This window comes from Nocardia sp. NPDC024068, from assembly GCF_040638875.1.
Classification (GTDB): Bacteria; Actinomycetota; Actinomycetes; order Mycobacteriales; family Mycobacteriaceae; genus Nocardia.
Genome location: NZ_JBEZYU010000047.1, coordinates 1 through 44,373 on the forward strand (window position 1 = coordinate 1; position 44,373 = coordinate 44,373).

Sequence of the window (44,373 nt, forward strand, 5' to 3'; positions counted from 1 at the left end):
GTCAGCCCTCGAGACTCGTGGCTTCGCCACATGCGCTTCGAGGGCTGACAGGCGACGCGGGCCGAACCCTTTGTGGGCCTCGCTGAACTCGGCACCGAGGAGGTGGGCTCTCGGCGGGATGAGCCCATGCGGATGGGCCGGGGTGGTTGCGCCGTAGGGGTAGGGGTGGGGGTCAGGGGTTTTCAGTCGAGGGAGACGTAGACCTCTACTGAGGTGGGGCCTATGTAGCGTTCCAGTTCGGCTGTGTGGGAACGGGTTATGGTTCCCGCTTTTTCGGCTTCTCGGACCCTTGCCCAGGCGGTGCGGAGTAGGTCGTAGGGTTTTTCGGTGACCACGAATTTGGCGTAGCGGCCGGTGGGGACGCGGGTGAGGACGTCGCCGGGGTCCACTTGGTCGAGGGCGCCGATCTCGTAGCCGAGGACGGCGACCGCGTGATCGTCCTGCCCGATGTAGGCGGCGACTCTGGGGACGTCCTTCTCCCGGCTCAGGTAGCGGTCCCAGGTGAAGTTGACGAGATCCAGGTCGCGTGCGGTTACTTCGCGGCCGGCCAGCGGGATGGTGAGCCCGGCGACCATACTTTCGTCCAGGGTGACAATCTCGAAATCCACTGTTCCTACCTGCCCGCCGAATCGTCTTCTGTAATCGCCACGAACACCTCGACTGTCTGCTCATCCGGATAGCGCTCGTGATCACCGGTGTAGGAACGCACCAGCCGGCCGGAGGCTTCGGCATCCCAGATGGCCCGCCAGAGGGTCACGATCGTTTCACCGAGATCGTCGCCGCTGAGCGTGAAGCGGGCGTAGCGGCCGGCGGGGATGCGGGCGAGGACGTCACCGGATTGTAGATCATCGAGGCTGCGGCAGCGGTAGCCGATGATATGGGTCAGGTACGAGTTGATCTCCGGGGCGTGATCGACGAACGCGCTGGCCGGCGGCCCGGGTAAGGACCGGGCCAGGTTCCGTTTCCAGGCTTCTTCCACCTTGGTTCGGCGTGGACCCTCCACGGCGAGGGCCGGGCTCCGAAGCACCATTCCCGCCACCAGCGTTTCCGGGCGGTCAACGACATTGAATTCCACCGGCGTAGCCCCTATGTCTCGTCATCCGTCGTCGCTCCAGCGCATATCCTCCCGCACGCCCGTCCCGGCACGAGCGTCGGCCCGGTGCCGGTCGGTCGGATGGGCGACATACTCACTCTGGCCAACGATGCTGCCACGTCGACCGTTCCCTCGGTGGGATCACGAGCGGAAATCCGTAGATCACGGTACGGGGATCGTCACACCGGGCAGGATCTCCACCACTCGCGGGGGCGGTGGCGGTGGTGGCGGCGGGGGCGGCGCGACCTCCGGGGCGGGCGCGGGCTGCGGGTTGTAGTCGTTCTCGTACTGGGGTTCGGGTTCGGGCTCGGGAATGTAGGGTTCCGAAGCCGGCGGGATGACGATGAACGGCTGCTGCGGTGGCGGCGCCTGTTCGGGTTCCGGCGCCGGCGGTGGGTTGAGGATGTCGTACGGATTGCGGTTGCCGTTGCCGCCGGCGTTGCCCGACGGCTGCGGCGCGGGAGCGGCCGGGATGATCGGACCGGCCGGCGGGGGTACGCCGATCTGTTCGGAGGGGGTATCGACCAGGGCGCCGTCCATGGTCCGTTTCCAGATATCGGACGGCATACCGGAACCGTAGATCCGCCCGCCACCCGCGGTCGTGATCGGCAGGTTGGCCTCGGTGCCGACCCAGACCGCGGTCGACAGGGACGGGGTGAAACCGACCATCCAGGCGTCTTTGTTCTGGCCGGTATCGCCGAGCTGGGTGGTGCCGGTCTTGGCGGCCGAGGGGCGTCCGCTGAGTCCGTGACCGTTGGAGTAATCGGCGATCGGCAGCATGGCCGCGGCTGCCCGGGCCGCCACATCCGGCGGTATCCGCTGTTCGGCCGGGGGCGGCTGCGCGCCGGTGCGCTGCTCCGGAGCACCGCCGCGGTCCAGTAGTACGGTGCCGTCCCCGCGGACCACCCGCTGTACGAAATACGGCTGGTGGTAGCGGCCCTCGCCGGCGATGGTGGCGTAGGCGGAGGCCATATCCATCGGCCGCACCAGGTAGGTGCCGAGCACGATGGACGGCATCGGCGGTGCGCCCATCTCGGTGAGCGACTCGCCCTGCACTCCGGGGATCTCCTTCGGTATCCCGGCCTGGTGCGCGGCGTCGGCGATCGCCTGGGGACCGTTGCCCATCGCGAGTGTGAGCCGGTAGAAGCTGGTGTTGAGCGACCGTTTGAACGCCTCGGACAGCGAGCACACGCCGCAGGATTCGTTCTCGACATTGCGTACGGTCACGCCGTTGACGTCCACCGGCGCGCTGTCGTAGGTCTGGGACATCGGAATCCCCTGCTGGATCGCGGCCAGAACCGCGAACGTTTTGAAGGCCGATCCGGTCTGCACGGGCGCCTGCGCGAAATCGAACCCGATCCCGTCGGCGCCGCCGTAATAGGCCCGGACCGCGCCCGAACGCGGGTCGATCGACACCGCGGCGGTCCGCAGCTCCGGCGGCTGGCCGTCGAGGGAGTCGCCCGCGGCGGCCTGTGCGGCCTGCTGGGCGCGGGCGTCGATGGTGGTGGTGATCTGCAGGGCGCCGGTGTCGAGTTCCTGCTCGGAGATCCCCGCGGCGGACAGTTCCCGCAGGACCTGGGCCTTGATATGGCCTTCCGGCCCGCGCGTACTGCGGGCGTCTTCCGGCGCCGGTGGTGGGTTGGTGGGCGGGAAGACCACCGCGTCACGGTCGCCGGGAGCGAGGGCCTTCATCTCGACCATGCCGTTGAGGACGTAGTTCCAGCGCTGCAACAGCTGGGGGAGCTGGTTCTGCGGGTCGAGACCGGAGGGGGTGCGGATCAGCGCGGCCAGGACCGCACCCTCGGCCACCGTCAGGTCGGAAACGGTTTTACCGAAGTAGACCTGGGCGGCGGCCTCGATCCCGTAGGCGCCGCGGCCGAAGTAGATGGTGTTGAGGTAGGCGGCGAGGATATCGTCCTTGTCCCATTCCCGCGCCATCTTCGAGGAGATGATGAGTTCGTGCATCTTCCGGCTCACCGTGCGTTCGGTGCCGAGGAAGGCGTTCTTCACGTACTGCTGGGTGATGGTGGACCCGCCGCCGGCGTTGGGATGACCCAGGGCGTTGTCCCGGGCGGCGCGCAGCAGGCCGGCGGTCGAGAAACCGGGGTTGGTGTAGAAGTTGCGGTCCTCGGCGGAGAGCACCGCGTCACGGACGTGGCCGGGCACCTTCGACAGCGGGACGGGGGTGCGGTTGCCCTCCGGGGGCACGACCTTTGCCAGGACCGTGCTGCCGTCGGAGGCGGTGATGGTCGCGGTCTGGTTCACCGGGACGGTACCGGCCGCCGGAATTTCCGAACTCCAGTACACCAGCGCTACCAGCAGCGCCGGGATGGCCACCAGGATGATGAACAGCCACAGGATCAGATGCCGGATCCGCTGACCGCGGGTGCGCCGGGGGCGGGGGTACTCCGGCGGGCGGGGCGGTCGGGTACGCACGCCGGCGTCCAGCTGGTTCCATCCGGCGAGTGACGAGTACTGGGGTGGGTCGGGGGTGTTGCGGCCACGCTGCGAACGGGACGAGCTGCTCACGATCATCTCCTTCCGGAGCGTCGGAAAAACTCAGGCGCACCACCACCGCCGGCTCCCAGGATACCCAGTGATCAGCTCTTGACCCCGCCTGCCGTGAGGCCGGAGATGATTCGCCGCTGGAACAGCAGTACCAGAATTACCAGCGGCACGGTTACCAGCGTTCCGGCCGCCATAATCGCCGCGTACGGCTCTACCAGGGGATTGTTCCCGGAGAAACGCGCGATGGCCACCGTAACCGGTTCCGTTTCGCTACCGGAAAGGACACGAGCCAGCAAGTATTCGTTGATGGCGGCGATGAAGGCCAGGATGGCGGTGGTGAACACCGCGGGCGCCGCCAGCGGCAGCATCACCAGCCGGAACGCCTGCATACGGGTGGCGCCGTCGATGCGCGCCGCCTCTTCCAGTTCCCACGGCAGCTCGGTGAAGAACGAGGACAGGGTGTACACGGTCAGCGGCAGGACGAAGGAGATGTTCGGCAGGATCAGCGCCTGGTACTCGCCGATCCAGCCGATCTCGGTGAACAGCTGGAACAGCGGCGTCACCAGGACCACCACCGGGAACATCGACGCGCCCAGGATGAGACCGGCCACCACATAGCGGCCCTTGAAAGCGAGCCGGGCCAGCGCGTAGGCGGCCATGACGCCGATGATCAGGGCGATCGCCGTAGTGGCGGTGCCGATGATCACGCTGTTGAGCAGAGCCTTGCCGAAATCGTTACCGCGGCTGGTGTCGAAGACATCGCGGAAGTTGTCCAGGGTGACGTGGGTCGGCCACGGCGTGGTGTCGAAGGTGTAGGCGGGATCGCGGAACGCGGTCACCGCCATCCAATAGAACGGGGCCAGGCCCCACAGGAGCACGATCAGCGCGCCCACATAGATCCGGGCCGAGCCGAGACGGCGCAGCAACGACGGGGTTCTGTTCTGCTGTGTAGTCACGCGGCCCTCACGCCTTCCGCTGTTCTTCCTGCGTCCGCACCGCGTTCGCGCCCAATATCTTCACGAGTAGGAAGGCCGCCGCGAAGATCAACAGGAAGGTGATCGTCGAGAGCGCGGCCGCGCTGTTGGGACCCTGCCTGGTCTGTTCGACCACCAGCACCGACAGCGTCCGGGTGGCCGGAAGATCATCGGTCATGATGGCGGGCAGGTCGTACATGCGCAGCGCGTCCATGGTGCGGAACAGCACCGCGACCAGCAGCGCCGGCTTCAGCAGCGGCAGGGTGATCTGGGTGAACCGCTGCCAGGCCGAGGCCCCGTCGACCCGCGCCGCCTCGTACACATCGTTGGAGATGACCTGCAGGCCGGCCAGCAGCAGCAGCGCCACGAACGGGGCGGTTTTCCACACATCGGCGGCGATCACCGCGAAACGGGCCGGCCAGGTGTCCGACGTCCACAGAATCTCGGTGCCGAACAGATTGTTGACCACACCGTCGTACTGGAACATGAATTCCCAGAGTCGTGCGGTCACCGCGGTCGGGATCGCCCACGGGATCAGCACCGCCGCTCGCAGCAGCGCCCGGCCGCGGAAGGTCTTACCCATGACGATCGCCATACCGAGCCCGATCGCGACCTCCAGCGTCACCGTCACCACCGCGAAGAACAGGGTGACGCCGACCGCGCTCCAGAACTCGGCGCCGAGGTTGCCGGTCGGGCATTCGGTGGTGCCGCCGGTGATCACCTGGCACTGGCCGACCAGCCAGTGCAGGTAGTTGTAGAAGGTGCTCTCACCGTTGTCGACGAAGCGGCCGGTGACGGGATCGAGCTGATCGTCGTAGTGGAACGACATCCACAGCGCCCGCAGCACCGGGTAACCGATGACCACCGCGAGTGCCCCGAGTACCGGCGCGACGAACATCCATGCCCTGCCGGACATGCGGAACTCGTCGAGCAGTGAGGGGGACGTCCCGCTGTCACGTTTCGCGTTCGCGGGCTTTTCTGTACGGACCGACGCCTGCGCGTCCGTTCCGGAAGGATCCGACACCGTTCTCTCTCCTACGGGCTCGCCGGGTCCGGTTGAACCACATCTACGATCCGGCTGTCTCGATGCCCTTCTGCATCCCGATGATCGCGTCGTTCACGGACTTGGTTCCGGTCAGGGCAGCATATGCGTTGTCCTGAATGGCTTTGGACACCGCCGGATAGAACGGGGTGACCGGTCGGGGCACCGCGCTGGCGATGGAATCCTTCAAGGCGGGCAGGTACGGCATCTTCGCGATGAGTGCCGGATCGTCGTAGATCGAGGCCCGCACCGACGGCAGTGCGCCGGAGGCGATGAGGTGCTGCGCTTCCTCGCTGATCAGGTACTTCAGGAAATCCAGCGCGGTGGCCTTGTTCTCGGAGTACGCGCTGATCGCGGCGTTGTAGCCGCCGAGGGTCGAGGCGCCGATACCGGTGTCGCCGGGCAGCGGTGCCACGCCGAATTTGTCCTTCACCGTCGACGATTCCGAGGAGGCGTCGCCGTAGGTGGAGGGCCAGCTGCGCAGGAACATGAGTTTGCCCTGGTTGAAGGCGGCGCCGCTTTCGGGCTCCTGGAAGGTGACGGCCTCGCGCGGGATATCGCCCACCCGGTACGCGTCCACCAGTTGTTCGAGTCCGGCGCGCGACTGGGGGCTGTTCACCGTCGGGGTGCGGCCGTCGGTGCCGACGAAGGTGCCACCGAACGCGTTGATCACCTCGGCGGTATTCACGGTCAGACCCTCGTACGGCGCGAACTGACCCGCGTAGCAGCCGATCTGCTGTTCCCGGGCCACCGGGCAGGCCGCCCGCATCTCCGCCCAGGTCCGGGGAGCGTTGGGCACCAGGTCCTTGCGGTAGAAGAGCAGACCACCGTTGGTGTTGCGGGGTGCGGCGTAGAGGGTGCCGTTGTAGGTGGCGCTGGCGACCGGGGGCGACAGCAGCGGGGAGGTGTCGATGGCGAACTGGCCCTCCAGCGGCTGGATCCAGCCCTTGGCGGCGAACTCGGCGGTCCACGGCACGTCCATGGCCACCACGTCGTAGTCGGCGGATTTCGCGCGCATATGCTCGACCAGGTCGTCGTACTGCGCCGAGGCGTCGTTGGACTGTTCCTTGTAGGTGACCTGCTCGTCCGGGTGGGTGGCGTTCCAGCGATCGATGACCTGTTTGACCGCGCCGGTCTCGGTGGTGTCCTTACCCTCGACGTAGGTGATCGGGCCGCGCCCGTCCTGGTTCATACCGAGCTGTTCCTCGGTGTCGGCGGTGTTGCACGCGGTGGCAAAGGTCGCGGTCAGCAGCGCGATCGGCCATAGCACGAGCGCGGCACGTAGAGACGGCGCCTTCTTGAAAGCCATCGCGGAACTCCAGGGTCGATACGTGAGCGGCAGCACAAGGCAACATACATGGTGTGGGCGGCGCATGCGGGGCACTCCCGGATGGAAGTGGACCCCGCGCACCGGCACGGTGGGCGTGCGGGGGCGTCGGCGACGGACGTAATCACAGGTGAGCATGGGTGGTGTTCGCTTCCGCCGAGGCGGATCGCGGAGGCGTTCGGCCCGGTTCCGCCCATTAGGCTGGTCCGCGATGTCCACCGCGAACGTAGTTACCGATCGTCTGCTCACTCGAATCGGCGGGCTCCTGCGCCAAGCCGAATCCACCGACAACGAGCATGAGGCCGAGGCGTTCATGGCGGCTGCCCAGCGTTTGGCGACCCGGTCCTCGATCGACCTGGCGGTGGCACGCGCGCACACCGTGGGCAAGGAGAAATCCGGCACGCCGATCCAGCGGGTGGTCCCTATCGGCGAACCCGGCCGCAAAGGTTTGCGTACATATGTGCAGTTGTTCGTCGTCATCGCCGACGCAAACGATGTGCGCTGCGATGTGGCCCGCACCTCCACGCAGGTGTATGCCTACGGGTTCGCCGCCGATATCGATGTATGCGAGGCCCTGTACTCGAGCCTGCTGGTACAGATGGTGCAGGCGTCGGATCGCTACATAAAGTCCGGTGCCCACCGGTCGTCCACCATGGAGAAGATCGTCGTCGAACGCCGCCGCGGGCGACGGGTCCGCCGGTTGGTCCGGGTCCCGGTGGCCGGAGTGACCGCCAGGCTCAACTTCCAGATGGCGTTCGCGGCCCGGGTCGGGGCGCGGTTGGCCGAGGCCAAGGGAGAGATCGAACGGGCTGCCACCACTCGGGACGCGCACGCCGCCGATCCGGTTTCGGAGGAACAGGCGGCCGGGGCCGCGCTCGCGTTACGCGGCAAAGAGCTCGAGTTGGCCGATTTCTACAGCCGGAGCTCGGAAGCTCGAGGCACTTGGCGCGGGCCGGACACTTCCACCGGGTACGCGCCGGATGCCCGGCAGGCCGGAGACCGCGCGGGTCGGGCGGCCAGACTGGGCTCAACGCCGGAATTGGATGCGGCGCGTGGGCGGCTCGAGAGCTCCGGAGGTCAGCTGTGCCGCACGACAGAGCCCGGTTGGGCAGGGTCCGGGTGAGCGACGGTCATCCGCTTCCGTTCCGGAACGAAAGCTCTGGATACTCGGACCCTGCCGGTGCCGCAGTGGTCGAGAGACATGCGTGGTGAGTGCGATACGGGACTCGCAGCGCAGCCGGGTGTATGACGCCGAACAATTGGTGCGGGCGGTATTCGACCGGGCCGCCGAATTCGGGCACCGGACGGTCGAGGTCCACGGTTCGCGCCTGACCCTGCCGGTGGAACGGAAATTCGCCTCGGTGGAATCGGTGCAGAAGTACTGCGACCGCGTCCTGACCTTGAATTGGGTCGCGGTGAACTGGCAACGAGCCGACGTGCCGATCCGGGTGCGCGCCCGCGCGGGTGCCGCGGCCGCGCACTACGAACCCGGGTCGGGTGTACTGGCAGTGCCGGTACACGGAAAACGTTCTCCTCACGAGGGTTCGCCGTGGGCCCTGCGGGAACTGGTGCTGCTACACGAACTCGCGCACCATCTCGAACCTCGCCCGGAAACTGTCGCTGCGCACGGGCCGGAATTCTGCGGTCGGTATGTGGAATTGGTGGAGGGCGTCCTGAGCCCGGAAGCCGCGTTCCTGCTGCGCATTACATTGCACGACTGTGGGGCGCGGGTCGGGTGAACTGAGTCGTGAGGGCACATTCAGCCTCTCTCACGGACCAGTACCTTCCAAACCCGCGTGAATCGTTCGGTCCACCAGGCGGTCCGTTCGGGGTCGGGGTGCCGGAACTTCTCCAGGAGGTCCGGGTCTGGTTGCGGAGGGGTGCGCGGGACGGGGAGATAGCCGTCCACCGGCCGCAGGGAATCCGTCACCAGGTCGCCTTGGAACAGTGTCACCGTGCCCAGTCCGCAGGCATGGTCCAGTTCCGGGAGCGCACCTGCCAGGGCAAGCTGCGCGGACAGCCCGATGCTGGTCTCCAGTGCCGAAGAGATCACGCACGGCAGTCCGGCTGCGTCGGCCACTTCCAGCGCCCGCCGCACCCCGCCGAGCGGGGTGCATTTGATCACCGCGATATCCGCGGCGCCCGCGACCGCGACTCTCAACGGGTCCTCCGCGCGGCGAATGGATTCGTCGGCGGCGATCGGTACCTCGACCTTTCGGCGCACCTGCGCGAGTTCTTCGAGCGTGCGGCATGGCTGCTCCACATATTCCAGGCCGCCGGCCGCGCGGTCCAATTCGCGAATGTTGCGGATCGCGGTATCCACATCCCACACCGCGTTCGCGTCCACGCGGATCGCACCTCCCGGCCCCAGCGCCGCCCGCACTGCGTCCACGCGCGCCAGATCCTCGGGCAGGGCGCCGGGATGGTCGGCCACCTTGACCTTCGCTGTCCGGCAACCGGAACCGGCGACGAGGGCATGCGCTTGCTCCGGCGGCACCGCCGGCACGGTGCAGTTGACCGGTACCCGGTCCCGGACCGGTTCCGGCCAGCCCACGCCTACCTGTTCGATGGTGGTCGCCAGCCAGTGTGCGGCTTCACGGTCGTCGTATTCGGGGAACGGGCAGAACTCACCCCAACCCCGCGGTCCACGTACCACGACACCCTCGCGCACGGTGATCCCCCGGAATTTCGACCGCAGCGGAATCGCGTAGACAGTGATCGCGTCGAGCTCGGGCAGTTCGGTCACCGGCCCCACGTTAGTTGTGTATGGAATCCGCTGTTCGGAGACCGGCCGAGGCGGTTGCTCCGGACACTGCGGTCACACCGGCCCGCCTGCGCTCCCGGAGCCGTGCGGAGCTCCGCCATGGGACGAGCCGCGATGCCGCGCGAGCCGAGATGACGAACTCCGATCTCGCGGTCAAGATCGAAGAATCGCTCGAGGCCATGGACAGGGTGGTGCAGTATCACGCGGGCAGGCAGACCTGGTTCGCCGATGAACTCGATCGGCAGGCGGCGGAATTCGAAGCCGCCGACCAGAATTTCGCCGCCGGGATCGACGGCGCCGGTAAGAGTCTGGAGGAGATGGGACCACGATGAGCCGGGATCCGCTGACAATTACGCAGGTGCTCGGATGGCACACCTATCATGTATCGAATGCCGCCGCGAAAATAACGGAGAGCTCGCAAACTCTCGACCGTGAAGCAGACTCGGCGTCGAAGAAAATCGACAGCTCACGGGATTTTTTCGACAGCCAGGCCGGGAACGCCGCCCGCGACCGGGCGACCACCGACCGTAATGAGGCTTTCACCACCGCCGATGTGCTCGAGGAAATGGCGAAGCTGGCCACCGGTCTGGCCGATACGATCACTGCCGACATCGATACCATCCGGGACACCAAGTCCGAGGTCGATTCATCTCGATGGGATCTCTACGTCAACGACGACGGTACTGTCGACTCGCGGAAGTCCAACTGGGAGATAGCAACGGAATGCTTCCCGTTCGGGGTCGCCGCAAAACCGCCCTCGTTGCGAAACCCGCCGACCCAGAACTCGCAAAGATCCTCGAGGACTACCAGACCGACTCCTCGGGTGGAGACCTTCAGCTCTGGCCTACCGGGTGGCAGCTCGAGGCGCTCCAGCAAATCATGCCCGATTTGCAGCCGAAACAGCTCACCACCGAGGAGATTGCAGCCATGTCGATTCTCCTCGCACGGAAGGACTTCGCCGGTGTGGTCGAGCAGTTCGGGATGGCGGATCAGGCGACGGAAGCCGCGGAGGAGAACTACCCGGACTCTGTCGACGATGGTCACGGCGACGCGTTTCGCCACGCGTACTGGAACGCGTTGATGGCGCAACGATTCGGGCCCGACTGGACCGAAATATATGGCACGGCTCACGAGAAGAGTGGCGGTAACCCGCCGAATCGTGAAGCCATGGACTTGTTCAACAACCAGCTCGGGCGGGAGATAGGCGCCGCGAACCCCGATGCCTCGCCCGAGGAGTTGCAGCAGCTCATCAAGAATGAAATAGATCAAGGAAACGCGATTGTCCTTGCGATACCTCCTGGAGACCCGGCGGGGTCTCCTGTTATCACATGGAGTGATCAGGTAAATGAACTGGACACCGATCAGGCGCCGGGTGTAGATGTACCGCTCCCCAGGAAAAACTAGGGAAAGTAAATGAGAGTAAAGAATGTTTTCGTCGTCGTCGTTGCATGTTTCGCAATTCTGACGAGTGGCTGCTCATTGGTTCGTGAAGCGCTCGGTACGAACCCGAAAGAAGAGCCGGAATGTGTCGGTCCCACGTTCGATCTCTGGGGCACTCGAGAAGTACTGGGGCCCGCGGAACCCTTCAATAACGAGGCGGATCGGGCGGCTTCGGGAACTGAGCCGACCACTCTCGATGCCATCGCGGCGGTTGCGGGATGGCAGGGAAACTGGGACCGTGTGATCGACGTTCCCGATAATACAACCGCCGACGAACTGAATAAGTGGGCAGGCGCGGCTCCGACCTGCTGGGAAGGTTTTATCGGTCGCGATGTCGGGACGGATGACTCTTCAGAAGGAGTACTCCTCTTTATGGATGGAGAAAAGCCCGTGCAGGTCCTGTGGTACAAAGGTTCTGAGAAGGACTTCCGCATCAGCAGGAAGTCGCCCGTCGTGCAGCGCCATGCCGTCCTCGTGCCGAATCGCGGCCAAATGTCCCCTGCGGAATAGCTTTCGGTGCGGCCGTTGCCCGGCCCTGGGTAATCAGGACCGGGCAACGGTGAGCGCGGGGATCAGAGTCGTTCGAGGATGGTGGCGTTGGCGAGCCCGCCTGCCTCGCACATCGTCTGTAGTCCGTAGCGGGCGCCCCGGTCCCGCATGGCGTGGACGAGGGTGGTCATCAGCCGGGCCCCGGAAGCGCCGAGAGGATGCCCGAGGGCGATCGCGCCGCCGTTGACGTTCACCCGTTCCGGGTCGGCGCCGGTGTCGTGTTCCCAGGCCGCGACCACCGAGGCGAATGCCTCGTTGATCTCGATCAGGTCGATATCGCCGATGGTCAGCCCGGCCCGGTCCAGCACTTTGCGGGTGGCGGGGATGACGGCGGTGAGCATCAGCAGCGGGTCGTCGCCGGCCACCGCGAAACTGTGCAGCCGGGCCAGCGGCCGCAGGCCCAGTTCGCGGGCCTTTTCGCTGGTGGTGATCAGGACCGCAGCGCTGCCGTCGCTGATCTGGCTGGCCGTGGCGGCGGTGATGTTCCAGCCGATCTGCGGGAACCGTGCGGCCGTCGCCTCGTCGTAGTACGCGGGGCGCAGGCCGGCGAGGGTGTCGAGGGTGGAGCCGGTGCGGATCCCTTCGTCGGTGTCGAGACCGGCGAGTGGGGCGAGTTCGGCGGCGAACTGGCCGTTCTTGGTGGCACGGGCCGCCTTCTCGTGACTGGCGAGCGCGAATTCGTCCAGTTCGGTGCGGGAGATCCCCCATTTCGCGGCGATGAGTTCGGCGCTGATCCCCTGAGCGACCAGACCGTCCGGATACCGTTCGGCGAAGCCCACCCCGGAGATATCGGCGGCGCCGCGCGCGCTCGCACCCATCGGCACCCGGCTCATGGATTCGACACCGGTGGCCACGACCATGTCGTAGGCGCCCGCGATGACGCCCTGCGCCGCGAAATGCACCGCCTGCTGGCTGCTGCCGCACTGCCGGTCGACCGTGGTCGCCGGGACCGATTCCGGGAAGCCCGCGGCCAGGGCGGCGCGGCGGGTCATGTTCACCCCCTGTTCGCCGACCTGGCTGACGACTCCGCCGATCACATCGTCGATCAGCGCGGGGTCGATTCCGGTGCGTTCGACCAGCGCGCGCAGGCTGTGCGCCATGAGGTCCACCGGATGGACCGAATGCAGGGCTCCGGTGGGCTTGCCGCGCCCGATCGGGGTCCGTACCGCATCGACGATCACCGCGTCTCGCATGTTGAGTCCTTCCGTCGCCAGAGCTCTCCACTCTGGCTAAAGTCAACTAAAGCCAGAGTAACCCCTGGCGTGAGTAGGGGCAAGTCAGGGTGGCTATGATGGACGGATGGCAGCCGTGATGGAAGGCCCGCTGGCCGATCTGAACTCGTGGAAACCCGACCATTGCTCGATCGCCATGGCATTGAACGTGGTCGGCACCCGTTCGGCGATCCTGATCCTGCGCGAGGCCTACTACGGGACCACCCGCTTCGACGGGTTCGCCTCCCGGCTGGGCATCACCGACGCCGCCGTCGCCGGGCAGCTGCGCAAATTGACCGAGGCCGGGCTGTTCACCAAACAGCCCTATCGCGAGGAAGGCAAACGCACCCGGCACGAATACGTGCTCACACCCAAAGGGCGCGATCTGCTCCCGGTGGTGCTCGCGCTCATGCAGTGGGGAAACGCCCATATGCAGCCGGGACCGGCGCCCCTGGACCTGGTGGAAGCGGCCACCGGCGACCCGGTGCGGGTTCAGGTGCGCAGTGCGTCCGGTCGTGAGATCGGTGTGGACGAACTGGGCGTACGGCTCAACGAGCGGTGGCGCGCGAACCGGCGCAGTCGTTCGTAACAGGCGCTTCGGCCGCGTACGGCGGCCGAAGCCGGAACCGGTGTCCGATCAGTTCAGTGGCTGATCAGTTCAGTCGGCGGCCGTCGTCGGCGCCGAAGAAATAGACGTGGTCCGAGCCCGGGATCAGGTGCACCCGGCTACCCTTGGCCGGCGGATTGCGCCAGTCGCTGCGGGCCACGATCGTGTCCGCACCCTGGGTGGCCTCGGCCGGGCGGCCGTAGATGAAGGCATCGGAACCGAGTTCCTCCACCACATCCACCTCGATCTCGATACCGGAGTCGCCGGCCTCGAGGTGTTCCGGGCGGATACCGACGGTCACCGAGGCGCCCGCCTCGTCGGCCACCGAGCGCGGCAGCGGTAGCGAATACCCGCCGATCCGGACCGCCCCGTCGGCCACCGGCAGCGTGAACAGGTTCATCGCCGGCGAACCCATGAACCCGGCGACGAACACATTGGCCGGTTCGCGGTAGAGGTCGCGCGGGGAGGCGCACTGCTGCAGCAGGCCGTCGCGCATCACGGCCACCCGGTCGCCCATGGTCATCGCCTCGACCTGGTCATGGGTGACATACACGGTGGTGGTCGACAGCCGGCGCTGCAACTGCGCGATCTGGGTGCGGGTCTGCACGCGGAGTTTCGCGTCCAGGTTGGACAGCGGTTCGTCCATGAGGAAGACCTGCGGATCGCGCACGATCGCCCGCCCCATCGCGACCCGCTGGCGCTGGCCGCCGGACAGCGCCTTGGGCAGCCGGTCCAGCAGCGGTTCCAGGTCGAGCAGCCGGGCCGCCTCGAGCACCCGCCGCTGCTTCTCGTCCTTACCGACCTTCGCCAGTTTGAGCGCGAAGCCCATGTTCTCGGCGACGGTCATATGCGGGTACAGCGCGTAATTCTGGAAGACCATCGCGATATCGCGATCCTTGGGATCGGAATGCGTGACATCGCGGTCACCGATCAGGATGCGGCCGCCGGACACTTCCTCGAGGCCCGCCAGCATCCGCAGCGAGGTGGATTTTCCGCAGCCGGAAGGGCCGACCAGCACCAAGAATTCACCATCGGCTATCTGGAGCTGCAATTGATCGACGGCGGGCGTTTTGGCCCCCGGATACTGCCGGGTGGCGCGATCGAAGGTCACCGTGGCCACGGCTTGTTCACTTCCCTTCACCGGTTGGAACACGCGAAGTGGAGCGAATTCGCAACATGTGCGTGGTCATGGCGTCAGAGGCTACCGCTGGTGTTCTCGGGCTCCGCATGGTCTGTCCTTTTCGGAGCGTTATCGTGCCAGCGAACACCCCGGCTGTCCACCCATTCGGCCCGGCGGCGCCACCCGCTGGATTCGGTGGTGGAGTTCCTGCGGGCCGAACGACCGGGCCGGCCGGAGTCGCGCGGCACCGCTGATCCGTCCTTCCCGGAGGGCGCGTGCGAACTGCCCGCCGCCGTGTGGGAGGTGTTCACCCGCCGGGCCGCCGCCGCGGGGCAGCCGCCGGCCGATTATCTGCGCGCCGAACTGGTCGCCCTGGCCCGGCGCCGCACGGTCGAGGATTCGGTGCTCGAACTATCCGAGGCGCTCGGCGGTGACCCGGGCCGGGCGGGGGAACTCGACGAGATCGTCGCCGCCGTCCGGTACGCGCGCGGCGAGTAGTTCGAACAGCGCGGTGACGCTCTGCTCGCCCCGGCCCTCGGCCACGGCCCGCCGCAGGAGGTCGTGCATCGGGGCATGCCAGGACATTTCGACGCCCGATTCCCGCGCGAGCCGCTCGTCGTCGCCGATGCTGCTGTGGAACAGCCCGACCGAGGACCCGAGCAGGCTGTAGTCGCCGCTGTCGATCTCCTCGGCCATGACCGGGAGCAGCGAGGCAATCATCTTCAGCCATTTCGCCGAATAAGGAACCATCGAGCCCGCCGGGATGCCGCGCGCGGACAGCAGCGCCGCACCCTCGAGGAAGCCCAGCAGCGTGGGCAGCAGCGTCGCGCCGACGGCGGATTCGTAGAGGCCGGCCAGATCCGGCTCCGGCCCGAGGTGGACGATATCGCCGCCGAGCACGCGAAGTGTGTCCGCGAATTCGTCGAACACCGCGCGCTCGCCGCCGAAGTACAGCAGCGTGTCCCGCTTTCCCACCGCCGCCGGCACGTTCTTGATCGCGCCGCCGAGGACCCGGGCTCCGTGGGCGGTGGCCCACTGCGCGAATTCCCGCGCGCTGGAGGGGATTGCGCTGCTCAGCGTGACGAGAGTGCGTCCGCGTAGCGCGCTCGCCGCGTCGGCCAGGCTTTCCCGGGCGGCGTCGAGGGTGGTGGTCGCCACGATGATCAGCCCGGCCGCCGCCACGGCGTCCCCGATATCGGGCTGTAGGTCCGCACCTGCGAGCACCAGGGGTGCGGCGCGTTCCGGGGTGCGGTTCCACACCGTGGTCCGATGCCCCGCGGCGAGGAACGCTCCGGCCAGCGCCCGCCCCATCGAACCCGTACCGAGCACGGTCACCGGTATGTGCTTCTGGTCGGTCACTGCGACTCCGCTCTGGGTTCGTGTGGAGACCTCCGCTCCACCGTGCAGCCGAGTATCGGACGGCGCGGCAGTGCGGGCGAGTACGCACTTTTTCCTTCCGTACCCGACCTGCGGGTAAGGAACCAGGTGGCAGGCGCCGGGGCCGGCGGTGGTGTGGTGTGAGTCACGTTCCCGCGAGGTTGACCATGCCGCGACGGCCGGGGGTGTGCTGGGTTCCGACCTACGCACCCACCGGAAGGATCGATCATGGCGTTGCCCGAATTCATCTCGGTCGAGGAGTTCTTCATCGAACCGGTGCGCACGGCGCCGTCGATATCGCCGGACGGCACCCGGATCGCCTACCTCGCGCCGTGGCGGAACCGGTTGAATGTCTGGGTCCAGGACCTCGGTTCGGAGGCCGAGCCGCGCTGTGTGACCGCCGACGAGAACCGCAGCGTGCAGAGTTACCGCTGGACCGCCGATTCGCGGTGGCTGCTCTATATCCAGGACGGTGCCGGGGACGAGAAATGGCATCTGTACCGGGTGGATCCGGACAACCCTGCCGCCGCGGTCGATCTGACACCGTTCGCCGGGGCGACGGTGCTGCAAATCGATCTGCCCGTCCGCCTGCCCGGGAAGGCCCGGGTGCATCTGAACCAGCGGAGAGTGGACATGTTCGATCTGTGCGAGATCGATATCGCCACCGGCGAACTCACCGTGCTCGCCGAGAATCCCGGGTCGGTCGCCTATTGGATGTGCGGTCACGACGGGGAGATCTTCTGCTACGGGCTGACCGCCGACGGCGATCTGGAGCTCTCGCGCTGGGACCCGGAGGCGGGTGCGCCGGGCCGTATCGCGCTTTTCGCGGGAGCCGACTATCCGATGGGCGTGCTGCCGGTCGTGCTCACACCGGACGGGACCGGTGCGTGGATCGGATCCAATACCGGCACCGACCGGACGCGGTTGGTGCGTCTGGATCTGCGCACCGGCGCGGAGACGGAGGTGGACAGTCACCCGACGTTCGACCTGGACACCCGGTCCGCGGTGAACCCCGCGCTGTACTCACCGCTGATCCTCGATCCGGGCACCGGCGCATTGCTCGGAGTGCGCTACCTCGGCGACCGCCAGACGATCCACGCGCTCGACGAGCGTTTCGCGGAGATCCTGGCGAATCTGGAGAAACTCTCCGACGGCGATCTCGGTGATATCTCCTGCGACGATTCCGGACGGCACTGGATCGTCACCTTCGTCCACGACCGCGACCCCCAACTCGCCTACCACTACGACCATTCCACCGGCGCGAGCCGGCTGCTGTACCGCCCGTACCCGCATCTGGACCCCGAAGCGCTGGCGCCGATGACACCGGTGTCGATCCCGGCGCGTGACGGGCTGACCCTCCCGTCCTATCTGACGCTGCCCGCCGGGATCCCGCCGCGGAACCTGCCGCTGGTGGTGCTACTGCACGGCGGGCCGTGGTTCCGGGACAGCTGGGAGTTCGACCCGCCGGCCCAGTTTCTCGCCAACCGCGGTTACGCGGTGCTGCAGGTCAACTTTCGTGGTTCGACCGGATTCGGGAAGGCGTTCGTGCAGGCCGCGATCAAGGAGTTCGCCGGCGCGATGCACGACGATGTGATCGACGCCGTGGAGTGGGCGGTGGACCGCGGTTACGCCGATCGTGAGCGGGTCGCGATATTCGGCGGCTCCTACGGTGGTTACGCGTCGCTGGTGGGTGTCACCTTCACCCCCGATGTGTTCGCCGCCGCCATCGACTACGTGGGTATCTCGAATCTGGCGAATTTCCTGCGCACCATTCCGCCGTTCTCGAAACCGCATCTGGCCAACAACTGGCATCTGTTCGTCGGCGATCCCGATGATCCCGAGCAGGAAGCCGATATGCTCGCGCGCTCGCCGATCACCTACGCCGACCGGATCCGGACCCCGCTGCTGGTGGTGCAGGGCGCCAACGATGCCCGGGTCGTCCGCGCCGAATCCGACAATCTCGTGGCGGCGCTACGGGGTCGCGGTGTGGAGGTCGAATACATGGTCAAGGACGACGAGGGGCACGGGTTCGTGAACCCGGAGAACCGGATCGATATGTTCCACGCGGTGGAGCGGTTCCTCGCCCGGCATCTGGGCGGGCGGGAGGACACCGCCTGATCTCCGGCGATCGTGCGGCGTGGTGCGCCGATGAGTTCGGCCCGGTGGTGTCGTCTGTAGTGCGGGGTTCCCGATACGGAGGAGATTCGCCGATGACCGTCACCGATACCCGCACCCTGTCCGTGCCCGGTGCCACCGTGACCTATGACGTGCACCCGGCGGCCACGGCGAGTGCGCACCCGCCGCTGCTGGTCTTCGGCTCGCCGATGGAGGCGGCGGCGTTCGGCACCCTGATCGGCCATTTCACCGATCGGACGGTGCTGACCTACGACCCCCGCGGCACCGGCCGCAGTCCGCAGGACGATCCGCTCGCGGCCGGTGACCCCGCCCGGCACGCCGCCGACCTGCAGGCGGTGCTCGACGATGCCGGGGTGGGTCCGGTGGATATCTTCGCCACCAGCGGCGGGGCGGTGAACGCCCTGGCCTGGATAGCCGGTCACCGCCCGAAGGTGCGGACCCTGGTTGCGCACGAACCGCCGACGGCGCAGTTCTCCCCGGATCGCGAGATCGTGGAATCCGTGGTCGCCGATATCGCCGACACCTACCAGGCGCACGGTGAGGGCCCGGCCATGGCGAAGTTCATCGCCCTGGTTTCCGCCGAAGGCCCGCTGCCGCCCACCTACCTGGACGCCCCGGCGCCGGACCCGGCCGCGTTCGGGCTGCCCGCCGAGGACGACGGTTCCCGCACCAGTGCGCTCCTGGGACTGAACATGCGGACCTGCACCCCCTACGTCCACGACCTCGACGCCCTGGGCGGCGCGGCCACCCGCGTGGTGATCGCCACCGGCGCGGGGTCGGGACAGCAGTTCGCCGCGCGCGGCGCGGAGGCGTTCGCGGTCGCGGCGGGGTTGGAGCAGGTGGTCCTGCCCGGCGATCACACCGGTTTCCTGGGCGGCGAGTACGGCCAGTACGGCGAACCGGACGCTTTCGCCGCCGCCCTGCATCAGATTCTGGACGACTGAGCCCTCGGTCTCGGTGGTGGTCGTATCGGCGCCGGAGTACGACAGTCGCTGCCGCGCGACCTTGACCGGTTACGCGGCACCGCCCTCGATTTGCCTGTGATCAGGGCGAATTTCGTATCAGCGGGGGTATCAGATCGCTGTCAGCCCGGTATCAGGCGTGCCCGCGACAGTACTCATATGAGCGACACAGGGAGCCTCTCGAACACGGCGACCCGCTCTGAGCGATCGGAGATTCCGGGAATCGACCCGGAATTCACGGCCGCTCGCCCCCTTCGCACCACCACTGATTCCGAGGAGCACACCATGTCCATCACCCTGACCGACCAGGACAAAGCCACCGTTCGCACCGCCGCTTACGGTGCCGTCTCGCTGATGTCGGCCGCCGACGCGACCGGTTCACCGCATAAGGCCGCCACCCAGGGTTCCATCGCCCTCGGGGCGGCGACCGGCCCGATCGGGCATGTGCTCGCCGCGAAATCCAAGGACATCGAGCTGAAGGGCAGGACCGTCGCCGAACTCGCCGACCAGGTGCTGCCGGCCCTGACCGCGGCCATGAACCTGCTGAAGGCGCAGGATTCGGCCGAGGCGGACAACTTCCGCAGCACGGTCCTGGTCGCCCTCGACGCGGCCACCCGGCCCGGTAAGGGCGCGCCGAGCCCGGTGCTCGCCGAGATGACCCGCAAGATCACCGCGGCTCTCGACGCGGCGTGAGTGGAAGGATCCGTCCGGATCTCCCGATGTGAGTGCGGTATCGGCGGTATCGGCCGATACCGCACTCGCTGTGTTCGCGCCCTATCGGGTGCGGACGATCGGTCGCGCCGATTCAGGCCATCGAATCGATCCAGCGTTCCAGCCGGCGGCCCTCGGCCGCCATCAGTTCCGGATCGCGCAGCGTATTGGTCAGAACCGAGATGCCCTGGTAGGCGGCTATCAGGGCGACCGCGGATTCGCGGGCATCGGTGCGGCCCATGTCGGCGAATTGGGCTTCGGCCCAATCGATGAGCGTGCGCATGAGGTCGGCGACGGTCGCGTCGAGTCCGTCACCGCGTTTGTCCAGTTCGGTGGCGAGAGTGCCGGTGGGGCAGCCGAACCGGACCGCGGTATCGCGCTGTTCGACCCAGCCGGCGATCAGTGCTTTCAACCGCTCGGCGGGTTCCGGTAGCCGGTCGAGTGCTTCGATCAGATCCGACAGGCTACGCGTATGGGTTTCGATGGCGGCTTCGACCAGCTCGTTCTTGGTCTTGAAGTAGTAGTACACGTTCCCCACGGGGACCTCGGCCACCCGTGCGATATCGGCGAGGGTGGTTTTCTCGACCCCCTGTTCGTGCAGAACCGTGGCCGCGGCGGCGGCCAGCCGCTCGCGCTTGCCGCGTGATCGCGTTCCAGCGGATGAGTCAGTCACCTGACTAACTATAGACGGAGTCCCGGTTGCGGTGCTACGGTCCTCTCGCTTAGTTAGTTGACTGACTCACTTGGAGATCTCATGATCGCAGTAACCGGAGCCACCGGGAACATCGGCCGCGAAGTGGTCCGCATCCTCGCCGAATCGGGTGCGCGGGTGCGTGCCATCTCCCGCGGCGAACCGGCCGACCTGCCCGCCGGGATCGGGCATACGCGCGCCGACCTGTCCGACGCCCAGAGCCTGCGTCCGGCCTTCGACGGTGCCGAAGCGCTTTTCCTGCTCGTGGCCGGCGACGACCCGCAGGGCATCCTGGACGCCGCGAAAGCGGGCGGCGTCCAGCGGGTCGTGCTGATCTCCTCCCTCGGCGTCGCGACCCGCCCCGACGCGTACCGCCACCCCGTCTCCTTCGAGGCGGTGCTGCGCGGATCGGGCCTCGAATGGACCGTGCTGCGCTGCGGCGGGCTGAATTCCAACGCGCTCGCCTGGGCCGAATCCATCCGGACCGAACGGCTGGTAGCCGCCCCGTTCGCCGATACCGGCCTACCCACGGTCGATCCGGCCGATATCGCCGAGGTCGCCGCCGCGGCACTGACCCGGCCCGGCCACGCCGAGGCCGTCTACGAGCTGACCGGCCCCGTCCCGACCACCCCGCGCGAGCGCGCCGCGGCGCTGGGCACGGCGCTCGGCGAGGCCGTGCGTTTCCTCGAGCAGACCCCCGAACAGGCCCGCGCGCAGATGCTCACCTTCATGCCCGAACCCGTGGTGGAAGGCACCCTTTCCATCCTCGGCGACCCGCTGCCCGCCGAGCACCGGGTGAGCCCCGACGTCGAGCGGGTCCTGGGCCGCGCCCCACGCCCGTTCGCGGACTGGGCGACCCGTAACGCCCACGCCTTCCGCTGACCCCCGAACCAACAGGAGATTCCCATGCCGGTCACTTCGGTACTCGATTCGACGATCACCCACCGCGAGCAGGGGTCGGGCACGCCGATCGTGTTCCTGCACGGAAACCCCACCTCATCGCACCTGTGGCGCAATGTCCTACCGGCCGTCGGCGCGGGCCGGTTGCTCGCCCCCGACCTCATCGGTATGGGTGATTCGGGCAAACCCGATATCGACTACACCTTCGATGACCACGTCCGATATCTCGACGCCTGGTTCGACGCGCTCGGTCTCGACGACGTCGTCCTGGTCGGCCACGACTGGGGCGGCGCGCTCGCCTTCGATCACGCGGCCCGCCATCCCGGCCGGGTCCGCGGTATCGCCTTCACCGAGACCATCGTCAAACCGATGACCTGGGAGGAGTTTCCCGAAGGCGGACGGGAACTGTTCCGGGCCCTCAAAACCGAGGGCGTGGGCGAATCGATGATCCTCGACGACAACCTCATGATCGCCGAGGGGCTTCCCGGCACGGTGGCCGCCGCGCTCGACCCGGCCGATCTGGCGGAATACCTGCGGCCCTACCCGACCCGGGAGTCCCGCCTGCCGCTGCTGCGCTGGCCGCGCGCCATGCCGCTGGGCGGTGAGCCCGCCGATGTGGTGGTCCGCGTCGAGAACTACGGCCGGTGGCTCGCGAAAAGTGACGATATTCCGAAATTGCTGATCGAATTCGCGCCCGGGCCCGGTGTGATGATGGGCCCGGACCTGCTCGCCTGGTGTACGGACAATATCGCCGCGCTGGAGGTCGCGCGCCACGACCTGCCGGCGGGGCACCACACTCCGGAGGACCGTCCCGTCGAGATCGCCGCCGCCGTCTCCGCGTGGGCGGACTGCCACGATCTGCGCTGATCCCTCGCGGCTTCGGGCGCAGGGCTCACCCCCAGGGTGCGCCGCCGACCGGCAGCCTCCCGTGGTGCGCTCCACGATCCCCGCTATCACTGCGGCTTAATCGACAAATGGGAAATATCGGGCCGAAAGTTTATCCGGTGAAAATCGAAAATGCCTGCGTTTAAAACAATTCCGGCCTCTCGGGCGAAGTGCAGTTGTGCTATGGTCTGGCGCCGTGAGTAAAGGGTGTAATCGAAAGAAAAAAATTCCGGTGACCATTCGGATTTCGACCGCGTTGGCCGCCGGGGCGCTGGCAACGCTCGCGCTGGCGCCGGCGGCCAACGCGTATCCGGCCGGTCCCTGGGGTGTCGAAGGGCCGTGCACGGGTAACTCGCCCGCCGAATGCAAGTACGTACCGGACCCGGATGGGTTGACCTGGAAATTCTACCTGAACGGCGAGGTGTACAGCACCCAATACTTCGACAAGACCGGCCAGTTGGTGTGCAGCGAGAGTAAGGGCGCGCCTCCTACCGGCCTGTTCTGCGCCCCGATAATGGGCATAATTCGTGCGTTGCCGCCGTTTCGATTCCCGTTCTGATGTCCGGCCTGGTATTCCGCTTCCGGAATAGCTCGTAGATATCGGATCCATCCCGGCCGCCGAGCGTATATACCTCATGACGAACGCGCCGCGTAACCCTCATCGGTTACGCGGCGCGTGTGCCCGGCTGCTATTTCGCGGGGGCGAGTTCGCCTTCCGGCTCCGGTCCGGTCGGGGTGCGTTCCGGTTCCTTCGTGAAGAACAACATGGCGGCCGCGCCGATCAGGCACAGGACCGTCATAACGATGAATCCGCCGTTGTAGGTGCCGGTCTCGGCCACGATGAAGCCCATCACCGAGGGGGCGATGATGCCGGACAGTGCGAAGCAGGCGTCCGCGAAACCGGCTGCCGTACCGGGCTGGGTCGGGGCGGCGTCGATCGAGGCGACCCACCAGATACCGCCGGTGATGAAGCCGAAGCCGACACCGGCCGAGATGCAGATCAGCGCGACCGTGAGGTTGCCGGGGACGAACAGGATCGGGATGATCGAGGCGCCCGCGAGCAGCAGTGCCACGCCGATGATGACGAACCGCGAGCGAATGCTCTGGGTCTTCTTGTACACCCGGTCGACCAGGACGCCGCCGAGCAGCGCGCCGACCACACCGGCCGCCCACGGCGCCACCGAGAATCCGCCGACCTCCTTGATGGACAACCCGAATTCGTGTTCCAGGTACTGCGGCAGCCAGTACATGAACGCCCAGAACATGAAACCCCAGGCGAAATAGCCCAGGCCGACGAGCCACAGGTTGCGGTTGCGCAGGATCTCGCCCCAGTCGACCGTCGATTCGTGGCCGCTGTCCTCACCCTCGGCCTGCCCGGCCTTGATGTAGTCCAGTTCTTCCTTCGAGACGAAGGATGCCTCGCTCGGGGAGTTCTTCAGGAACGGATAGGCCACCACGACCCAGACGATTCCCGCGACCGCGAGCACCCAGAACATGCCCTTCCAGCCGGTCAGCGCGATCAGCTGGGTGAGGATGGGGCCGCCGATCAGCAGGCTGCCCGATACCGCCACACCGCCGATGAGGGCGAGCGCCTTACCGCGTTCGTGTACGGGCAGCCAGCGGCTGGCGACGCGGGTCGCCGCCGGGAAGCAGGGTGCCTCACCGGCTCCGAGGACGATACGCAGCAGGATCAGACCGATGAACCCGCCCGCGAACGGGGTCAGCGCGGTGGCCGCGGCCCATACGAACATGCCGGCGATGAGGACCTTGCGCGAACCGTACCTGTCGACCAGCGGGCCGGAGAGCAGCGCGAACAGCATGTAGCCGATCGAGAACGCGGAACTGATGATGCCGTACTGACCGGGAGTGATCCCGAATTCGGCCTTCAGATCCGTGGCCGCGAACGAGATGGCACTGCGATCGACATAATTCACCACCACCAGGCCCAGAATGATGGCGATTGTCCACCAACGCGATTTCATAGGGTACTCCTCGGAGGAAACAAGTCGCGGGGTCAGATGACCCCGCGGGCCCGCAGGTCGTCGATGTCCTCGGGGCTGCGCCCGAGGCGGGTGAGGACCTTGTCGGTATCGGCACCGGCGGGTCTACCGGTGTGACGGATCGCACCGGGGGATCGGGTCATGCGCCACATGACGTTCTGCATGCGCATGGGGCCGAGATCGTCGTCGTCGACAGTGGTGACCATGTCGGTGGCGACGACCTGCGGATCGGTGAGCAGATCGCTCGGCCGGTAGACCGGCGCCACGGCGGCGCCGGCTTCTTCGAAAACGCTGGTGACCTCGTCGCGGGTGCGTTCGGCGATCCAGCCGCCCACATAGTCGTCGAGGAGATCGGCGTGCTCGGCGCGGGTGCGGCCGCTGGCGAACCATTCCTCGTCGACCACCTCGGGATGCCCGACGATATGCATAACGCGTTCGGCGATGGCCTGGGCGCTGGTGGAGATCGCGACCCAGTGGTCGTCCTTGGTGCGGTACAGGTTGCGCGGGGCATTGTTCTGCGACCGGTTACCGGTGCGCTGCTGGTCTATCCCGAGCTGGTCGGCGTAGATCACCCCGGGGCCGACGGCGGTCATGATCGGGGTGAGCAGGTCGAGGTCGACCTCCTGGCCGGTACCGCCGTTGCGTTCCCGCTCGAACAGTGCCATCGAGATCGCCGACGAACCGGCCACCCCGGCGATGGAATCGGCGAGCCCGAAGGCGGGCAGGGTGGGCGGCCCGTCGGGCTGCCCGGTGAGATGGGCGAACCCGCTCATCGATTCGACCAGGGTGCCGAACGCGGGCCGTTTCGAGTACGGACCGTGCTGGCCGAACCCGGTGACACGCAACATGATCAGGCCCGGATTGCGGGCGGCGAGTTCGGCGTAGGACAGGCCCCAGCGTTCGAACGTGCCCGGCCGGAAGTTCTCCACGATCACATCGGCTTCCGCGGCCAGATCCCGGAAGATCGCCTGCCCGTCGGGGGTGCCCAGGTTCAGGGTGAGGGTCTGCTTGTTACGGCTGACCATCTTCCACCACAGCGGAATGCCGTCCTTCTCGAGACCGTGCCCGCGCATCCCGTCCGGTTTCTGCGGATGCTCGATCTTGATGACCTCGGCGCCGAAATCACCCAGGATCTGCGCGGTGAGCGGTCCGGCCAGGATGGTGGAGGCGTCGAGAACCTTGATGCCGTGTAGCGGTCCAGTGGGCTGTGACTCGTCCTTCAACTACGAACTCCTCAGTACGGACGCGAGATGTAACGGCCCGCGGGCTCGCCGGTGACGACGCCGTCGGCCAGCACCCGGTTACCGCGCACGAAGGTGTCGGTGACCGCGGCGGTCAGCTCGAAGCCCTCGAACGGCGTGTACTCCTGCGTGGATTCGGAATCGGCGGCGCGCACGGTCCAGGCGCGGTCCGGGTCCACGATCGCGATATCGGCGTCGACGCCTTCGGCCAGCCGGCCCTTACCGGGCAGGCCGTAGCGGTCGGCCGGGTTGGTCGCGATCAGCTGGGCGATACGCCGCAGCGACAGTCCGCGCTTGCGGCCCTCGGTGACCAGGCCGGGCAGCAGGTATTCGGTGCCGCCGAAACCGGACTTGGCGGCGAACACATCGTCGCGGTCCTCGCCGAACTTCACTTCGTCCTTGCAGCAGGCGTGGTCGGAGACCACCCAGTCGATATTGCCGGCCAGCAGATGCTCCCACAGCGCCTCGACGTCCTCGCGCGGACGGATGGGCGGATTGACCTTGGCGCCCAGCCCGTTCGCGTTGTCGATATCGGTGAGCAGGTGGCCGATGGTGACCTCGCGCCGGAAGTTCACATGCGGGAACGCCTCGGCCATCTTCATGGCGGCCTTGAGTGCCTTGGCCGAACTCAGGTGCAGGAGGTTGATATTCGGCAGCCCGGTCTCGTCGGCGAGGAAGGAGGCGATGGTCACCGCCAGACCCTCGGAGTGCTGCGGCCGGGACGCGCTGTAGGCCGCCAGCCCGCTGAGGGTGCCCTCCTGCTCGACGATCTTGGTGTAGGCGCTCATGATCTCGGCGGTCTCGCAGTGCAGCGACAGCGAGATGTGCTCGGCCAGTTCGGGGAACTGCTCCCGCGCCTTCTGCACGCCGCGCATCACGAATTCGAAGTGCGCGATGTCGTAGCGCTCGTCCTCGGGGATCATCAGGAAATCGCTCTGCGAGGTGGAGCGCCCGTGCAGTCCGTGGCTGCCGTAGAACATGAAGATCTTGAACGAGGTCACGCCCTGATCCGCGGCCAGCGCGGGGATCTCGCCGATATGTTCCTTCGACATCGGCGCGAGATGGAACGCGTAGTCGATATAGCTGCGGCCCGCGGCGGCATCGAGCACCTCGGGGAAGAAGTCGGCGTAGGGGCCGCCCTTGTTGAGGTAGTACTGCCCGGTGCGCATATAGGTCAGGGCGGTGGTCACCCCGCCCTGCGCGCTGGCGCGGGATTCGGTCTGCGTGTCCTCGTCGAGCGGGTTGTAGATACCCCAGTGCTGATGCGCGTCCACCACGCCGGGAAAGACCAGTTTGCCGGTCGCGTCGACGACCTCGGCGTTCTCGGCGCTCAGATCGGGCCCGATGGCCGCGATCTTGCCGTCCACGACGAGGATATCGGCGGTCTCACCCTCTTCGGGGGCCGTGTTCTCGGTCCGGACGACGGTGCCGTTCTTGATCAGGTAGGTGGTCAATTTCTTCTCCTGGCGAATATCTGGACAGATGTGGATGGTCAGGCGGGGACGGCGCTCGCCACGTGTTCGGCGGCGAGGAAGGCCAGGCCGAGCGCGGTGATGAGACCGTTGCCGGCGAGGTAACCGCCGGCCCCGTGACCGGAGATACCGATGGCCGCGCCGCCCGACGCGTACAGCCCGGGAATCGGTGATCCGGCGGCGAGTACGCGGGCGTGCTCGTCGACGACGAGTCCGCCCTGGGTATGGAACAGAGCCGGGGTGATCGCGATCGCGATATAGGGCTCCGACAGCGGGTGGCGGTCGTCGGTGCGGCCCTGGCGGTCGGGTTCGAGGCCCTCGGCCGCGCGCCGGGCGGCCGCGAGTTCGTCCTCGAGCGCTTCGGGCTGGACGCCGATGAGTTCGGCGAGCCCGCGCGCGGTCGCGGCGCGGATCAGCGAGCCACTGTCGGCGACCGCGCGGAAATCGTCGAATACCGAGCACAGCTGTTCGATGTGCTCGTCGATGACGATCCACCCCGCGCCGCCGGGACGGGCGGCGAGGATGGCGGCGAATTCGGAGTAGCCGGTGGTTTCGGGTGCGAAGCGCCGGCCGGTGCTGTCGACGATCACGCCGCCGTGCACGACGGTGGCCCAGCCGATCAGGGTCTGGCTGCGCGAGGACAGGGCCGCGTGCCCCTGGTAGGCGTCGAGGTATCCGGTATCCGCGCCCAGGTCACGGCCGATGCGTAGCGCGTCGCCCCGGCTGTACTGCCCGCCGTGGTAATGCGCGCCGGCGATTTCCGGCAGCCATTCGCGGACGAGTTCGCTGTCGGCGCCGAAGCCGTTGGTCGCGAGGAGGACGGCGCGGGTGGCGAGTTGTTCGGCGTGCCCGTCGGGGGTGGCGATCTCCACCCCGGACACCCGGCCGTCGGTGGTGTGCACCGCGCGCAGGCTCATCGGGGCGATGAGTTCGATCCGCGGATGGGCCCGGACGCGGTCCACGAGGTGGCGCAGCAGCCGCGACCCGTGCCGGCCCGCGATGGTGTGGCAGCGGTCGGCGCTGTGCCCGGGATAGCGGAAATCGGTGACCAGTTCCAGGTCGAGTTCCTGGGCGTCGGCGAGCCAGGTGACCAGGGCCGCGCTCGACTCGGCCAGGGCACGGGCGACCCGCTCATCGGCGGTGCCGCCGGTCTTGCGGTCGATATCGGCGAGGAAGCGTTGCGGACTGTCCTGCACTCCGGCCGCCTGCTGCCAGCGGGTTCCGGCAGCCGGAATCATCGCGGTGCACATCGAGGTGTTGTTACCGCGCTGGAAGTGCTCGTCGGCATCGATCACGAGCACGCTCGCGCCGAGCTCGGCGGCGCGCAGCGCGGCGACGAGCCCGCCGCCGGCGCCGGCGATGACGAGATCGAAATCCGGACCGTCCACGCTTCCTCCTATCGTGTTCCGGCTAGCGGAACGCAAGAATGTGGTCCCCTGCACTATGCACGTTTGACAATCACGACACAAGTGCCTGTAGAAAGGATTAACGCCGCAGAAACTCGTATCAAGACCATCGGAGGTGTCTGGACAATCGTTTCGCTAAGCGGTACAACTTGTTCAGTTGTTGACTGCCAGCCGACGGGTCGCGCCGCGACGGCCGACCGTGTTGTTGTTGTCCGGACAACCACATGACCCCGCAGAACGGAGCCACGATGGAGTCCTCCAGTGGAGGCACCACATCAGCCGCGCGGGCAGCCGACGTGCTGCTCGAGTTCGGCCGCCGGTCGAGCGCGCTCGGCGTCTCGGAGATCGCCCGATCGACCGGGATGTCGAAAGCGGTGGCCCACCGCATCCTGACGACCTTCGTCGACTGCGGACTGCTGCTCTACGAGCCCTCGACCAGGCGATACCTGCTCGGCCCGGCGGCCGCGACCCTGGGGGCGCGCGCATTGGACGTATCCCCGCTGCGGCGGGCGGCCCGCGAAGCCCTGGTGGACCTGCAACGGGCCACCGGTGAGACCGCGACCGTCACCGGTCGCATACCGGGCGGTCGGGTCTACCTCGACCAGGTCGAGAGTACGCAGGAGATCAAGATGACCGTCGAACTGGGTCGCCGGTTCGAACTGCACAGCGGCTCGTCGGGGCGCATCATCCTGGCGCACCTGTCCGAGGAGGAACAGGACGATCTCCTGTCCCGTCCGCTGCCCCGGCTGACCGGCACCACCATCGTCGACCCCGCGCGATTGCGCGCGGCGCTGCGCGAAGCGCGCGAACGTGGTGTGTGCCGGTCCACCGGGGAACGGCAGGAGGGCGCCGGCTCCATGGCCGCGCCGGTGTTCGGCGCCGACGGCGCGGTGATCGGATCGGTCTCGGTCTGCGGTCCCAGCTACCGGATGACCGCGGAAGCGTGTGACGGGCACGAGGCGGCGCTCGTCGCGGCCGCCCGCCGGGTGTCGCGGGCGATGGGTCATCGTGCTCCGGACGCCACCGCCGATATCCCGGCGGTGAGCACCCCGTGACCCCGCGCAGCTGGCTGTACGTCCCCGGTCATCGCGACGACCGGATCGGCAAGGCGATCGACAGCGGCGCCGACGCCGTGGTGATCGACCTCGAGGACGCGGTCCCGGTCGGCGTCAAGGATCGCGCCCTGGCCAACGCTCTCGACGCAGTGCGAACGGTTTCGCCGGAGAAGCCGATCTGGTTGCGGCTCAACGCCGTCGGGACCGAATGGCTCGACAACGAGACCGCCGCGCTGGCCGCGGCCGGATATCGGCCGTCCGGGGTCCGGTTACCGAAGGCCGACGATCCCGGCGCCGTCGCGGCCACCGCCGAGCGGCTCGGCTGCGCTGTGCACGCCATCATCGAATCGGCCGCCGGACTGCTCGCGGCGCCGCAGATCGCGCGCTGCCATCCGCGGGTCACCGGAATCGCGCTGGGCGAAGCGGATCTGGCCGCCGATATGCGCACCGAGGCCGGCGGCCTGGAATGGGCGCGCGGCTGGCTCGTCACCGCCGCGCGGGCCGCCGGGCTGGCCTCCCCGGTGCAGAGTGTCTGGACCGCGGTCGACGACCCGGAAGGTCTGGCCCGCACCTCCCGTACCGGGCGCGCCCAGGGCTTCTTCGGGCGTTCCGTCATCCACCCGAATCAGATCGACATCGTCAATCAGGCCTACACACCGTCACCGGAAGAACAGGACCGTGCCCAGCGGATCGTGGACCTCGCCGCCGCCGCACTGGCGGCCGGTGAATCCGCGGTACTCGACGAGTCCGGCAGGTTCATCGATCCCGCCGTCGTCGCGAACGCCCGCGTGGTCCTGGACCGGGCACAGGCCACCGCACTACGAGGAGTGAGAGCATGACCGAAACCACCGTCGCCGCGTCGCCCGACGCGTTACTGAACGCCGTGCTGGGCAGCGATCTCGATATCGTCGAGCTCGGGCACCCCTACACCACCGGTATGCCCTGCTCACCCAACCACCCCGGTTTCCGGATGACCCTCATCCGCCGGCACGGCGATATGGTCCGCCCGGACGGCGGTTCGGCCTCCAACGAGATCATCGTGACCGGCGGGCACGTCGGCACCCATGTCGACGCGCTCTCCCATGTCAGTCACTGCGGCAAACTGCACGGCGATATCGACGCCGAGGAAGCGCAGCGCGGTGGCCGGCACGCCTCGCACGGCGCCGAGAACATCCCGTTCATGCTGCGGCGCGGGCTGCTGCTGGATGTGCCCAAGGTACGCGGTGTCGAGGCCCTCGAAGCGGGCCGCGCGATCACCGAACAGGATCTTCGCGATGCCGCCGACGCCGCCGGGGTGACCCCGCGCCGTGGCGATGTGGTGCTCATCCGCACCGGCTGGGCCCGCCATTTCGACGACGCCCAGCGCTACCTGGGCCAGCAGGACGGTGTCCCGGGCGCCGATGTGAGCGCCGGGCAGTGGCTGGCGGACGCGGGCATCGTGGCGGCGGGGGCGGATACCACCGCGTTCGAGCACATCCCGGCCGGTAAAGGCCACAGCGTCCTGCCGGTGCATCGGGTGCTACTGGTGGAGAACGGTATCCACATCATCGAGCACCTGAACCTGGAAGCCGCCTCCGAACGCGGCCTCACCGAATTCACCTTCGTCATGGCGCCGCTGCGTATCACCGGCGGCACCGGTTCGCCCGTTCGTCCCGTCGCGGTGGTGGCCGCGTGAACGCCACCGCCACCCGCCACGACCTGGAAGGCACGGTCGTCGGCCGCCTGGCCGCCCTCGCCGGCCGCATCCGCGCCGAGGGACTGCCCGCCGACCTCCGTAAGGATGTGTCCCGCCGCGTCCTCGACGTCCTCGGCAACTCCCTCGCCGCCCAGGGCCAGCCGTCCGCGCGCGCGGTGACCGCGGTGGCGCGCGAATGGTCCGGCGCCCCCGCCGCCACCGGAATCGGTACCGGCGAACGTTTCCCGGCCGCGACCGCCGCCCTGGTCAACGGCACCCTCGCGCATTCGATGGACTCCGACGACACCCACCTCCCGTCGGTTCTGCATCCCTCGGCGTCGGTGATTCCGGCCGCGCTGGCGGTCGGGGAGGCGACCGGCGCGTCCGGCGCCGCCGTCCTGGACGCCGCCGGCGTGGGCATCGAGGTCGCCGTCCGCCTGGGCATGGGCGGCTACGACGAGGAACTCGGCAACTCCGAATTCTTCGAACGCGGCCAGCACGCCACCTCCATCTGCGGAGCGGTCGGCTCCGCCGCCGCGGCCGCGATGCTGTACGGCCTCGACCCCGAAGGTATCGCCGACGCGATGGGTATCGCGGCCAGCTTCGGCGCGGGCCTGCTCGAGGCCAACCGCACCGGCGGCACCGTCAAACGGGCGCACTGCGGCTGGGCCGCGCACTCCGGTGTCACCGCCGCACAGTTCGCCAAGCACGGGCTCACCGGTCCGCCCACGGTGATCGAAGGCCGGTTCGGTTTCCTGCAGGCGTTCTGCGGCGACCGCGCCGACGTCGCGAAGGTGGTCGACCGCCTGGGTGAGCACTGGGAACTCCCCGGCATCTTCTTCAAGCCCTACCCCTGCAACCACTTCACCCACGCCGGTATCGACGCCGCCCGCGCCCTGCGCGCCGACGGCCTCGACCCGGCCGAGATCACGGAAATCGACCTCGGCGTGCCGAAACCGGTGCTGCGCACCATCGCCGAACCGCCCGCCGCCAAAGCCGCCCCCGAATCCGGATACCACGCGGCCTTCTCGGGTCCGTTCACCGTGGCCCGGGCCTTGCTCGGCGGGTCGGGCCTCGGGGTGGGGCACGCCGATTTCACCGATGAGGCGGCGAAGGACCCGCGCACCCTGGAACTCGCCCGCCTGGTCACCAGCCACGGCGACGACCGCTGCGATGAGCTCTACCCGCACCAGTTCCCGGCGGTCCTGCGCGTCCGCACCCGCGACGGCGTCTGGCACGAAGCCCGTATCGACCACAACCGCGGCGGCCCCGCCAACCCCCTCTCCGACGCCGAACTCACCCAGAAGTTCGACCTCAACGTCGAGAACCGGCTGTCACCGGAGGCCGCCCGCACGGTCGCCGGCCACGCCCTCGCCCTCCCCGCGGCCACGTCCCTCGACACCCTGATGGAGGCGGTCCGCGGCGTGCGGTAGTCGTCCCCGGGCCGGGGTCTCCCAACCTCGGCCCGGCGCGGCACCCCGACCGGAATCACCATCGGACCTGCTGCTTTCGGGCCAGAACAAGGCCCAGAAAATGACAGCGAGCGGAATCCCGGCCGCCACCGCCAGGCCGAGCGTGATCACCGCGAAACCCCGGCCGAACGCCACCGCGCGAATGACAACCGGGGCACAACTATTTCCACGTCGGCGACATCCATCACCCGGTTCAATTCGATCGGACCGAGCTGTTCCGGCGCGGGCAGAATGACCACCTCCGCCCCGGCATTCCGAACCTGCTCGGAGACCGGCAGCACGGAACACTCATCGGGCCACACCACGCGATACCCGAGACGCTTCGCGAGCCGGAGCACTTGCGCCCGATCCCATTCGGGCGAGGTGCTGATGTCGTAATCGATCCATCCGAGTGCGGTCGGCTCCATCGCATCCCCCGATTTCTTCGCTCTGACTACGGCCTGGCAGGCATCCGGCGCCGGGGACCTCACCGCGACCTCGCCGGTAACCCGGATAGTTCATCGGCGGACCGCGCCCGGCGCCGGATGCTGCCTCGGACGGTAAGGACCAGGTGGCGACCGCCGCTATGGAAGTGCCAAGAAGTGCCAGATCTATTGCAACCCATGCGTTCTAACTGGGAGTGTTGGTCGCAACCGGCGCACTCGACAGCAAGGGGCTCTCCGATGCATGTCCGTTTCATAGGTGGTCCGACAGGGGGCCAAGGATCTCCTCGCCTCTACGCGACCGACCGCGGTACATTCGCGGTCCAGGGCTGGAGAACCGATAGAGACGACCGAATCGAAATACCGCACAGACTCTTGGTCCACGCCGAGCCGGGCACATGCCTCGCCGGGCTCCAGGACACCGGACACGGGACCTTCCTGTTACGAGGTACTCCCGTGACGGATCCGGAAGCGCTGGCCATCATGAGGATTCCCGGCCATGAAACCGCGGTCGAAGTCCCGATCGCCGAGGAGGTGACCCCGGATGCGCCAGGTTCTCGGGGGTGAGCCGTTCGATCGGCTGCTCGACGAGGCGAAATCGTCTGCTTTCCATCTCGAGACCAGTGATGACTATCTCGCCGAAACCGAGTCGGATTCTCTGCGCCGCTGGCGCGAGGACGAAACCGGCGACCCGGGCGGCCCCTGGTTCGATTCTTGGACCGATCAGGTTCGCCGGATGACCAACCGTGGAGTGACGCTCCACCGCGCTCGCATCGTCTCTGAACCACACACCCTCTACACCCGGTATCTACTTGCACTCGCCCGGCACAACACTGCCGCGGGTGAGCAGGTGTGGTACCTCCCTCGCCAGGACGCATCGGCGGCCGATGCGGCGAGCGAGGATTTTTGGCTCCTCGACAACCGTGTGGTGTCGTTCAGTTTGTTCGATGATCGCGGGTACTGGATCGGCGGATCGGTCACCGAGGATCCCGTGCTGGTGAACAACGCGATGGAAATTCGAGATCGAGTGTTGGCCGCAGCCGTCCGGTACGACATATATCGGGACCGGCATAACGCGTGAGTGATGTTCTACGGCTCAGGCAAGGACTGGGTGCGCGTCTGCGCGAGCTTCGCAAGGACGCGCGCCTCGACGGCCGCCAGTTTTCGACTGCCGCTGGGTGGCACTGGTCGAAAACGTCGCGAATCGAGACAGGTAAGCGCTCCCCGTCGGAGGCCGATATCGCCGTATGGTGCGAGGTTTGCGACGCGTCCCTCGCGTTGCCGGACCTTGTCGCTGCCCTGCGGAATGTCGAGGCCCAGTGGACGGAATGGAAGCGCATCGCCGCGTCCGGGCACGCGCGCAGGCAGCGACGATCGGTCGAAATCGAGGGGAACGCGAGACTGCAGCGCGTGTATGCGCCGGTGGTGTTGCCCGGTCTCTTGCAGACCGAGGCCTACGCCCGCGCGGTTCTCACGCAGTGCATCCGGTTTCTCGCCACACCCGATGATATCGATCAGGCGGTGGCCGCCCGCATGCAGAGGCAACAGGTATTGCGGCGGGAACGGCACCGGTTTGTGTTACTGGCGGACGAGGCAGCGCTGTACAAGACCGTCGGCGACGACACGGTGATGGCCGGCCAGCTGCGCCACCTGCTCGCGACCGCGTTCGACAACCCGCGGTTGATATTCGGGGTCGTGCCTCTGACGGCCCCCTTCACCTACATCACGACGTCGTTCGACCTCCTCGATAACCGTATGGCGCTCATCGAGACCATCAGTGCAGAACTGACTGTGGTCACGGTCTCCGAACTGGCGCTTTACGAGAAGGCATGGAAAGCGCTGAGCGCACAGGCGAAGTACGGCGACGCGGCGCGCAATGCCATCGAATCCGCCCTCGCAGTACGCGAGCTCCGGTGACTGCCCTCAGGCCGGGCGCGTCCAGCGCCAGGCGAATTCGTTCGGTTCGGGAGGTGGGCCGGGGAGTTCGCCGTCGGCGGACAGCCCGGCTATCAGCAGCGCCAGGATGCGGCGGCGAAGCTGCGTGGTCCGTTCCGGATCCGGCAGGGTGATCGCCGCGCACGATTCGAGGACGAGGCCGATGTCGTGGGCATTGATGTCCGGGCGGAGCCGGCCGCGGGTATGTGCGCGCCGCACCAGTTCCGCGGTGACCTCACCCGCATGCGTGACCTCGGGGAGGATCGACTCGTCGGTGGTGAACGTGCCTGCCAGATGCACGGTCAGCGAGTGCACATCGGTGTCGACGACGCGTTGCAGGAACCCGACGAGTCCGTCCCATCCGTCTGAGTCTTCCAGTGCCGCATCGGCTTCCGCGTTGTAGCGCCGTAACCCCTCGTGGCAGAGGGTGCGCAACAGGGCCTCCTTGCTCGGGTAGCGGCGATACAGCGCGCTGATGCCCACGCCGGCGCGTTCCGCGACGGCGGCGATCGGCGCGGAAGCGTCGGCGAGAAAAACCGCGCGGGCGGCCTCCAGGATGATCCCGTCGTTCTGGGCGGCCTGCGCCTTCCGCCCGGGCAGCCCCTTGCGTACCGGGGTTTCGGATGTCTTCGGCATGGCCTCAGGCTAGCACTTGAAACGGAATGATCCGTTCTGATATGTTCAAACAGAACGAAACATTCCGTTCCCAAAGGAGAATATCGTGATTGTCATTCGCCCCTTCGCCATCGACGTCCCGCAGGCTCAGCTCGACGATCTGGCCGACCGTCTGCGTCGCGCGATCTGGCCGAACGAGTTGGATGGCGTCGGCGATACCTACGGCGTTCCCAACGACCGGGTGCGCGGGCTGGCCGAATACTGGCTGGAAAAGTTCGACTGGCGGGCGCTGGAGGCGAAGCTGAATGCCTACCCGCAGTTCGTCACCGAGATCGACGGCGAAGATATCCACTTCCTGCACATCGAGTCCTCGCGGGCGGATGCCCTGCCGGTGATCCTCAGTCACGGCTGGCCCGGCTCGATCCTGGAGTATCTCGAGGTGATCGCGCCGCTCACCGAGCCGGAGTCGGCGGATGATCCCGCTTTCCACCTGGTCATTCCGTCGCTGCCGGGATTCGGATTCTCCGGGCCGACCCGCAGTACCGGATGGGGTTGCGATCGCACCGCCAAGGCGTGGGTGGAGCTGATGGGCCGGTTGGGCTACGAGCGCTACGGTGCCATCGGGAACGACGGCGGCTCGATGATCTCCCCCGAGGTCGGCCGGATCGACCCCGAGCATGTGGTGGGAGTGCATGTGACCCAGCTGTTCTCGTTCCCGTCCGGTGATCCGTCGGAGTTCGAGGGCATGTCCGAGGCGGATCAGGCGGCGCTGGCGCATCTGCAGTGGTTCCACGAGAACAAGATGGCGTTCAACACCCTGCACAGTCAGCAGCCGCAGACCTTGGCCTTCGCGCTCAGCGACTCCCCGCTCGGCCTGCTCGGCTGGAACGCGCAGTTGTTCGGCGAGAATCTGGACGAGGACTTCGTGATCGGCAATGTGGCGCTGTACTGGCTGACCGGCACCGCCGGTTCGTCCATCCGTTTCTACTACGAAGACGCGCACGCCACGTCGCGTCCGACCGGCCCGACCACCACGCCGACCGCGCTGGCGATGTTCAAGGGCGACTTCCAGTCGATCCGCCGGTTCGCCGAGCGCGATCACAGCAATATCGTCAGCTGGAACTCCTACGACGTCGGCGCGGCCCAGGGCGGCTCCAACGACGCGGCTGGCCACTACGCGGCACATGAGGCACCCGCGGTGCTCGTCGCCGATATCCGGAACTTCTTCGCCGGGCTCGGCTGAGCCGCCACACTCCCCGCGGCCCGGTTCCGAGATCGTCGCACCGGTAAGGCGACGCGGAGCCGGCCGCGCGACCCTCGAACAGGGTTGGCGGGCCTGCCCCGAACGATCCACGTACGGGGCAGCGGGGCGGCTCAGCGGTCGAGGAATTCCAGTAGGTCGGCGTTGAAGCGGTCCTTGTCGCCGGGGACCAGGGCGATCCCGTGCGATCCGCCCTCGTAGACCTTCAGGGTGGCGTCGGCGATCTGTTGCGCGGATTTGCGGCCGGTGGCGTCGATGGGGACCACCTGGTCATCGTCGCCGTGCACGATCAGGGTGGGGATATCGAATTTCTTCAGGTCCTCGGTGAAATCGGTGTACGCGAAGGCGTCGACGCATTTCACCCCGGCCTGAATGCTTTCCTGCATGGCCATGAACCAGAACGCGTCACGGTTTCCCCGGGTCGCCTTGGTGCCCGGGCGGTTCGCGCTGAAGAAGCCTTCGGAAGTGTCCTTCCAGAATTGTGAACGTTCGGTGAGGATGCCGGATTTGATTTCGTCGAATACTTTCTCCGGCACACCTTCCGGGTTGCCGTCGTTCTTGATCATCAGCGGCGGAATCGCGGAAAGCAGCACCGCCGACTGCACCCGCCCGGTGCCGTGCCGGCCGATGTAGCGGGCGAGTTCGCCGCCGCCCATGCTGTGCGCCACCAGTGTCACGTCGCGGAGATCGAGGGCTGTGATCAGGTCGTTCAGATCGTCGGCGAAGGTGTCGAAGTCGTAGCCGTTCCACGGCTGGTCCGAACGCCCGTGGCCGCGGCGGTCGTGCGCGATACCCCGGTACCCGTGGTCGGCGACGAATTTCATCTGGTCTTCCCAGGCATCCGCGTTGAGCGGCCAGCCGTGGATGAATACGACCGGGCGGCCGGTGCCCCAATCCTTGTAGAAGATGTTCACGTTGTCGCGAGTCGGGCACACAGGCATGAGCGGGAAGCCTCCTTCTGTGCGTGTTCGCCGACCCGCGGCAGGTCGTGACAACGAGACGCGCCGCTCGAAATGCTACCGACGGATAGGCCCGGGAAAAGGGGTGTATTCATCTGTTACGGAATCCATGCACGACCGGAATTCCGGGTCTCCGGGTATTCCCGCGCCGGGCACTGCCGGTGCCGTTTCCACCGGGCCGCCCGGGCCGTGCGGCGGTAGCCTCGGACCCGGGAGACAACCCGACGACGAGGAGTCAAGTAGATGAGCCGACCGGTTCGGATCGGAATCCAACTCCAGCCCCAGCACGCACCCGACTACGGGCTCATCCGCGACGCGGTGTTGCGGGCCGAGGACGCGGGCGTGGACATCGTGTTCAACTGGGACCACTTCTATCCGCTGTACGGGGACCCCGACGGTGCGCACTTCGAATGCTGGACCATGCTGGGCGCCTTCGCCGAGCAGACCGAACGGGTGGAGATCGGCGCGCTGGTGACAGGCGGCGGCTACCGCAACCCGGACCTGCTGGCCGATATGGCCCGCACCGTGGACCAGATCAGTGGTGGCCGGTTGATCCTGGGCATCGGGTCGGGCTGGTTCGAACGCGACTACGACGAGTACGGCTACGACTTCGGCACCGCGGGAAGCCGGCTGGATCTGCTGAAGGAGTACCTGCCCCGGATCACCGGCCGGCTCGCGAAGCTCAACCCGCAGCCGGTGCGCGATATCCCGATCCTCATCGGCGGCGGCGGGGAGAAGAAGACGCTGCGGCTGGTGGCCGAATACGCCGATATCTGGCACAGCTTCGGCGAACTCGACGTGTTCACCCATAAGAGCCAGGTGCTCGAGGAGCACTGTGCCCGGGTGGGCACCGAATCGAAGAAGATCGAACGGTCCGTGGCCTGGCCCGGCGCGGAGGCGGCGCCCGCCTATCTCGCCGCCGGGTCGACGTTGTTCACCGTGGGTATCAACGGTCCGGACTACGACCTGACCCAGGTGCGCGAGGCGCTCGCCTGGCGGGACAAAATCAATCCGGAGCCGGTCAGCGGTATCGCCTGAGCGCGGGTGTGCGTACGACCACGGTCGTACGCACACCTCGTCGCCCGGCGGTCCGAGGCGCCCACCTGTTGAGAAGCGCGGCGGGACTATCCGGACGTCAGGAGCCCGCCGGTAACCGAGCGCGGCAGCGCATTCGGAGGCCGGGCACCCGCCGCTGACAAACGCGGCGAGCTCATCCGGATGTCAGGCGCCCGCGCCGCCCGGCAGATGCCAGCCCTTCCGGAACACGGGGGCCTCTCCGGCCGTCGCGGCGCGGCACCAGGCAGCCAGCTCCCGTGCGACATCGTGACGGGCGAGCGCCGACGTATCGATCACGCTCATCGCCCACCGGTCCGCGATATCACCGCGTCCCACCCACCGCTGCCAGCGCATCTCCGGCCACGCATCGGTGGTGACGGCCTCGGGCACGTAGGTGGGATCGGAGGCGTGCCGCCGCAACCATTCGGCGAACGTGAGATGACGCGGCAACAGTTCCGCCGGATCCCGGCGGGCCCGCAGCCGCGCGGTCAGTGCCTCCTCGTTCGCATCGAGCAGGCAGACGGCGATATCGATCAGATCGGCGGACGGCGCCGCGAGTGCCTCACCGGCGGGGACCGGGTCACCGGCGAACAGCAGATGCCGCCCCGCCCGATCCAATTCGACGGCTTTCCGGACGGCCACCTCGACCTGTCGCTGTCGCCATTCGATCGTCGGGACAGCGGGGATGGGACCGAGGGTGAACAGTTCCGCCGTGTCGACGGTATCGCCCAGCAGTGGGGCGGCGGCGACGCGGGCGGTGGATTTCCCGACGCAGGAAGCGCCGGATACGAGCAACAGCATGGAGTTCCTTCTTCACGTTTCGCGGACGACGAATCGCCTCCGGCGCACTCACACCGGAGGGTGGGTCACCGACCCGAGCCGCGCTGGTTCGCGGCCGGGTCGCTATCCGAGACGGAAGAAGAACTGCTGCATCACGACGCCGACGTTAGATTGTCGGCCGCGGCCGGGTCCACCGAATTAGGCCGGGGACAGGGCAGGCGGCCACTGTGGGTTATCGGGCGCGCGCCGTGCCGACTCTCGATGCGGCTGTGTCGAGGCCAGAGGTAGATCGGACGGTGCGGACACGACGATGAGGGCGGACACGGAGTCCGCCCTCATCGTGTTCCGGTGACCGGCCGAGCGTGCCGGGCCCGGGGTCAGCGAGTGGCCTGCGCCTTCGGGGCCCACTGGGTGGTGCCGGGGGCGGCGGTCAGGGTGTTCACCAGATCCACGGCGGAGATGACCAGTGCGGGTCCGCCGACGACGATCGTGCCGATGATGCCGCCGAGGGTGGCACCGGTGATCACTGTCGCGGGAGAAAACACAACACCCGTACCGATACCGATGGCCAGCCCGGCCAGTGCGCCGATGGCGGTACCCACGAACCCGCCGATGGCCGTGGCGAGCCCGAACTGGGAGGCGAAGTTGTTCTGGGCCGAAAGGTTTTCCTGCGGAGAGGCGATCGGCTGCAGTGTCGGGCGGGCGTGCTCGACGTCCTTGACCGCGGTCAGTTCCAGCACCCGGCCCTCGTCGCGAACCGCGTGCGGGAGCGGGTATTCGGTGGTGCCCTCGCGTAAGAACAGAGGCAGCGTGACCACCGTGGCACCGGATTTGTCCAGGACGTCGACGGTTTCGTCGCGCAGCGCGAAGGTGCCGTTGGTAAGGGTGGTGACCACGTTCTTGCCGACGAGTTCGGTGCGGTAACCGATATCGGGCGTGGCGGGTTCTGCGTGCACGACTCCCGCGCCTACCGCGGCGGTGGCCAGCATGGGTGCCAGGACGGCGGCGATCTTGCGGATCTTCATGAGGTCCTCGTGTCCGATCTACGTGGCTGGGTTGCCAGATTGGGTTCCAGTCAGAACAAGCGCGCAGTGTGGTTCGCCGGGCCAAGAGAGGCTGTCCCGGTGGGACGAACAACATGACGTTACGTGGCTGGAACATGAAACGACACCGAATTTCGAGAATTTATTCCGAATCCGGTTTAAAGGTCGGATGATTCGGGCATGCTGTTAGGTTGCGTACTGATAGGTATGACGATCTGCCATCGGGCAAATTCCGCGCCACATCGGTCGGCGCGCAGCGGTCTCGCTACTACCCGGTGGTAACGCTCGGTGGTTCGGACGTACTCCCGCAATCCGCTGTGGGAAGCGGATGTCCCGGGTACTCGATCCAACTGTCCCGTACCCGGGCCGCGTGGTGAATAAACAGCTAACTGCAATCATGCGCACTTGGTGATGTAATGGAGGAGCGTAGTTCCACCCGACCGGTTCGAGGAAAGAAGGGACACCGATGACGACGGCACACGCTCAGCACACCGATCACGGCCATGTGCACGGCCCGGACTGCGGCCACGTCGCGGTACCGCACGGTGATCACGTCGACTACGTCCACGACGGCCATCTGCACCGCGCGCACGGCGACCATTTCGACGAATGCGAAACCCAGGGGCACCACGAGCACGGCGCCCACGAGCATGTGCACGGAGAAGGTTGCGGTCACGTGGCCGTACCGCATGGTGATCACGTCGACTACGTCCACGACGGTCACCGCCACGCCGCCCACGACGGCCACTACGACGACCACTGACGTAACTGCCGCCGTGGCCGGCGATGTACCCACCGGGGCTGCGGCGGCGGGGCGGCAAGCTCGTCGGCGGTGCCGGCCCGCCGGTCAGCGGGGGCGCAGCACGATTTCGGTGGGATGGCCGTCCACGGGCGTATCGACCGCGGTGCGAACCGCCCGGGCGACCGTTTCCGGCCGCAGGAACTGCTCCGGGTCGTAGGGCCGGTTCTCCCCGGCCACGATCGCGCGCTGCATATCGGTATCGATACGGCCCGGATGGATCGAGGTGACCCGGATCGAGGGCTCCTCCAGGCGCAGCGCGTCACCGAAGGCGCGCAGACCGAACTTGCTCGCCGCATAGGAGGCCCACCCGGCGTTGGCGCGCAGGCCCGCCCCCGAATTGATCAGCACCACATGCCCGCCCGCCGCGCGCAACGCGGGCAACAGCAGCCGGGTCAGCTCCACAACGGCGATCAGATTGGCCTCGAGCGTTTCGCGCCACTGCCGCACCGAGGATTCGGCGATCGTGCCGAGATCGGCGATACCGGCGTTGTGCACCAGCACGTCGAGCCGTTCGATCGGCGCGGTCGCGGCGGCCACCGCGGCATAGTCGGTGAGATCCACCGGCCAGGCGGTGGCATCGGGGAGTTCCCGCCGTATCGGTTCCAGGCCCGCCGCGGTCCGGCCGCCCAGCAGCAGGGCGTGATCGGGCGCGAGTTCGTGGGCGATGGCCGCGCCCAGGCCCCGGCCGCCGCCGGTCACCAGCGCTACGGGTCGTGCGGCGGTCTCCGTATCGTGCGGCACGCTCATATCGCCCTCCTGCTCGTCTTCCGCGGTCCGGTCGCCGGCCCCGCGCCGGGTGTGCTGCCCGGGGCGGCGCACCGGTAGTGCGTATCACATCCGCGCCGATCACCCCCGTCTCCGGTGCCGGCCGCGGCCCGATCGCGTAGCGCGCCCGCAATATCGCGCACACCGAAGCGAAACCGTGACTCGGTAGATATTGCGATCACTCTCCCCGAACCGGGCGAGAGTCCGGTCCCAACCCGCAAGATATAGAGATGGCACACCCAGGTTTCACTCCCACGCAGCTCGCCGCCCGAGCGGCCTATCTCCTGCGCGGCAACGATTTGGGAACCATGACCAGCGCCGCGCCGCGCTTGTACCCGCATATGTGGAGCTGGGACGCGGCCTTCGTCGCGGTCGGGCTGGCGCCGCTGAGCGTGGAACGCGCGGTGATCGAACTCGACACCCTGCTCTCGGCGCAATGGAAGAACGGGATGATCCCCCATATCGTCTTCGCCAACGGTGTGGACGGATACTTCCCCGGCCCGGCCCGCTGGGAATGCCGGCTGCTGGCGGCCGCGGCGCCGGACGGGCCCGATACCTCCGGAATCACCCAGCCGCCGGTCCACGCCATCGCGGTGCAGCGCATCCTCGACCATTCCCGCCGGCACGGCCGCACCACCCGCGCGGTGGCCGAGGAATTCCTCAACCGCCGCTGGTCGGATCTGGTGCGCTGGCATCGCTGGCTGGCCCACGCCCGCGACCCCCTGAACAACGGGCGGATCACCCTCTACCACGGCTGGGAATCCGGGATGGACAACTCGCCCCGCTGGGACCGCGCCTACGCGAACGTGGTGCCCGGCGCGGACCTGCCCGCCTACCACCGCGAAGACGTCCTGGTCATCGACGACCCGTCGCAGCGCCCCACCGACCGCGAATACGACCGGTACCTGTGGCTCGTCGAGCAGATGCGGCGCGCCCGCTACGACGACGCCGAGCTGAGCGCCGTGATGGGGTTCGCGGTGGAGGACGTCTTCGTCACCGCGATCTTCGCGATGGCCTGCGAAGTCCTCGGGCAGATCGGTGAGGAGCACCACCAGCCCAAGGCCGACACCCGGGAGCTGTTCGGCTGGGCCGAGCGGTTCCGCTCGGGGGTCATCGCCACCACCGACGCCCGCACCGGCGCCGCCCGCGACTACGACACCCGGGCCCAGCGCTGGATCAACACCGAAACACTGGCCATGTTCGCGCCGCTCATCAGCGGCGGGCTACCCCGGGCCACCGAACGCAACCTGCTGCGGCTGTTCGAAGGGCCCAGATTCTGCGGACACCCGGACCTGCGCTACGCGCTACCACCCTCCACCTCGCCGGTATCGAAGGATTTCCGATCCCGCGAATACTGGCGCGGACCGGTATGGCCGGTGATGAGCTGGCTGTTCTCCTGGGTGTTCGCCCACCGCGGCTGGGCCGAACGCTCCTTCTTGCTGCGGGCCGAGGCGCTGCGGCAGGCCAGCGACGGCAGCTTCGCGGAATACTACGAACCGTTCACCGGGGAACCGCTGGGCAGTATGCAGCAGTCGTGGACGGCGGCCTCGGTCCTGGACTGGCTGGGCTGACCTGCGCTCAGCCGGCGGCCGGAGCGCAGGTGTCCTTCAGCGAACACCCGCCGCACGATCCACCGCAGCCGCCGGTCTCCGGGGCGGGCGCGATGGCCTCCGCGGCCCGGGCGCCCGCATTGGCGCCCGCGCCGAGCGTGAACAGGGCGACGACCAGCGCCCCCACCGCCACCAGCACCGCGGTGAACCCACCCGCCGCCATCACGACCAGTCCACCCGCGGCCAGCAGCGCGGCGGAGACGATCGAGGTGGGAGCGGCCACCCGGTTGGCGGTACGGAACGCGGTCTCGTCGCGAAGCGCGGCCTCGGTATGTACACCGATGTACCGGTTACCGGGCAGCCGGCCGAACAGCCCCAGCACCCCCGTCGTCAGGGCAACGAGCGCCAGGACGAACAGCAGAATCGCGACAACAAACACCAGGTCAGAATACAGGGTCTGATGGCGGCGCCTTCGTCGCCGCGGGGTTCGGCCCTCTTGGCGTCTGCTGTCAGCCCTCGAGACTCGCGGCTGCGCCGCCTCGCTTCGAGGGCCGCGGGTCTGGCCGA

Annotated in this window: 46 protein-coding genes; 23 read left to right on the plus strand and 23 right to left on the minus strand. The window is 67.5% G+C overall.

Annotated features, from left to right (window positions below; genetic code table 11):
• Positions 1–182: 182 nt before the first annotated feature.
• From AB0F41_RS25040 to AB0F41_RS25065, 6 genes are all read right to left on the minus strand, one after another.
• Complete coding sequence (locus AB0F41_RS25040; protein WP_357427786.1) at positions 183–608, minus strand: GyrI-like domain-containing protein; 426 nt, start codon at positions 606–608, stop codon at positions 183–185.
• 5 nt (positions 609–613) lie between these two features.
• Positions 614–1,075 carry a GyrI-like domain-containing protein gene (locus AB0F41_RS25045; RefSeq protein WP_357427788.1) on the minus strand — a complete coding sequence of 154 codons (462 nt, stop codon included), beginning with the start codon at positions 1,073–1,075 and terminating at the stop codon, positions 614–616.
• Positions 1,076–1,255: 180 nt separating this feature from the next.
• Complete coding sequence (locus AB0F41_RS25050) at positions 1,256–3,628, minus strand: transglycosylase domain-containing protein (RefSeq protein ID WP_357427790.1); 2,373 nt, start codon at positions 3,626–3,628, stop codon at positions 1,256–1,258.
• A gap of 65 nt (positions 3,629–3,693) precedes the next feature.
• Entirely contained in the window at positions 3,694–4,557 is an 864-nt protein-coding gene (locus tag AB0F41_RS25055; RefSeq protein WP_357427791.1) for a carbohydrate ABC transporter permease, read from the minus strand.
• A 7-nt stretch (positions 4,558–4,564) separates the two neighbouring features.
• Positions 4,565–5,491, minus strand: a complete 927-nt coding sequence (locus tag AB0F41_RS25060) for a sugar ABC transporter permease (protein ID WP_357427868.1) — start codon at positions 5,489–5,491, stop codon at positions 4,565–4,567.
• Between the two features lie 151 nt (positions 5,492–5,642).
• A complete protein-coding gene (locus AB0F41_RS25065) occupies positions 5,643–6,926 on the minus strand; it encodes an ABC transporter substrate-binding protein (RefSeq protein ID WP_357427792.1) in 1,284 nt (427 codons plus the stop codon).
• Between the two features lie 229 nt (positions 6,927–7,155).
• Here AB0F41_RS25065 and AB0F41_RS25070 point away from each other — a divergent pair, with 229 nt between their 5' ends.
• Positions 7,156–8,067, plus strand: coding sequence for a DUF2786 domain-containing protein (locus AB0F41_RS25070; RefSeq protein ID WP_357427793.1), 912 nt, complete (start codon positions 7,156–7,158; stop codon positions 8,065–8,067).
• An 85-nt stretch (positions 8,068–8,152) separates the two neighbouring features.
• Positions 8,153–8,683, plus strand: coding sequence for a TIGR04338 family metallohydrolase (locus AB0F41_RS25075; protein ID WP_357427794.1), 531 nt, complete (start codon positions 8,153–8,155; stop codon positions 8,681–8,683).
• A 20-nt stretch (positions 8,684–8,703) separates the two neighbouring features.
• Here the strand turns inward: AB0F41_RS25075 and AB0F41_RS25080 are convergent, their stop codons facing one another.
• Entirely contained in the window at positions 8,704–9,681 is a 978-nt protein-coding gene (locus AB0F41_RS25080; protein WP_357427870.1) for an o-succinylbenzoate synthase, read from the minus strand.
• Positions 9,682–9,839: 158 nt separating this feature from the next.
• On the opposite strand from AB0F41_RS25080, the gene AB0F41_RS25085 reads away from it, so the two are divergent.
• The gene (locus AB0F41_RS25085; protein ID WP_357427796.1) at positions 9,840–10,040 is read left to right on the plus strand and encodes a hypothetical protein; all 201 of its coding nucleotides are present in this window, start codon (positions 9,840–9,842) and stop codon (positions 10,038–10,040) included.
• A gap of 46 nt (positions 10,041–10,086) precedes the next feature.
• Here the strand turns inward: AB0F41_RS25085 and AB0F41_RS25090 are convergent, their stop codons facing one another.
• On the minus strand, positions 10,087–10,320 hold the full coding sequence (locus AB0F41_RS25090; RefSeq protein ID WP_357427798.1) for a hypothetical protein: 234 nt from the start codon (positions 10,318–10,320) through the stop codon (positions 10,087–10,089).
• Positions 10,321–10,431: 111 nt separating this feature from the next.
• Between AB0F41_RS25090 and AB0F41_RS25095 the strand changes: the two genes are divergently transcribed.
• Positions 10,432–11,112: a hypothetical protein gene (locus AB0F41_RS25095; protein WP_357427800.1), complete on the plus strand. Its 681-nt coding sequence runs from the start codon at positions 10,432–10,434 to the stop codon at positions 11,110–11,112.
• 9 nt (positions 11,113–11,121) lie between these two features.
• A complete protein-coding gene (locus AB0F41_RS25100) occupies positions 11,122–11,658 on the plus strand; it encodes a hypothetical protein (RefSeq protein ID WP_357427802.1) in 537 nt (178 codons plus the stop codon).
• Positions 11,659–11,720: 62 nt separating this feature from the next.
• Here AB0F41_RS25100 and AB0F41_RS25105 read toward each other — a convergent pair whose 3' ends face one another.
• Entirely contained in the window at positions 11,721–12,890 is a 1,170-nt protein-coding gene (locus AB0F41_RS25105; protein WP_357427804.1) for an acetyl-CoA C-acyltransferase, read from the minus strand.
• Between the two features lie 106 nt (positions 12,891–12,996).
• Between AB0F41_RS25105 and AB0F41_RS25110 the strand changes: the two genes are divergently transcribed.
• Positions 12,997–13,497: a helix-turn-helix domain-containing protein gene (locus tag AB0F41_RS25110; RefSeq protein ID WP_357427806.1), complete on the plus strand. Its 501-nt coding sequence runs from the start codon at positions 12,997–12,999 to the stop codon at positions 13,495–13,497.
• A gap of 64 nt (positions 13,498–13,561) precedes the next feature.
• Here AB0F41_RS25110 and ugpC read toward each other — a convergent pair whose 3' ends face one another.
• Positions 13,562–14,635, minus strand: a complete 1,074-nt coding sequence (gene ugpC, locus AB0F41_RS25115) for a sn-glycerol-3-phosphate ABC transporter ATP-binding protein UgpC (protein WP_357427808.1) — start codon at positions 14,633–14,635, stop codon at positions 13,562–13,564.
• 198 nt (positions 14,636–14,833) lie between these two features.
• Here ugpC and AB0F41_RS25120 point away from each other — a divergent pair, with 198 nt between their 5' ends.
• Positions 14,834–15,133, plus strand: coding sequence for a hypothetical protein (locus AB0F41_RS25120; RefSeq protein WP_357427810.1), 300 nt, complete (start codon positions 14,834–14,836; stop codon positions 15,131–15,133).
• Here AB0F41_RS25120 and AB0F41_RS25125 read toward each other — a convergent pair.
• Positions 15,047–15,994: an NAD(P)-binding domain-containing protein gene (locus AB0F41_RS25125; protein WP_357427812.1), complete on the minus strand. Its 948-nt coding sequence runs from the start codon at positions 15,992–15,994 to the stop codon at positions 15,047–15,049. The two genes, AB0F41_RS25120 and AB0F41_RS25125, sit on opposite strands and share 87 nt — an antisense overlap.
• Positions 15,995–16,240: 246 nt before the next feature.
• Here AB0F41_RS25125 and AB0F41_RS25130 point away from each other — a divergent pair, with 246 nt between their 5' ends.
• The 3 genes from AB0F41_RS25130 to AB0F41_RS25140 all read left to right on the plus strand — a co-directional run bounded on the left by AB0F41_RS25130 (position 16,241) and on the right by AB0F41_RS25140 (position 19,803).
• A complete protein-coding gene (locus AB0F41_RS25130; RefSeq protein ID WP_357427814.1) occupies positions 16,241–18,130 on the plus strand; it encodes a S9 family peptidase in 1,890 nt (629 codons plus the stop codon).
• Between the two features lie 92 nt (positions 18,131–18,222).
• A complete protein-coding gene (locus AB0F41_RS25135; protein WP_357427816.1) occupies positions 18,223–19,092 on the plus strand; it encodes an alpha/beta hydrolase in 870 nt (289 codons plus the stop codon).
• A gap of 303 nt (positions 19,093–19,395) precedes the next feature.
• Complete coding sequence (locus AB0F41_RS25140; RefSeq protein ID WP_357427818.1) at positions 19,396–19,803, plus strand: hypothetical protein; 408 nt, start codon at positions 19,396–19,398, stop codon at positions 19,801–19,803.
• 112 nt (positions 19,804–19,915) lie between these two features.
• On the opposite strand, the gene AB0F41_RS25145 is transcribed toward AB0F41_RS25140, so the two are convergent.
• A complete protein-coding gene (locus AB0F41_RS25145) occupies positions 19,916–20,494 on the minus strand; it encodes a TetR/AcrR family transcriptional regulator (RefSeq protein WP_357427820.1) in 579 nt (192 codons plus the stop codon).
• Positions 20,495–20,575: 81 nt separating this feature from the next.
• On the opposite strand from AB0F41_RS25145, the gene AB0F41_RS25150 reads away from it, so the two are divergent.
• The 3 genes from AB0F41_RS25150 to AB0F41_RS25160 all read left to right on the plus strand — a co-directional run bounded on the left by AB0F41_RS25150 (position 20,576) and on the right by AB0F41_RS25160 (position 22,856).
• On the plus strand, positions 20,576–21,394 hold the full coding sequence (locus AB0F41_RS25150; RefSeq protein ID WP_357427822.1) for an NAD(P)H-binding protein: 819 nt from the start codon (positions 20,576–20,578) through the stop codon (positions 21,392–21,394).
• A gap of 24 nt (positions 21,395–21,418) precedes the next feature.
• Positions 21,419–22,279, plus strand: coding sequence for a haloalkane dehalogenase (locus AB0F41_RS25155; protein ID WP_357427824.1), 861 nt, complete (start codon positions 21,419–21,421; stop codon positions 22,277–22,279).
• A gap of 250 nt (positions 22,280–22,529) precedes the next feature.
• On the plus strand, positions 22,530–22,856 hold the full coding sequence (locus tag AB0F41_RS25160; protein WP_357427826.1) for a hypothetical protein: 327 nt from the start codon (positions 22,530–22,532) through the stop codon (positions 22,854–22,856).
• A gap of 130 nt (positions 22,857–22,986) precedes the next feature.
• On the opposite strand, the gene AB0F41_RS25165 is transcribed toward AB0F41_RS25160, so the two are convergent.
• The 4 genes from AB0F41_RS25165 to AB0F41_RS25180 are packed head-to-tail and all read right to left on the minus strand — an operon-like array spanning position 22,987 to position 28,398.
• Positions 22,987–24,279, minus strand: a complete 1,293-nt coding sequence (locus AB0F41_RS25165) for an MFS transporter (RefSeq protein ID WP_357427828.1) — start codon at positions 24,277–24,279, stop codon at positions 22,987–22,989.
• Between the two features lie 32 nt (positions 24,280–24,311).
• On the minus strand, positions 24,312–25,520 hold the full coding sequence (locus tag AB0F41_RS25170; protein WP_357427830.1) for a CoA transferase: 1,209 nt from the start codon (positions 25,518–25,520) through the stop codon (positions 24,312–24,314).
• An 11-nt stretch (positions 25,521–25,531) separates the two neighbouring features.
• Positions 25,532–26,992 carry a dihydroorotase family protein gene (locus AB0F41_RS25175; protein WP_357427832.1) on the minus strand — a complete coding sequence of 487 codons (1,461 nt, stop codon included), beginning with the start codon at positions 26,990–26,992 and terminating at the stop codon, positions 25,532–25,534.
• 38 nt (positions 26,993–27,030) lie between these two features.
• On the minus strand, positions 27,031–28,398 hold the full coding sequence (locus tag AB0F41_RS25180; RefSeq protein WP_357427834.1) for an FAD-binding protein: 1,368 nt from the start codon (positions 28,396–28,398) through the stop codon (positions 27,031–27,033).
• A gap of 266 nt (positions 28,399–28,664) precedes the next feature.
• Between AB0F41_RS25180 and AB0F41_RS25185 the strand changes: the two genes are divergently transcribed.
• Genes AB0F41_RS25185 through AB0F41_RS25200 form a run of 4 tightly spaced genes read left to right on the plus strand, consistent with a single transcriptional unit; the run spans position 28,665 to position 32,579 of the window.
• Positions 28,665–29,471 carry an IclR family transcriptional regulator gene (locus AB0F41_RS25185; RefSeq protein WP_357427836.1) on the plus strand — a complete coding sequence of 269 codons (807 nt, stop codon included), beginning with the start codon at positions 28,665–28,667 and terminating at the stop codon, positions 29,469–29,471.
• Positions 29,468–30,310: a CoA ester lyase gene (locus AB0F41_RS25190; protein WP_357427838.1), complete on the plus strand. Its 843-nt coding sequence runs from the start codon at positions 29,468–29,470 to the stop codon at positions 30,308–30,310. The genes AB0F41_RS25185 and AB0F41_RS25190 overlap by 4 nt, the downstream gene beginning before the upstream one ends.
• Positions 30,307–31,146 (plus strand): cyclase family protein, encoded by an 840-nt coding sequence (locus AB0F41_RS25195; protein WP_357427840.1) that lies wholly within the window; start codon positions 30,307–30,309, stop codon positions 31,144–31,146. Before AB0F41_RS25190 ends, AB0F41_RS25195 begins: the two co-directional genes overlap by 4 nt.
• Complete coding sequence (locus tag AB0F41_RS25200) at positions 31,143–32,579, plus strand: MmgE/PrpD family protein (RefSeq protein WP_357427842.1); 1,437 nt, start codon at positions 31,143–31,145, stop codon at positions 32,577–32,579. The genes AB0F41_RS25195 and AB0F41_RS25200 overlap by 4 nt, the downstream gene beginning before the upstream one ends.
• 146 nt (positions 32,580–32,725) lie before the next feature.
• On the opposite strand, the gene AB0F41_RS25205 is transcribed toward AB0F41_RS25200, so the two are convergent.
• Entirely contained in the window at positions 32,726–33,025 is a 300-nt protein-coding gene (locus AB0F41_RS25205) for a hypothetical protein (RefSeq protein ID WP_357427844.1), read from the minus strand.
• 559 nt (positions 33,026–33,584) lie between these two features.
• On the opposite strand from AB0F41_RS25205, the gene AB0F41_RS25210 reads away from it, so the two are divergent.
• Both AB0F41_RS25210 and AB0F41_RS25215 read left to right on the plus strand, forming a co-directional pair.
• On the plus strand, positions 33,585–34,121 hold the full coding sequence (locus AB0F41_RS25210; protein ID WP_357427846.1) for a DUF6879 family protein: 537 nt from the start codon (positions 33,585–33,587) through the stop codon (positions 34,119–34,121).
• Positions 34,118–34,957: a helix-turn-helix transcriptional regulator gene (locus tag AB0F41_RS25215; protein ID WP_357427848.1), complete on the plus strand. Its 840-nt coding sequence runs from the start codon at positions 34,118–34,120 to the stop codon at positions 34,955–34,957. The genes AB0F41_RS25210 and AB0F41_RS25215 overlap by 4 nt, the downstream gene beginning before the upstream one ends.
• Positions 34,958–34,963: 6 nt before the next feature.
• Here AB0F41_RS25215 and AB0F41_RS25220 read toward each other — a convergent pair whose 3' ends face one another.
• Positions 34,964–35,611, minus strand: coding sequence for a TetR/AcrR family transcriptional regulator (locus AB0F41_RS25220; RefSeq protein WP_357427850.1), 648 nt, complete (start codon positions 35,609–35,611; stop codon positions 34,964–34,966).
• Positions 35,612–35,699: 88 nt separating this feature from the next.
• Here AB0F41_RS25220 and AB0F41_RS25225 point away from each other — a divergent pair, with 88 nt between their 5' ends.
• Entirely contained in the window at positions 35,700–36,833 is a 1,134-nt protein-coding gene (locus AB0F41_RS25225) for an epoxide hydrolase (protein WP_357427872.1), read from the plus strand.
• A gap of 131 nt (positions 36,834–36,964) precedes the next feature.
• Here AB0F41_RS25225 and AB0F41_RS25230 read toward each other — a convergent pair whose 3' ends face one another.
• Positions 36,965–37,792 carry an alpha/beta hydrolase gene (locus AB0F41_RS25230; RefSeq protein ID WP_357427852.1) on the minus strand — a complete coding sequence of 276 codons (828 nt, stop codon included), beginning with the start codon at positions 37,790–37,792 and terminating at the stop codon, positions 36,965–36,967.
• 261 nt (positions 37,793–38,053) lie between these two features.
• On the opposite strand from AB0F41_RS25230, the gene AB0F41_RS25235 reads away from it, so the two are divergent.
• On the plus strand, positions 38,054–38,848 hold the full coding sequence (locus AB0F41_RS25235; RefSeq protein ID WP_357427854.1) for an LLM class F420-dependent oxidoreductase: 795 nt from the start codon (positions 38,054–38,056) through the stop codon (positions 38,846–38,848).
• 183 nt (positions 38,849–39,031) lie between these two features.
• On the opposite strand, the gene AB0F41_RS25240 is transcribed toward AB0F41_RS25235, so the two are convergent.
• Positions 39,032–39,667, minus strand: coding sequence for a hypothetical protein (locus AB0F41_RS25240; protein ID WP_357427856.1), 636 nt, complete (start codon positions 39,665–39,667; stop codon positions 39,032–39,034).
• 356 nt (positions 39,668–40,023) lie between these two features.
• Positions 40,024–40,671 carry an ammonium transporter gene (locus tag AB0F41_RS25245; protein ID WP_357427858.1) on the minus strand — a complete coding sequence of 216 codons (648 nt, stop codon included), beginning with the start codon at positions 40,669–40,671 and terminating at the stop codon, positions 40,024–40,026.
• A 484-nt stretch (positions 40,672–41,155) separates the two neighbouring features.
• Between AB0F41_RS25245 and AB0F41_RS25250 the strand changes: the two genes are divergently transcribed.
• A complete protein-coding gene (locus AB0F41_RS25250; protein WP_357427860.1) occupies positions 41,156–41,452 on the plus strand; it encodes a hypothetical protein in 297 nt (98 codons plus the stop codon).
• An 84-nt stretch (positions 41,453–41,536) separates the two neighbouring features.
• Here AB0F41_RS25250 and AB0F41_RS25255 read toward each other — a convergent pair whose 3' ends face one another.
• Positions 41,537–42,238, minus strand: a complete 702-nt coding sequence (locus AB0F41_RS25255) for an SDR family oxidoreductase (protein WP_357427862.1) — start codon at positions 42,236–42,238, stop codon at positions 41,537–41,539.
• Between the two features lie 248 nt (positions 42,239–42,486).
• On the opposite strand from AB0F41_RS25255, the gene AB0F41_RS25260 reads away from it, so the two are divergent.
• Complete coding sequence (locus AB0F41_RS25260) at positions 42,487–43,827, plus strand: glycogen debranching protein (RefSeq protein ID WP_357427864.1); 1,341 nt, start codon at positions 42,487–42,489, stop codon at positions 43,825–43,827.
• Positions 43,828–43,834: 7 nt separating this feature from the next.
• On the opposite strand, the gene AB0F41_RS25265 is transcribed toward AB0F41_RS25260, so the two are convergent.
• Positions 43,835–44,245: an SdpI family protein gene (locus AB0F41_RS25265; RefSeq protein WP_357427866.1), complete on the minus strand. Its 411-nt coding sequence runs from the start codon at positions 44,243–44,245 to the stop codon at positions 43,835–43,837.
• Between the last annotated feature and the right edge of the window lie 128 nt (positions 44,246–44,373).

Excerpts from the sequence above, each read along its gene's own strand:
- AB0F41_RS25050 (WP_357427790.1), bottom strand. The coding sequence starts at position 3,628 with ATGATCGTGAGCAGCTCGTCCCGTTCGCAGCGTGGCCGCAACACCCCC.
- AB0F41_RS25060 (WP_357427868.1), bottom strand. The coding sequence starts at position 5,491 with ATGTCCGGCAGGGCATGGATGTTCGTCGCGCCGGTACTCGGGGCACTC.
- AB0F41_RS25065 (WP_357427792.1), bottom strand. The coding sequence starts at position 6,926 with ATGGCTTTCAAGAAGGCGCCGTCTCTACGTGCCGCGCTCGTGCTATGG.
- AB0F41_RS25070 (WP_357427793.1), top strand. The coding sequence starts at position 7,156 with ATGTCCACCGCGAACGTAGTTACCGATCGTCTGCTCACTCGAATCGGC.
- AB0F41_RS25085 (WP_357427796.1), top strand. The coding sequence starts at position 9,840 with ATGACGAACTCCGATCTCGCGGTCAAGATCGAAGAATCGCTCGAGGCC.
- AB0F41_RS25090 (WP_357427798.1), bottom strand. The coding sequence starts at position 10,320 with ATGTCGGCAGTGATCGTATCGGCCAGACCGGTGGCCAGCTTCGCCATT.
- AB0F41_RS25095 (WP_357427800.1), top strand. The coding sequence starts at position 10,432 with ATGCTTCCCGTTCGGGGTCGCCGCAAAACCGCCCTCGTTGCGAAACCC.
- AB0F41_RS25100 (WP_357427802.1), top strand. The coding sequence starts at position 11,122 with ATGAGAGTAAAGAATGTTTTCGTCGTCGTCGTTGCATGTTTCGCAATT.
- AB0F41_RS25105 (WP_357427804.1), bottom strand. The coding sequence starts at position 12,890 with ATGCGAGACGCGGTGATCGTCGATGCGGTACGGACCCCGATCGGGCGC.
- AB0F41_RS25110 (WP_357427806.1), top strand. The coding sequence starts at position 12,997 with ATGGCAGCCGTGATGGAAGGCCCGCTGGCCGATCTGAACTCGTGGAAA.
- AB0F41_RS25130 (WP_357427814.1), top strand. The coding sequence starts at position 16,241 with ATGGCGTTGCCCGAATTCATCTCGGTCGAGGAGTTCTTCATCGAACCG.
- AB0F41_RS25135 (WP_357427816.1), top strand. The coding sequence starts at position 18,223 with ATGACCGTCACCGATACCCGCACCCTGTCCGTGCCCGGTGCCACCGTG.
- AB0F41_RS25140 (WP_357427818.1), top strand. The coding sequence starts at position 19,396 with ATGTCCATCACCCTGACCGACCAGGACAAAGCCACCGTTCGCACCGCC.
- AB0F41_RS25150 (WP_357427822.1), top strand. The coding sequence starts at position 20,576 with ATGATCGCAGTAACCGGAGCCACCGGGAACATCGGCCGCGAAGTGGTC.
- AB0F41_RS25155 (WP_357427824.1), top strand. The coding sequence starts at position 21,419 with ATGCCGGTCACTTCGGTACTCGATTCGACGATCACCCACCGCGAGCAG.
- AB0F41_RS25165 (WP_357427828.1), bottom strand. The coding sequence starts at position 24,279 with ATGAAATCGCGTTGGTGGACAATCGCCATCATTCTGGGCCTGGTGGTG.
- AB0F41_RS25185 (WP_357427836.1), top strand. The coding sequence starts at position 28,665 with ATGGAGTCCTCCAGTGGAGGCACCACATCAGCCGCGCGGGCAGCCGAC.
- AB0F41_RS25195 (WP_357427840.1), top strand. The coding sequence starts at position 30,307 with ATGACCGAAACCACCGTCGCCGCGTCGCCCGACGCGTTACTGAACGCC.
- AB0F41_RS25205 (WP_357427844.1), bottom strand. The coding sequence starts at position 33,025 with ATGGAGCCGACCGCACTCGGATGGATCGATTACGACATCAGCACCTCG.
- AB0F41_RS25210 (WP_357427846.1), top strand. The coding sequence starts at position 33,585 with ATGCGCCAGGTTCTCGGGGGTGAGCCGTTCGATCGGCTGCTCGACGAG.
- AB0F41_RS25220 (WP_357427850.1), bottom strand. The coding sequence starts at position 35,611 with ATGCCGAAGACATCCGAAACCCCGGTACGCAAGGGGCTGCCCGGGCGG.
- AB0F41_RS25230 (WP_357427852.1), bottom strand. The coding sequence starts at position 37,792 with ATGCCTGTGTGCCCGACTCGCGACAACGTGAACATCTTCTACAAGGAT.
- AB0F41_RS25235 (WP_357427854.1), top strand. The coding sequence starts at position 38,054 with ATGAGCCGACCGGTTCGGATCGGAATCCAACTCCAGCCCCAGCACGCA.
- AB0F41_RS25240 (WP_357427856.1), bottom strand. The coding sequence starts at position 39,667 with ATGCTGTTGCTCGTATCCGGCGCTTCCTGCGTCGGGAAATCCACCGCC.
- AB0F41_RS25245 (WP_357427858.1), bottom strand. The coding sequence starts at position 40,671 with ATGAAGATCCGCAAGATCGCCGCCGTCCTGGCACCCATGCTGGCCACC.
- AB0F41_RS25250 (WP_357427860.1), top strand. The coding sequence starts at position 41,156 with ATGACGACGGCACACGCTCAGCACACCGATCACGGCCATGTGCACGGC.
- AB0F41_RS25255 (WP_357427862.1), bottom strand. The coding sequence starts at position 42,238 with ATGAGCGTGCCGCACGATACGGAGACCGCCGCACGACCCGTAGCGCTG.
- AB0F41_RS25260 (WP_357427864.1), top strand. The coding sequence starts at position 42,487 with ATGGCACACCCAGGTTTCACTCCCACGCAGCTCGCCGCCCGAGCGGCC.